Origin of the sequence: Thermoclostridium caenicola (assembly GCF_900142095.1) — a bacterium.
Lineage (GTDB): Bacteria > Bacillota > Clostridia > DSM-8532 > DSM-8532 > Thermoclostridium_A > Thermoclostridium_A caenicola.
Genome location: NZ_FQZP01000016.1, coordinates 1 through 47,055, shown reverse-complemented (window position 1 = coordinate 47,055; position 47,055 = coordinate 1). Strand labels below are relative to the sequence as shown.

At 53.7% G+C, this 47,055-nt stretch carries 38 protein-coding genes and 3 tRNA genes; 35 read left to right on the top strand and 6 right to left on the bottom strand.

Annotation, left to right across the window (positions count from 1 at the left end):
• Positions 1-158 precede the first annotated feature (158 nt).
• From F3H12_RS06260 to F3H12_RS06175, 18 genes are all read left to right on the top strand, one after another.
• Positions 159-235, top strand: a tRNA-His gene (locus F3H12_RS06260).
• 138 nt (positions 236-373) lie between these two features.
• Positions 374-449 (top strand) — tRNA-Gln (locus F3H12_RS06255).
• A gap of 5 nt (positions 450-454) precedes the next feature.
• Positions 455-530 (top strand) — tRNA-Lys (locus F3H12_RS06250).
• A 219-nt stretch (positions 531-749) separates the two neighbouring features.
• The gene (locus tag F3H12_RS06245; RefSeq protein WP_149678485.1) at positions 750-1,046 is read left to right on the top strand and encodes a hypothetical protein; all 297 of its coding nucleotides are present in this window, start codon (positions 750-752) and stop codon (positions 1,044-1,046) included.
• Between the two features lie 118 nt (positions 1,047-1,164).
• Positions 1,165-1,410 (top strand): AbrB/MazE/SpoVT family DNA-binding domain-containing protein, encoded by a 246-nt coding sequence (locus F3H12_RS06240; RefSeq protein ID WP_149678484.1) that lies wholly within the window; start codon positions 1,165-1,167, stop codon positions 1,408-1,410.
• A gap of 229 nt (positions 1,411-1,639) precedes the next feature.
• Positions 1,640-2,839, top strand: a complete 1,200-nt coding sequence (locus F3H12_RS06235) for a saccharopine dehydrogenase family protein (protein WP_149678483.1) — start codon at positions 1,640-1,642, stop codon at positions 2,837-2,839.
• Between the two features lie 10 nt (positions 2,840-2,849).
• Positions 2,850-3,983, top strand: coding sequence for a carboxynorspermidine decarboxylase (gene nspC, locus F3H12_RS06230; RefSeq protein WP_149678482.1), 1,134 nt, complete (start codon positions 2,850-2,852; stop codon positions 3,981-3,983).
• Positions 3,984-4,194: 211 nt separating this feature from the next.
• Positions 4,195-6,111, top strand: a complete 1,917-nt coding sequence (gene speA, locus F3H12_RS06225) for a biosynthetic arginine decarboxylase (protein WP_149678481.1) — start codon at positions 4,195-4,197, stop codon at positions 6,109-6,111.
• A gap of 101 nt (positions 6,112-6,212) precedes the next feature.
• A complete protein-coding gene (locus F3H12_RS06220; protein ID WP_422822201.1) occupies positions 6,213-7,010 on the top strand; it encodes an NYN domain-containing protein in 798 nt (265 codons plus the stop codon).
• A gap of 223 nt (positions 7,011-7,233) precedes the next feature.
• Positions 7,234-8,472: a transglutaminase domain-containing protein gene (locus tag F3H12_RS06215; protein ID WP_188118409.1), complete on the top strand. Its 1,239-nt coding sequence runs from the start codon at positions 7,234-7,236 to the stop codon at positions 8,470-8,472.
• 175 nt (positions 8,473-8,647) lie between these two features.
• Positions 8,648-9,349, top strand: a complete 702-nt coding sequence (locus tag F3H12_RS06210; protein ID WP_149678479.1) for a response regulator transcription factor — start codon at positions 8,648-8,650, stop codon at positions 9,347-9,349.
• Positions 9,324-11,648: a histidine kinase dimerization/phospho-acceptor domain-containing protein gene (locus tag F3H12_RS06205; RefSeq protein ID WP_149678478.1), complete on the top strand. Its 2,325-nt coding sequence runs from the start codon at positions 9,324-9,326 to the stop codon at positions 11,646-11,648. The genes F3H12_RS06210 and F3H12_RS06205 overlap by 26 nt, the downstream gene beginning before the upstream one ends.
• A gap of 305 nt (positions 11,649-11,953) precedes the next feature.
• The gene (locus F3H12_RS06200) at positions 11,954-12,634 is read left to right on the top strand and encodes a class II aldolase/adducin family protein (protein ID WP_149678477.1); all 681 of its coding nucleotides are present in this window, start codon (positions 11,954-11,956) and stop codon (positions 12,632-12,634) included.
• 144 nt (positions 12,635-12,778) lie between these two features.
• The gene (hisS, locus tag F3H12_RS06195) at positions 12,779-14,047 is read left to right on the top strand and encodes a histidine--tRNA ligase (protein WP_149678476.1); all 1,269 of its coding nucleotides are present in this window, start codon (positions 12,779-12,781) and stop codon (positions 14,045-14,047) included.
• A 19-nt stretch (positions 14,048-14,066) separates the two neighbouring features.
• Complete coding sequence (gene aspS / locus F3H12_RS06190; protein ID WP_149678475.1) at positions 14,067-15,866, top strand: aspartate--tRNA ligase; 1,800 nt, start codon at positions 14,067-14,069, stop codon at positions 15,864-15,866.
• Complete coding sequence (gene lepB / locus F3H12_RS06185; protein ID WP_243133211.1) at positions 15,856-16,404, top strand: signal peptidase I; 549 nt, start codon at positions 15,856-15,858, stop codon at positions 16,402-16,404. Before aspS ends, lepB begins: the two co-directional genes overlap by 11 nt.
• 102 nt (positions 16,405-16,506) lie before the next feature.
• Positions 16,507-20,316, top strand: coding sequence for a PolC-type DNA polymerase III (locus F3H12_RS06180; protein WP_149678474.1), 3,810 nt, complete (start codon positions 16,507-16,509; stop codon positions 20,314-20,316).
• A gap of 26 nt (positions 20,317-20,342) precedes the next feature.
• Positions 20,343-21,158 (top strand): purine-nucleoside phosphorylase, encoded by an 816-nt coding sequence (locus tag F3H12_RS06175; protein WP_479694068.1) that lies wholly within the window; start codon positions 20,343-20,345, stop codon positions 21,156-21,158.
• An 87-nt stretch (positions 21,159-21,245) separates the two neighbouring features.
• Here F3H12_RS06175 and F3H12_RS06170 read toward each other — a convergent pair whose 3' ends face one another.
• Genes F3H12_RS06170 through F3H12_RS06155 form a run of 4 tightly spaced genes read right to left on the bottom strand, consistent with a single transcriptional unit; the run spans position 21,246 to position 23,686 of the window.
• Positions 21,246-21,719 carry a hypothetical protein gene (locus F3H12_RS06170; protein WP_149678472.1) on the bottom strand — a complete coding sequence of 158 codons (474 nt, stop codon included), beginning with the start codon at positions 21,717-21,719 and terminating at the stop codon, positions 21,246-21,248.
• 2 nt (positions 21,720-21,721) lie between these two features.
• Positions 21,722-22,429 carry a hypothetical protein gene (locus F3H12_RS06165; protein WP_149678471.1) on the bottom strand — a complete coding sequence of 236 codons (708 nt, stop codon included), beginning with the start codon at positions 22,427-22,429 and terminating at the stop codon, positions 21,722-21,724.
• Positions 22,413-23,306, bottom strand: a complete 894-nt coding sequence (locus F3H12_RS06160; RefSeq protein ID WP_149678470.1) for an ABC transporter ATP-binding protein — start codon at positions 23,304-23,306, stop codon at positions 22,413-22,415. Before F3H12_RS06160 ends, F3H12_RS06165 begins: the two co-directional genes overlap by 17 nt.
• On the bottom strand, positions 23,303-23,686 hold the full coding sequence (locus F3H12_RS06155) for a GntR family transcriptional regulator (protein ID WP_149678469.1): 384 nt from the start codon (positions 23,684-23,686) through the stop codon (positions 23,303-23,305). The genes F3H12_RS06160 and F3H12_RS06155 overlap by 4 nt, the downstream gene beginning before the upstream one ends.
• Positions 23,687-23,890: 204 nt before the next feature.
• Between F3H12_RS06155 and F3H12_RS06150 the strand changes: the two genes are divergently transcribed.
• Positions 23,891-25,141, top strand: coding sequence for an adenosylhomocysteinase (locus F3H12_RS06150; protein WP_149678468.1), 1,251 nt, complete (start codon positions 23,891-23,893; stop codon positions 25,139-25,141).
• Between the two features lie 159 nt (positions 25,142-25,300).
• Here F3H12_RS06150 and F3H12_RS06145 read toward each other — a convergent pair whose 3' ends face one another.
• The gene (locus tag F3H12_RS06145) at positions 25,301-26,503 is read right to left on the bottom strand and encodes a DUF4097 family beta strand repeat-containing protein (RefSeq protein WP_188118408.1); all 1,203 of its coding nucleotides are present in this window, start codon (positions 26,501-26,503) and stop codon (positions 25,301-25,303) included.
• A 234-nt stretch (positions 26,504-26,737) separates the two neighbouring features.
• Positions 26,738-27,376: a hypothetical protein gene (locus tag F3H12_RS06140; protein WP_149678466.1), complete on the bottom strand. Its 639-nt coding sequence runs from the start codon at positions 27,374-27,376 to the stop codon at positions 26,738-26,740.
• Between the two features lie 322 nt (positions 27,377-27,698).
• Between F3H12_RS06140 and yfmF the strand changes: the two genes are divergently transcribed.
• From yfmF to ftsZ, 16 genes are all read left to right on the top strand, one after another.
• A complete protein-coding gene (yfmF, locus tag F3H12_RS06135) occupies positions 27,699-28,997 on the top strand; it encodes an EF-P 5-aminopentanol modification-associated protein YfmF (protein ID WP_149678465.1) in 1,299 nt (432 codons plus the stop codon).
• A gap of 38 nt (positions 28,998-29,035) precedes the next feature.
• Positions 29,036-30,310 (top strand): EF-P 5-aminopentanol modification-associated protein YfmH, encoded by a 1,275-nt coding sequence (gene yfmH / locus F3H12_RS06130; RefSeq protein WP_243133210.1) that lies wholly within the window; start codon positions 29,036-29,038, stop codon positions 30,308-30,310.
• An 18-nt stretch (positions 30,311-30,328) separates the two neighbouring features.
• Entirely contained in the window at positions 30,329-31,426 is a 1,098-nt protein-coding gene (lgt, locus tag F3H12_RS06125) for a prolipoprotein diacylglyceryl transferase (protein WP_149678464.1), read from the top strand.
• A gap of 60 nt (positions 31,427-31,486) precedes the next feature.
• Positions 31,487-32,617 carry an FtsW/RodA/SpoVE family cell cycle protein gene (locus F3H12_RS06120; RefSeq protein ID WP_149678463.1) on the top strand — a complete coding sequence of 377 codons (1,131 nt, stop codon included), beginning with the start codon at positions 31,487-31,489 and terminating at the stop codon, positions 32,615-32,617.
• Positions 32,618-32,900: 283 nt separating this feature from the next.
• Positions 32,901-33,341 carry a division/cell wall cluster transcriptional repressor MraZ gene (gene mraZ / locus F3H12_RS06115; RefSeq protein ID WP_188118407.1) on the top strand — a complete coding sequence of 147 codons (441 nt, stop codon included), beginning with the start codon at positions 32,901-32,903 and terminating at the stop codon, positions 33,339-33,341.
• A 26-nt stretch (positions 33,342-33,367) separates the two neighbouring features.
• The gene (gene rsmH, locus F3H12_RS06110) at positions 33,368-34,309 is read left to right on the top strand and encodes a 16S rRNA (cytosine(1402)-N(4))-methyltransferase RsmH (protein ID WP_149678461.1); all 942 of its coding nucleotides are present in this window, start codon (positions 33,368-33,370) and stop codon (positions 34,307-34,309) included.
• A gap of 519 nt (positions 34,310-34,828) precedes the next feature.
• A complete protein-coding gene (locus F3H12_RS06105; RefSeq protein WP_149678460.1) occupies positions 34,829-35,338 on the top strand; it encodes a cell division protein FtsL in 510 nt (169 codons plus the stop codon).
• Between the two features lie 160 nt (positions 35,339-35,498).
• Positions 35,499-37,820 carry a PASTA domain-containing penicillin-binding protein gene (locus F3H12_RS06100; protein ID WP_243133209.1) on the top strand — a complete coding sequence of 774 codons (2,322 nt, stop codon included), beginning with the start codon at positions 35,499-35,501 and terminating at the stop codon, positions 37,818-37,820.
• A gap of 55 nt (positions 37,821-37,875) precedes the next feature.
• Positions 37,876-39,333, top strand: a complete 1,458-nt coding sequence (locus F3H12_RS06095) for a UDP-N-acetylmuramoyl-L-alanyl-D-glutamate--2,6-diaminopimelate ligase (protein WP_149678459.1) — start codon at positions 37,876-37,878, stop codon at positions 39,331-39,333.
• Between the two features lie 3 nt (positions 39,334-39,336).
• Positions 39,337-40,752 (top strand): UDP-N-acetylmuramoyl-tripeptide--D-alanyl-D-alanine ligase, encoded by a 1,416-nt coding sequence (locus F3H12_RS06090; protein ID WP_149678458.1) that lies wholly within the window; start codon positions 39,337-39,339, stop codon positions 40,750-40,752.
• A 10-nt stretch (positions 40,753-40,762) separates the two neighbouring features.
• Positions 40,763-41,746 carry a phospho-N-acetylmuramoyl-pentapeptide-transferase gene (gene mraY / locus F3H12_RS06085; protein WP_149678457.1) on the top strand — a complete coding sequence of 328 codons (984 nt, stop codon included), beginning with the start codon at positions 40,763-40,765 and terminating at the stop codon, positions 41,744-41,746.
• A gap of 105 nt (positions 41,747-41,851) precedes the next feature.
• On the top strand, positions 41,852-43,003 hold the full coding sequence (gene ftsW / locus F3H12_RS06080) for a putative lipid II flippase FtsW (RefSeq protein ID WP_149678456.1): 1,152 nt from the start codon (positions 41,852-41,854) through the stop codon (positions 43,001-43,003).
• Between the two features lie 143 nt (positions 43,004-43,146).
• A complete protein-coding gene (murA, locus tag F3H12_RS06075; RefSeq protein WP_149678455.1) occupies positions 43,147-44,412 on the top strand; it encodes a UDP-N-acetylglucosamine 1-carboxyvinyltransferase in 1,266 nt (421 codons plus the stop codon).
• A gap of 55 nt (positions 44,413-44,467) precedes the next feature.
• Complete coding sequence (locus F3H12_RS06070; RefSeq protein ID WP_188118406.1) at positions 44,468-45,253, top strand: cell division protein FtsQ/DivIB; 786 nt, start codon at positions 44,468-44,470, stop codon at positions 45,251-45,253.
• Between the two features lie 9 nt (positions 45,254-45,262).
• Entirely contained in the window at positions 45,263-45,601 is a 339-nt protein-coding gene (locus tag F3H12_RS06065; protein ID WP_149678453.1) for a small basic family protein, read from the top strand.
• 203 nt (positions 45,602-45,804) lie between these two features.
• Complete coding sequence (ftsZ, locus tag F3H12_RS06060) at positions 45,805-46,902, top strand: cell division protein FtsZ (RefSeq protein WP_149678452.1); 1,098 nt, start codon at positions 45,805-45,807, stop codon at positions 46,900-46,902.
• The last annotated feature ends 153 nt before the right edge of the window (positions 46,903-47,055 follow it).

Genomic DNA, 47,055 nt, shown 5'->3' with positions numbered 1-47,055 from the left:
TTTCAGTTCGTTCTTTGTCAAGGTGATCTGCTCCTTGCTCATACTGACATTTTCTCGGATCAGTTACACCCTGACAATATCACAGAACAACAACATGGATGATCTTTTTGCTTGACAAACAGGCGCTAAGGCCTTAAAATAGTCTTTGCGCCAGCATGGTGGGTATAGCTCAGTTGGTTAGAGTGCCAGGTTGTGGCCCTGGAGGTCATGGGTTCGAACCCCATTACCCACCCCAACAAGTCAGGTCAACAGAGGTTGGAAACTGAGACGAGCTCCGGTTTCCAACTTCGAAACTGACTTTTTATTTTTTCAAAAGCGTTGCTTGACAAAGCGGCAAACACTGATTATAATTGTTGTTGCGTCTTTTTTATGGTGGGATGTAGCCAAGTTGGTAAGGCACCAGACTTTGACTCTGGCATGCGTAGGTTCGAGTCCTGCCATCCCAGCCAGATATGACCCACTAGCTCAGGCGGTAGAGCACTTGACTTTTAATCAAGGTGTCCGGAGTTCGAGTCTCCGGTGGGTCACCAGGGCCCTTGCAACGCAACGTTGCAAGGGCTTTTTGTATCACTGGATGTTTTCGGTGCAGCCCTTGATTTCCGGTACGTCATACTGTAAAGCCATGGGACCGGGAACTGTATCGGAGCAGCCGGTGATAGGGCCATGGTTTGGTTCAATATCTCATTGCGCATTCAAGGATATTCATATATGATATGTTCATGATAACCTTGTTGCAAGGGAGAATGGATATGCGATTGCGTGCTACTGTATTGACAGTTATGGTGTGCCTTTTGGTAATGGTGCTGGCCGGCTGTGGTAAGGCGGAATACCTTGGAAAATACTATAACGAGTATGACGAATCGATATATATTGAACTTAAGGCCGACAACGTGCTCGTTGTGAACATGGGCAGCACCGTGATGGAGGGGACATATGAAGTTAACGGAGAGGACATCACCTTGAGTTTGGTAGGGATGAAAACTTGGGGTAAGATTTTTGGCAAGATGATCCTTGACCCCGATGGTACTGCCTGGTATAAAAAGTAGGTTTCAGAAATCAACGTCAGGCACAGAACCGGTATCCGGTTTGTGCCTGAATTTGTTGTTTCATTTGTGAAAAAGAGGGGTAAAAAATAATTTAGCGCACATTTATGAGGAGGTCACTATGAAATCGACGGGTATTGTGAGGAAACTGGATGAACTTGGACGTGTTGTGCTGCCTGTGGAGCTCAGACGCAAGCTCGGTATTGAAATCAGGGATGCCATGGAACTCAAAGTGGACGGCTGCTATGTTGTCCTTCAGAAATATAAGCCCAGATGCACGTTCTGCAAGACCACCGAGAACGTGATCGAGAAAAAGGACAAGTTGATCTGCGAAAACTGTCTCAATGAACTGAAAAACCTGAAATAATCTGCAGCATATGATCGCATATCAGGGGCACCATTCGGGCAGCCCCTTTTCTTATGCCTGTTTCTCTGCATAATTCTGTGCCGAAGTGGCAGATTAAACATGTTACAGGCCCTTTTCCGAATATTTATGAATTTTTATTCAAAAATTCTTGATGGAACGATGGGCTTTATGTATAATGCACATTATGTATAATGCACTTGCAATTTTGCAGAAAATGGAGGTATTGGAATTGGGAAAAGCCCTTATTATCGGTGCAGGCGGCGTGGGCAACGTGGTTGTCCACAAATGCTGTCAGAATCCTGATGTGTTTGAGGAGATTCTCATCGCGAGCAGAACAAAGTCAAAGTGCGATGCGCTCAAGGAAAAACTGGACGGTGGACGGACAAGGATTCAGACCGCCCAGGTGAATGCGGATGACGCAAAGGAAGTGGCCAGACTCATCAATGATTTCAGGCCCGATGTGGTCATCAATGTGGCATTGCCCTACCAGGATCTGGCGATCATGGACGCCTGTCTGGAGACCGGGGTACATTATCTGGACACGGCCAATTACGAGCCTCCCGAAACAGCGAAGTTTGAGTATAAGTGGCAGTGGGCATACCATGACCGGTTTAAGGAAAAAGGCATCACCGCCGTGTTGGGATGCGGATTTGATCCCGGCGTAACCGGCGTCTTCTGCGCCTATGCCCTTAAGCATTATTTTGACGAGATCCACTACATCGATATCCTGGACGCCAATGCCGGCGACCACGGTTATCCTTTTGCCACCAACTTCAACCCGGAGATCAATATCCGTGAGGTAACCGCCAAGGGCCGCTATTATGAGGACGGCCAATGGAAGGAGACAGAGCCCCTGTCGGTAAAGAGGGTATATGACTTCCCGCAGATTGGGCCCAAGAATATCTACCTGCTCTACCATGAGGAACTGGAGTCCCTGGCAAAGAATGTCCCGGGCATTAAGAGAATCCGTTTCTGGATGACATTCTCCGACAGCTACCTCACCCACCTGAAGGTGCTTGAGAATGTGGGCATGACCTCCATCAAGCCCATCCTCTTTGAGGGGAAGGAGATCATACCGTTGCAGTTCCTCAAGGCGGTGCTGCCCGATCCGGCTTCCCTGGGTCCGAGAACCAAGGGCAAAACCAATATCGGCTGCATCATGCAGGGCGTCAAGGATGGAAAGCCCGTCAAATACTATGTGTATAATGTCTGCGATCACCAGGAGGCCTATGCGGAAGTGGGATCCCAGGCCATATCCTACACCACCGGTGTTCCGGCCATGATTGGTGCCATGATGATCATCAAGGGAATATGGAAAAAGCCCGGTGTCTATAATGTGGAGGAGTTCGATCCCGATCCGTTCATGGAAGAGCTGAACAAGCAGGGATTGCCGTGGTACGAGGACTTCGCTCCCGCGTTGCTGGATTGAGGGTGAGTCTATGGAACTGGACTTTCATAAGCTGCCCACACCCTGCTATATCGTGGATGAGCGCCTCCTGAAAAGGAACCTGGAGATCCTGGATTCGGTCCAGCAGAAAACCGGATGCCGTATCCTGCTGGCCCTGAAGGGATTCTCCATGTATGCCGTTTTTCCGCTGATTCGGAAGTACCTGAAAGGCATTACGGCGAGCTCCCTGTTCGAGGCGCGCCTTGGCTTCGAGGAAATGGGCGGGGAAGTGCATATCTATTCTCCCGCCTATATCGAGGATGAGTTCGATGAGATAATGAAATACTGCGACCATATCGTCTTCAACTCCTTCAGCCAGTGGCGCAAATACAGGGATAGGGTAAGGAATTATCCCAAACCCATCGAGTGCGGCATCCGGGTCAATCCGGAGTATTCGGAGATTGAAACGCCCATCTATAATCCCTGCTATGCCCATTCCAGGCTCGGGGTAACCCTGGACAACTTCAGGCCCGATGAACTGGACGGGTTTGTGGGCCTCCATTTCCACACCATGTGCGAGCAGAACTCCGATACGCTGGAACGGACCGTCAGGGTCATCGAGGAAAAGTTCGGCCCCTATATCGGGCAGATGAAATGGGTGAATTTCGGAGGCGGCCACCACATCACGCGTACGGATTACGACCTGGCAAGGCTGGAGAGGACCATTCTGGCCTTCCGGGACAAGTATGGCGTGGATGTGTATCTGGAACCGGGAGAGGCGATTGCCCTCAATACCGGGTACCTGGTGGCCAGCGTCCTGGATATCGTCCGCAACGGCATGGATATCGCCATTCTGGATACCTCTGCGGCATGCCACATGCCCGATGTCCTTGAAATGCCCTATCGGCCCAACATCATCGGTGCGGGCAAGCCCGGCGAATATGCCCATACCTACCGGCTGGGCGGTCTCACATGCCTTGCCGGGGATGTCATCGGCGACTATTCGTTCCCCGAGCCGCTGAAGCCGGGTGACAGGCTGGTATTCTGCGATATGGCACACTACACCATGGTGAAGAATAACATGTTCAATGGCGTGAACCTGCCGTCCATCGCCCTGTTCAGCGAAGAAGACGGGATCCGGATCCTGAAGCGGTTCGGGTATTCCGACTACAAATTGCGCCTGTGAGAATGAGAAGCCGTACTCAGCGCGTTGATTATGCTGCCGGGGCATGGCGCTGGTTTCTGAAAGCCGTTGTTGCATGACAGATAATAGCGACTGCGTTCCCTTTGCGGCATGCAGAAAAGTTGATGCATGTAAAACCGGATTTGTGCAGACGAACCGGTTTTATCTTATCCGGTAAAACCGGTATCAGGATTAGGATGGAAGGTTGATTGCTATGAACAAGACGGATGTGCTTAGCCGCTGGACGAAAGAGAAGTCCGAAGAGCTTTACGGCATAAAAAACTGGGGCGCCGGATATTTCTCCATATCCGACAAGGGAGAGGTAGTTGTCAACCCGTACAAGGACCAATCTTCGGGTGTCAGCATCATGGATATCATCTCCGGCGTCCGGGAACGCGGAATGGACATGCCGGTCCTGCTTCGGTTCGAGAACCTGTTGGACGCGCAGATCTCCTTTTTGAACAATTCCTTCAGGGAAGCCATGGGGAAGCTGGGCTACAAGGGCCAGTACAAGGGGGTTTATCCCATCAAGGTCAATCAGCAGCAACAGGTGGTCGAGGAAGTGACCCGGTTTGGGGAGCGTTACCACCACGGCCTGGAAGTGGGCAGCAAGGCGGAACTCATTGCCGCCCTATCCCTGATGAAGGACAGGGAGGCCTGCCTCATCTGCAACGGCTACAAGGACGAAGAATTTGTGGATCTGGGGCTCTATGCCGTGAAGATGGGGTTCAAATGCATCTTCGTGATAGAGATCCCCAATGAGGTGGATATTGTGTTGGAGCGCTCCCGTGCCCTGGGCGTAAAACCCATTATCGGGCTCCGCATCAAGCTCTCGTCGAAGGCCGGCGGCCACTGGACCGAGTCGGGCGGGGACCGCAGCCTGTTTGGCCTGAACATGTCCCAGCTCATCGAGGTGGTGGATAAGCTCAAGGAAGAGAAGATGCTGGACTGCCTGAAGCTGCTCCATTACCATCTGGGCTCCCAGATACCCAATATCCGTGATATCCGCGCAGCCGTCCTGGAGGCTACCCGTGTTTATGCGGAACTGGTCAAGGAAGGAGCGCCCATGGGCTACCTGGACCTGGGCGGAGGCCTGGCCGTGGACTACGACGGTTCCAATACCAACTTCACCCACAGCCGCAACTATACGGTGGAGGAGTACTGCACCGATATCGTGGAAGCGGTCATGACCGTGCTGGATGCCGAGAAAATACCGCATCCCATCATCGTGACCGAATCCGGACGCGCGGTGGTGGCCTATTACTCGGTGCTCCTGTTCAACGTGCTGGATGTGGAAAGGTTTGAGACCTATGACGTGCCCGAACAGCCCGATGAGAACGCATCGGAACAGATCAGGAACCTGTATGACGTTTACAGAAACATCTCGGTCAAGAACATCCAGGAATGCTATAACGACGCGCTGTATTACCGGGATGAGATCCGCGACATGTTCAAGCATGGCCGGATCAGCCTGAGAGAGCGCGCCCTGGCCGAAAAACTGTTCTGGAATACCATGTACCAGATTGCCAGGGAGAAGGAGGAGCTGAAGCATTTCCCGCCGGAACTGGAGGATATCGAGCATGCCCTGGCCGACATCTATTATGGCAATTTCTCGGTGTTCCAGTCCATTCCGGACAGCTGGGCCATCGATCAGCTCTTTCCCATCATGCCGGTGCACCGCTTGCTGGAACTGCCCAGAAGAAACGCGGTGATTGCCGATATCACCTGCGACTGCGACGGCAAGATCGATCGGTTCATCGATCTGCACGATGTGCGCAAGAGCATTCCGCTCCATGAACTGAAAAACGGCGATGATTACTACCTGGGCGTGTTCCTGGTGGGCGCCTACCAGGAAACCCTGGGTGATCTCCACAACCTGTTCGGCGATACCAACGTGGTCAGCGTCCGGATCAATCCCGACGGCACCTTTGATCTGACCAAGGAACTTCATGGGGACAGCGTGTCCGATGTCCTGTCCTATGTGGAGTATGATCCCAAGATCATGTGCGCGAATTTCCGGGAAACCTGCGAGGAGGCTATACGCAGCGGTTACATCAGCGCCAGTGAAAGACGCGAGATCATGCGGGCCTATGAAAACGGATTGAGGGGATACACCTACTACGAGCGCTAGGCGGAACATTCCGTGTATGACCCATAAATTGGATCCTTTCTCGCCTTCTTTCGTGGATGCCAGTCCCGTGGTCCAGTTGGTATAATTAAAGGAAGAAGGTTATGAGAAAAGGGGGAATCGGGATGGAAGACATGCAGGATCTGCGGCTGGCCGTTCTGATAGATGCGGATAATGTGCCATACAGCAATATCAAGGCGGTGATGGAGGAAATCGCCCTGTATGGCACACCGACTTTCAAGCGAATCTACGGCGATTGGACAAAGCCCACCCTGTCCGGATGGAAGGGTGTGCTTCTGGAAAACGCCATAACACCCATACAGCAGTACAGCTATACAACAGGGAAGAACTCCACCGACTCGGCCATGATCATCGATGCCATGGACATCCTCTATTCCGGGAAGGTGGATGGTTTTTGTATTGTTTCCAGCGACAGCGATTTCACACGCCTGGCCATCCGCCTGCGGGAAGCGGGCATGAAGGTGATCGGCATCGGGGAAAAGAAGACCCCCAGCCCGTTCATTGCGGCATGTGACAAGTTCATCTACCTGGAGATCATCGGAAAGTCGGAAGAGAAGAAGGAAACTCCGCCGCCCAAGGTTAAAAGCCCGAAAACCAGCAAGCCCAGCAGTGAAGCCGAGAGCGATGACAGGATCCCTGAAGATGTGATAAAATTGATATCTTCCACCATATCGGATCTGGCCGACGACTCGGGATGGGCTTTCCTGGGAGAGGTGGGAAGCCTCATCCAGAAAAAAAGACCTGATTTTGACTCCAGAAACTACGGGTTCAACAAGCTGACCCCGCTTATCAAGGCTATCAACCGTTTTGAGATTGACGAGCGGGACACCGGAAAACCCCATATCAAGCATATTTATGTCCGAAACAAGAATGTGAAATAACTTTGCCAGTCATTTCATATGGTACACATATAGCATGGATGCTGGAGTATGAATGTGTAATGCCTGAACACCGATTGACGGAGGTATGGGTTTGTCATATCGCTATGCTGGCTTCAGACAATGCCAAAGATGCGGTTCCTATATACCAATTAACTGGAAGCATTGCGGACGATGCGGCCACCCCGCTAAACGCCGTTCCGGGGGCTGGGGGTGGGCCTTTTTTGTGCTGCTGGTTTTTGCGGCCTTTCTGTACAGGGCCCAGATCGCCCAATGGGTCCAGGGGCGCTTCATGATTCCGGACAGGGAGGATGTCACTCCCGGGAAGACAGCCGGTCAGATTCCGGCCGCTGAGCCTTTCCGGCCCGAAACTCCTGAAACCTCTTTTCGGGCAGGGAATAACAGTACTGCAGAACCTGTCGCGTCGTCCGGGCTTTCACCGGACATGGCCGGGGATACCGGCTTAGATCGCAAAACCGGTGCGATGACCGGCGAGCGGAAGGAGGCTACCAGCCTTACCTACGGTCAGAAAATCGAGCGGATACATACGCTGATCCGGGAAGCCCTGAAGGATGCCAGGGAGCAGGTTTCCCTTCCCGTCCTGGGAACGGAAAACGATTCCGAAATCATTTTTGACATCATCGAACAGATCGTCCTGGAAGACCCTGAGATCATGTTTTATGAGGGCTGCCGCTACCGGTCGGACGGCCAGCTGACGCTGAGATACAGCAAAAGCCGGGACGAAGTCTTAAGCGCCGTACAGGCCACGTCTCAGCGGGCTGATGAGATCATCGCCGCCATTATTGAGCCGGGTATGACTGATTTTGAAAAGGAACTGGCCATTCATGACTATATCGTGAACAATTGCCGGTACGATATAGAGAACCAGCGAAAGGGCAGTACACCACCGGAAGCCTATACGGCCTATGGCGTCCTGGTAAACGGTTCGGCCGTGTGCGAAGGGTATGCCAAGGCCATGAAGCTGCTGCTGGATCGGGTGAATATCCGCAGCCTGGTGGTGGTCGGATATTCCAAGGGAAATGCCCACGCATGGAATATGGTCTGCCTGGACGGGCAGTACTACCATGTGGACACCACCTGGGATGATCCGGTGATGGCCGGCGGTTCGCAGGTTTTGACCCACGTCTATTTCAATTTGGCAGACCATGAGATTCAGAAGGATCATTCCTGGGACAAGGCGGCTTATCCCCAATGCGTGGATACGCTGTACAACTATTACCATTACTATGGGCTGACTGTGGCTTCTCCTGATGAATTTTCAGGCCTTGTGGGAGCGGCGGTCGCCGACGGCAGGGATCACCTGTCCCTGCGAATTCTCGATTATGACACGGGAGGTTATGATATCCCAAGGCTTATCCAGAACACGGCAAATGCATGGGGGATCAGGGGCCTGACCTATTCGGTCAACGATGCGTACGGCGTGGTGGACATCTGGGTCAGGTGAAGGCTTATCTCCCGCAGCTTATTGCCGGGTTTGGTTCTTAAGAAAAATGTAAGAAATCCGTCAGGCCTTTCGTAAGGTTATCCTGTTAGGATAATGCCCGGGCTTGAAGGGTTTCTTTCTTTTTTGCTGAAACTTTTTGCGCCGTATTGTATCATGGTGGATGGGAGGTGGCTGCATGGATAAGCCCGGTATTCTGGTGGTGGATGACGACCGGGAGATCGTCAGGGCCATAAGCATCAACCTTGAAAACGAGGGGTACCAGGTTTATAAGGCCTACGATGGTCTCCAGGCCCTGGATATCCTGGCGAACCACAGCATTCAGTTGATCCTGCTGGACATCATGATGCCCAGGCTGGACGGTCTTTCGGCGACCCTGAAGATCCGCGAGGAAAGGAATATACCCATCATCATCCTGTCAGCCAAGTCGGAGGACAGCGACAAGATCCTGGGGTTGTCCATGGGCGCCGACGACTATGTGACCAAGCCGTTCAACCCGCTGGAACTCGTGGCAAGGGTCAAGGCCCAGTTGCGCAGGTACATGATCCTGGGCGACGTGAACGGCGCCGAGAAGAAGAATGTCCTGCGTACGGGCGATCTCTGCTATGATCCGGAAACCAGGACCCTGACCCTCCTGGGTGAGCCTGTCAGGCTGACGGCTACCGAAACCAAAATCATGGAGCTTCTCATGCGGCATCCGGGAAGGGTGTTCCCGGCAGAGGAAATCTATGAACGGGTCTGGGGCGAGCCGGCCTTCCATGTGGAGAATACCGTCATGGTGCATATCCGGCGGATCAGGGAAAAGATAGAGATTAACCCGAGAGAGCCCAAATATCTGAAGGTGGTGTGGGGCATTGGTTACAAGATCGAAAAAATCTAGGGCTTTTCTGGCATGGCTGTGCTTCTTTCTCGGGGTGAATCTTTTCATCGCGCTGGCAGTTGTGGGCCTGGCAGCTGCCGAGGATATTGTCAGCCATTTTGATGACATCATGGCCATTATCCGGTGGGACATCAAGGATACCTCCAGGTTCAAAGAGGACATATCAGAGCGTTTTGAACATCTTATGCGGGTTGTCACCGGCACCGACTATATGGAGAGTTATGTCAGCACCTTCAGGGATGAGGGTGAGAACCTGCTCTATTATGCCGAAAATCTCATCACAGGCAAAAAGATCGGAAATGTGGATAAGGAAGCGGTGCTTGCCCGGGAGTCTGCAACCACCCTGGACGGGACCGTACTGCAGGCAGGGGACAAGGTGATCCTGCCCCAGGGCTATGACTATTATCTTTACTACAACGGTACAAGCGTCATGGCGCAGAACAGGAACCGGCCCGTAAACGTTTACAGCGAAAGAAGCGGCTACCAGGACACCTGGCTGGGAGGTTATCTGAAAAAGGGCATCCAGCATCCGGAGATCCGCATTCTTCTTATGGTCAGAAAAGATATCGCGGAGAATCCTTATGGCATCAGCAGCCTCTACCGGATATGGCAGCGGTATGCTGAAGCAAGATGGCTTTGCTTCGGGTTTATTGGAGCCATAGTCCTGGACTTTGTCCTGATGCTGATCGCCCTTCTCAAAAGGCGGACCAAGCGGGAGTTTGACGAAACCCTGGCCCGCATATCGGGGCGCGTGTGGTTTGAGGTAAAAGCAATTCTTTCGCTGCTGGTTCTGTTGTTTCTCTACCAGCTTTGGGAAAACACCGGTGATACCTTTTTAAGTTGCATGTTCTCCCTTTGCGGCCTGTGGTGGTTCTACATCATGCTGGTGGATTGGCGGGTCAACAGGAAGCGGTTCTTCACGCATAACTCTATCACCTGGCTTGTGGGTGTTTATCGGAGATTCGAGAGCAGGAAGCCCTTCCAGAAAGCGTTGCTGTGGCGGATCCATGCCCTGGTTGCGGCAGAGGTGGTCCTGGTGTTCCTGGCGTTTTGCTTCGCAGTCGCCGGGAACAGGGCTGCGCCCATAGCCATGTTTTTTGTTGCTGCCGGCTTCTTCCTGCTTTATCTGTACCTCAAAAACTACAGGCAGACCGTGGACGAACTTGGCCTTCTCGTGGATCGGATTGCGGACATGAAGAACGGGAAGTATGAAACCGCCTCATCCCTGTCCCCCAACTCGGATCTCCGCATGGCCTGGGAGAACCTGACCCATATTCAGAACGGTATCCAAAAGGCCGTGGAAGAAAAGCTGAAAAGCGAGCGCATGAAGATGGAGCTCATCACCAATGTCTCCCACGACCTGAAAACGCCGCTGACATCCATCATCAGCTATACCGACCTGATCGCCAGGGAGGAAGGCCTGCCGGACACGGTGAAGGATTATGTGAGAATACTTGCCCAGAAGGCCGACCGGCTCAAGACCCTTATCCAGGACCTGTTTGAACTGAGCCGTGCCGCCAGCGGAAACATGGTGCTGAACATGGAGCGGCTTGATCTGGGCAGGCTCCTGGAGCAGACCCTGGCCGACATGAATGAGGAGATTGAGGAGTCCGGCCTGATTTTCAAGGTCAAAATACCCGACGCGCCGGTTTATGTCCTGAGCGACGGCAGAAGGCTCTACCGGGTATTCCAGAACCTCATCTCAAACGCGCTGAAATACTCCATGGACAGGTCCAGGGTTTATGTGGATCTGACTGTGGATCAACACAAGGCAAAAGTGGAGATCAAGAATATCGCCAACTATGAGATGAACTTCGACGCGGATGAGATCGTGGAGCGCTTTGTGCGGGGGGATAAGGCCCGTTCCACCGAAGGCTCGGGTCTCGGGCTGGCCATTGCCAGCAGCTTTACCCATGCCTGCGGCGGAAGCTTTGATATCAGCATCGACGGCGACCTGTTCAAGGTGACCCTGGTCTTCAGCCGGCTGGACGATGATATAGGGGACCGGACAATGGAAGAAGAAGCGCCTGATTCGGATGCCGGTGGGTACGGGGAGGAAACCGCCCAATCCCTGGATGAGGCTGACGGGGATACGCCCCTGCTTCAGGGTGAGAGTGAAGTTCAGGAATCCGGCGTGTCTTATGAAGACGCTGAAGATGTGGAAGAATCCCCGATGACCGAAGATGCCTGCGAGGATTCCCCGGAAAACAGTGAAGGAGCATCCCGGCCCGATGATGGCGGGGACACCCTTGAAGAAAATGAAGGACGGAACAGTGAGGATGCTGCCACAACGCCTTGAAAACCAAATCCCCTATGATTTTGGGCAGAGCGCGTCATTTTCTCACAGCGTGGGAACGCCCGGCCTGAATGAAGCGTTGCTGACAGCCCTTTCATCGGTAAGATGAAAGGGCTGTTTTTTTGCGTCTTATCGCAATGCGACCTTGACTTTTACGGGCTTCCTTTCTGCGCGGTTGTCATTGCGAGCGCAGCGTCAGCGGAGCGTGGCAATCTCAGGATAAAAATTGTCAAAAAACCGACAAAGTATGCAGCGTATATGATACAATACACTTATCGAATTATTTCAGAAAAGTGAGGGAGACAGCTATGGAGTATCAGCAGTTGAGGGAACAATTGTGTGACATCTGCCACAGGATGTGGCAGCTTGGTTGGGTTGCAGCCAACGACGGGAATATCACCGTCAAGATTGAGGACGATCTGTTCATGGCAACGCCCACCGGCATCAGCAAGAGCTTCATGACACCGGAGAAGCTGGTGCTGATCAACGCCAAAGGCGAATTGGTTTCCGGCGCCCCGGGATATAGGCCGTCCAGCGAGATCAAGATGCATATGCGCTGCTATGAGGAACGGCCCGATGTGGGAGCGGTTGTCCATGCCCACCCGCCGACAGCCACCGGGTTTGCCGTTGCCCATATACCCATGGATTCCTATTCAATGGTGGAGACCGTTCTGACCCTGGGATCGGTTCCCATTGCCCCTTTCGGCACCCCTTCCACCTATGAGGTGCCGGATGCCATTTCGCCCTTTATCAGGGAGCATGACGTGGTGCTTCTGGAGAACCATGGGGCCCTTGCCCTTGGGGCCGATCTGATCACCGCCTATTACCGGATGGAGACCCTTGAGCTCCAGGCCAAGATCAGCCTAACGGCCAGGCTCCTGGGCGGCGAGCGGGAAATAGCCAAAGAAAACATTGACCGCCTTATCAAAATGCGGGAAGGATTCAAACTGACCGGCCGCCATCCTGGATACAAGAAATACAGCAAATAAGCCGGAAATCCGGCAGTATGGGCCACAACACGCAACGCATGGCCGGATTTCGGAGAATGATGTCCCGGCCATGCGTTGACAAGCCATCAAGGAACGGATACAATGAATCGATAGACTGACGAAACGATGGGAGTGTGGCCGACCATGTTGATGCAGGCTCCGAAAGGGACCCATGACATACTGCCGGACGAGATAGACAAATGGTACTACGTGGAGCAGAAATTTGCTGAAGTGTGCCAAAGATTCGGCTACAAGGAAATCCGCCTGCCGGTTTTTGAGCATACCGAACTGTTCCAGCGGGGCGTGGGCGATACCACCGATATCGTCCAGAAGGAAATGTACACCTTTGAGGACAAGGGAGGAAGAAGCCTGACCCTGCGTCCGGAAGGTACGGCGGGTGTGGTCAGAAGCTATATTGAGCATGGCATGGCCTCGTGGCCGCAACCCACAAAACTGTTTTACAATATCACGGCTTACCGCTATGAAAAGATGCAGAAAGGCCGGTTCCGCGAATTCCATCAGCTCGGCGTGGAACTGTTTGGAGCGGCGGATCCGGCGGCCGATGCGGAAGTCATTTCCCTTCTGGTCATGTTTTTTGACAGTCTCAATATCAAAAATCTCACCCTTAATCTGAACAGCATTGGCTGTCCCAAGTGCCGCGGCGAGTACAACCAGCGGCTCAAGGCATTTCTGGCTGACAAGATCGATAAGATGTGCGATACCTGCAGGGAGCGTATCAACCGGAATCCCATGCGCATCCTGGACTGCAAGGAGGAAGGTTGCCGGTATTACCTCAAGGAGGCGCCGACCCTGCTGGATCATGTCTGTGAGGATTGCAGGAACCATTTCGAAAAAGTGACCCAAAAACTTCAGGATATCGGTATCCATTACGAGATCGACAAGGGGATCGTCAGGGGTCTGGATTATTACAACCGGACGGTCTTTGAGCTTGTCTCGCGCAACATCGGCACTCAGGGCACGGTTTGCGGCGGCGGCCGCTACGACGGTCTCATTGAGCTCTGCGGCGGTGTGCCGACGCCGGGTATTGGCTTTGCCATTGGTGTTGAAAGGCTGCTCCTTGAGATGGAAAACCAGGGTATCGAGATCCCGTCAAAAGGCAGACCGGACATTTATCTCGGCCCCATCGGCGAGAAGGCGGAGAAGCTCTGCGAAAAACTGGCCTGGAACCTGCGCGCCAAAGGCATCACCTGCATCAAGGATATCATGGGCAGGAGCGTCAAGGCCCAGATGAAATACGCCGACAAGCTGGGCGCCAGGTATGCGCTCATCATCGGCGATACGGAAGTGGAGAGCAATAAGGCTGCCCTGCGGGATATGACAACCGGCGAGGCAAAGGATATCAGCCTGGATACCCTCACCGACAGGCTGGTCAAGACTAAGGGAAACTTATAAGGAAAGGTAGATAGATGGTATGGCTGAGACCCTGAAAGGCATGAAAAGGACACACCGCTGCACGGAACTGACCACGGCCGATGTGGGCAAGGAAGTTGTGGTCATGGGCTGGGTGCAGAGAAGAAGAGATTTGGGAAAACTGATTTTTGTCACCCTCAGAGACAGAAGCGGCATTATCCAGGTTGTTTTCAACAGCGAGACCAACCCTGAGCTCCATGAAAAGGCATCCCAGGTCAGGAGCGAATATGTCCTGGCCGTGCGTGGAACCCTGGCCCGGAGAAGCGAGGAGGCCATCAACCGGAACATGGTGACCGGAGAGATAGAAATCATCGCTTCCGAGCTCAGGATTCTCAATAAATCCGAGGTACCGCCCTTCCATATCGAAGAGAATGTGGACGCCAACGAGGCGCTGAGGCTCAAGTATCGTTATCTGGACCTGCGGCGCCCGCATCTGCAGAGAAACCTTCATCTTCGCCATCGCATCGCGAAGATCGCCCGTGACTATTATGATGATAACGGATTTTATGAAATAGAGACGCCGTTCCTCACCAAGAGCACGCCGGAAGGCGCCAGGGACTACCTGGTGCCCAGCCGCGTCCATCCGGGCAAATTCTACGCCCTGCCCCAGTCGCCCCAGATATTCAAGCAGCTCCTGATGGTGTCCGGCTTTGACCGCTACATGCAAATTGTCAAATGCTTCAGGGACGAGGACTTAAGGGCCGACCGCCAGCCGGAGTTCACCCAGATTGACCTTGAGATGTCCTTCGTGGATATGGAGGATGTCATTGCGGTCAACGAGGGGTTTATCAGCCGCCTGTTCAGGGAAACGCTGGGCCTTGACATACCCGTTCCCTTCAAACGGCTGACCTATAAGGAGGCAATGGAGCGTTACGGCTCCGATAAGCCCGATACCCGTTTCGGGCTGGAACTGGTGAACATCTCCGACCTGGTGGCCGAATCGGGCTTCAAGGTTTTCCGGGACGCAGTGGAAAACGGCGGCAGCGTGCGCGCCATCAACGCCAAGGGTGCAGGCGCAAAATTCTCCCGCAAGGAGATCGACGCGCTGGGTGAGGTGGTCAAGACCTACAAGGCCAAGGGCCTTGCCTGGATGGTGGTGGAAGCGGAAGGCCTCAAGTCCCCCATTGCCAAATTCCTCACCGAAACCGAAATCGGGCAGATTAAGGAACGGCTTGGCGCAGAGCCCGGCGATCTGCTCCTCTTTGTGGCGGACAAGGATGAAATCGTATTTGACGCCCTTGGACATCTTCGCCTGGAACTGGGCGAGAAGCTGGGCCTCATCGACCATAAGCGCTACGATGTCCTGTGGGTGACCGAATTCCCGCTTTTGGAATATGATGAGGAAGAACAGCGGTGGGTGGCCAAGCATCATCCCTTTACGGCACCTATGGACGAGGATATTGATTATCTGGATACGGATCCCGGCAGAGTCCGTTCCAAGGCTTACGATATGGTCATCAACGGCTACGAGGTCGGCGGCGGCAGCATCCGAATCCACAGCCAGGAACTGCAGGCCAGGATGTTCCGGGTCATCGGGCTGTCGGATGAGCAGGCCGGCGAACGCTTCGGATTCATGCTTGATGCCTTCAAATACGGCACGCCGCCCCATGGCGGGATGGCCTTCGGCCTCGACCGGTTAACCATGCTGCTGGCGGGCACCGACAATATCCGGGATGTCATCGCGTTCCCGAAGGTACAGACCGCTGCCTGCCTGATGTCCAACGCCCCCGACGTGGTGGACGAAAAGCAGCTTGAAGAACTCCATATCAAGACGACGGTGAACGATAAAAGTGAAGCATAACAAGATTCTGAGAGAAATTCTGGATTGGGCGCTGCATTTCGGCATCGCCGTATTGCTGGTCCTGCTCGTTGTGTTCTTTCTGGGCAGGATCACGGTTGTTGAAGGCACTTCCATGGTTCCCACCCTGAACAATGGCGATGTGCTGATCATTGAGGCGATAACCCCCCGTTTTGGCACGTTGCAACAGGGCGATATTGTGGTCTTGCGTATCCCCGAGCTCCTGGGAAGCGACAACCGGAAATACGCCATCAAGCGTATTGTTGCTGTTGAAAACCAGCATCTTCAGATAAAGGAAGGCAAGGTCTACGTGGACGGGAAGGAGCTCCGGGAACCCTATATCAATGGCTCCTACACCCAGGAGATGAGCGATTTCTACTCGGATATCATCGTGCCGGAAGGTTGCATCTTTGTGATGGGCGATAACCGGCTGCCGGACAAAAGCCGCGACAGCCGGGTCTTTGGCCCTGTAAACAAGGATCGCGTCATAGGCAGGTGCATCCTGCGCATCTTCCCATTCAGCGATTTCGGTTCGGTTTGACAAGAAAGTGCTCCCCTCTTTGTGGGCGCATATGGTAGAATAGGATCTGGGTACAGGCATTGCCAAGGATAAGCCACCATTTCCTGAAAGGACGGAAAAACCATGGAGGAAAACGTTCTCAAGAAGTCACCGCTTTGCGAGGCGTTTAAGCAGATCATACCCGTCGAGCAGTTCCGGCAGGATTTTTCACAGGCCTTTATTACCAATCTCCATTATCATAAATCCGAAAAACGCATCGAACTCTGTCTGGATATCGGGAATAAGGTTGCTCCTGACCGGATCCAGCAGCTTGAAAAAACCATTTCCGACTATTTCAACACACAGGTGGATATCCATCCCGGCTTTTCCATCCCCTTGCCGGAAGAATTGGACGACTGGCACAAGGAGATGCTCACCCGTTATACGTGCCGCGGCAGGGCCCATCTGGCTCCTTTTCTGAAAGGCGCCCGGTTCAGGCTCAGGGGCAGGAATCTGACGGTCTGCCTGCCCGGGGCAGGGGCTTCGGTGCTGAACGTTTCCGGTGCCGGAAAGCAGATGGAGAAAGCCTTCAAGATGCTGTTCCGCAGCGATGTCAAGGTCTCATTCAGTGAGCCGGAAGGCCAGGAATACGCAACGGCCGATTATATCGCAGAAAAGATGGAGGAGGAAGCCCGGATCGTGGCCCAGGTGCTTGCTGCCGGTGAAAACGCCGCGCCGAAATCCGGGAACAGAAATGGGACGCCTTCTTCCGCCGTGCAGGAAAACGGTGGCTTCAGATACAGAAAAAAGGCTGCGGAAAAGGCCCCGGCTGCCAACAGCGAGAATATGGTTTACGGCAGGCCGTTCTCGGGTGAAACCCTGCGCATGGCGGACGTAGATATGAATTCCGGGAATGTTGTCCTGTCCGGCCAAATTATCAAGATGGAGACCCGCGAACTGAAAAGCGGGCGCACCCTGCTCACCATGGACATCACCGACCGCACTTCTTCCCTTACCTGCAAGGCCTTCCCCAATGAAAAGGAGATGGCGCAGATCAAGGAGAGGCTGAAGGTGGGAAGCTATGTCCGTGTCAATGGGGATGCGGAGTTTGATGTTTTTGAGAAGGAACTGACCATCAGGCTCAAAGCCGTTGAATGCCTTGAAAATCCGCCTGGCAGAAAGGATCAGGCTGAGCATAAACGGGTGGAGCTCCACCTGCATACCCAGATGAGCCAGCTGGATGCCATCACTTCCATAAAGGATGTGCTCCAGCGGGCGGCCGAATGGGGGCATAAGGCCGTGGCCATCACCGACCACGGCGTGGTCCAGGCCTTCCCCGAAGCCCAGGAAGTTGCCGCAAAGCTCAAAAAGTCCAACAAGGAGATCAAGGTGATCTATGGCATGGAAGCCTATCTCCTGGTGGATGAGCGGTACAACAGCAAGGGTGAATTGGACTACAAGAGCGGCGATACCTATCACGCCATCATCCTGGTGAAGAACCAGACGGGTTTGAAGAACCTGTATAAAATCGTTTCGGAGAGCCATCTGAAATATTTCTATAAACGGCCCAGGGTGCCATGGTCCCTGTTTGAGCAATACCGGGAGGGGCTTATCCTGGGCAGCGCCTGCGAGGCCGGAGAATTATTCCGGGCCCTGCGGGAAGGCAGGCCCCAGGAGGAGCTTGAGGCCATCGCCGCCCGCTATGACTATCTGGAGATACAGCCCGTCGGCAACAACCAGTTCATGATCCGGGAAGGCCTCGTTCCCAACGAGGAAGCCCTGCGGGATCTCAACCGCCGCATTGTGGAACTGGGCGAGAAACTGAATAAGCCCGTGGTGGCCACCTGTGACGTCCATTTCCTGGATCCTGAGGATGCCATCTTCAGGCAGGTCCTGCTGGCCGCCCAGGGATACAGGGATGCCGACAAGCAGGCGCCCATCTTCTTCAGGACCACCGAGGAGATGCTGGAGGAATTCGCCTACCTGGGCGAGGAGAAAGCCTTTGAGGTGGTTGTGACCAACCCGGTGGCCATCAGCGAGCTCATCGAGGATGTACAGCCCATACCCGACGGCACCTACCCGCCCCATCTGGAGGGTGCCGAAGAGGAAATCAGGCACATGAGCGAGCTTAAGGTCAGGGAACTTTACGGGGATCCGCTGCCCGAACTGGTGCAGCAGCGGGTGGATCGGGAGCTGGGTTCCATCATCAAGAACGGCTTTTCATCCCTTTACATGATCGCCCAGAAGCTGGTCCAGAAATCTCTGTCCGATGGCTATCTGGTCGGCTCCAGGGGTTCCGTGGGTTCATCCTTTGTGGCTTATCTGATCGGCATCACCGAGGTCAATGCGCTGCCGCCCCATTACCGGTGCGGGAACTGCAAGTATTCAGAGTTTTTTGTGAAGGACAAGCAGATTGCCTGCGGCTACGACCTGCCCGACAAATTATGCCCCAACTGCGGTCAGCCCCTTATCAAGGACGGGCATGACATTCCCTTTGAAACCTTCCTGGGATTTGACGGCGACAAGGAGCCGGATATCGACCTCAACTTCTCGGGCGAATATCAGCCGCGGGCCCATAAGTATGCCGAGGAACTGTTCGGAGAAGGTTATACCTTCCGGGCCGGCACCATAGCCACCATCGCGGAGAAAACGGCCTTCGGCTTTGCCAAGAAGTACCTGGAAGAGAGAAACATACCCGGCACACGGGCTGAGATGGAGCGCCTGGCTGCGGGCTGCATGGGCACCAAGCGCACCACTGGCCAGCATCCCGGCGGCATCATGGTGGTGCCCCGATACAAGGAGATCTATGATTTCACGCCCATACAGCATCCGGCCGATGACCCCGATTCAGGCATCATTACGACCCATTTCGACTACCATTCCATCAGCGGCCGTATCCTCAAGCTGGATATCCTGGGCCACGATGATCCGACGGTCATCCGCATGCTGGAAGATCTGACGGGTGTGGATGCCAAGACCATCCCGCTGGACGATAAAAGGACCATGGGCATCTTTTCTAGCACGGAGCCCCTGGGCGTTACCCCCGAGCAGATCGACAGCCCGGTGGGAACCCTCGGCGTTCCCGAATTCGGCACCAAGTTTGTCAGGCAAATGCTGGAGGACACCAAGCCCACCACCTTTGCGGAACTGATCCGCATATCGGGCCTGTCCCATGGTACCGACGTCTGGCTCAACAATGCGCAGGATCTGGTGAGAAACGGGATCGCCACGCTGCCCGAGGTTATCTGTACCCGTGACGATATCATGATCTTTCTCATGATGAACGACCTGCCGCCCCTGACGGCCTTCAAGATCATGGAGAGCGTCCGAAAGGGAAAAGGGCTGACGCCCGAACAGGAAGCCCTCATGAAGGAGAAGGGCGTTCCCAAATGGTATATAGAATCCTGCAAGAAGATCAAATACATGTTCCCGAAGGCCCACGCGGCGGCCTATGTGATGATGGCCTTCCGGATCGCCTGGTTCAAGGTATACCATCCCGAAGCCTTTTATGCCACCTATTTCAGTGTCCGGGCCGACAGCTTTGACGCCAACATCATATCCAGGGGAGCCGACGCGGTGAACCTGGCCATCAGGGAAATTGAGGAAAAGGGCAAGCTGGCCACCCAAAAGGAGAAAGACCTTCTGACCATCCTGGAGGTGGCCCGGGAGATGTATGCCCGGGGCATCCGGTGCCTGCCCGTGGATTTGTATAAATCCGAGGCCACCCGGTATATCATAACCGAGGATGGCATCCTGCCGCCGCTTACCGCGCTGCAGGGACTGGGGGCCTCCGCGGCGGCCAGCATTGTGGAAGCGCGTAAGGATGGTGAATTCGTGTCCATAGAGGATCTGAAGATGCGATCCGGCGTGTCCAGGGCGGTGATCGATATCCTGGCGGAGCACGGCTGCCTGGACGGCATGGAGGCAAGCAGTCAGGTTTCGCTGTTCGGATAAAAACAGGAGGGGCATTTATGAAAGATATGAAGAAGAAGCTTGAAAAGACCGTGGAATATCTGAAGGGCATGATCGATGGCGTTCCGGAGATCGCCGTCATCCTGGGTTCCGGGCTTGGAAGGCTGGCCGATTTCATTGAAGGCAAGCAGGAGATCCCTTATGGGGAGATTCCCAACTTCCCCAACACCACTGTTCCGGGTCACGAGGGAAAGCTCATCTTCGGGCGGCTTGGCGACAGGAACGTGGTGGCCATGAAAGGGCGTTTCCATTATTACGAGGGTCATGATATGAGCACCGTGGTCTATCCTGTCCGGGCCTTCGGCCTGCTGGGCATCAAAAACCTCATCGTCACCAATGCGGCCGGGGGCGTGAACACCGGCTTTGAGCCCGGGGATCTGATGCTCATCAGGGACCATATCAGCTTCTTTGCCGAAAACCCTTTAAGGGGTGAGAACCTTGATGAATTGGGCCCTCGGTTCCCCGATATGTCCGCTGCCTACGACCGCACCCTGCAAAAGGTGGCGCAGGCGTGCGCGGAAAGGATAGGGATCGACCTCAAATACGGTGTTTATGCCTACTGCAAGGGGCCTTCCTTTGAGACGCCGGCTGAGATCAGGGCCCTGCGCGCCCTGGGCGCCGACGCGGTGGGCATGTCCACTGTGCCCGAAGTGATCGTGGCAAGGCATATGGGGATGCGGGTGCTGGGCATATCCTGCATCACCAACATGGCGGCGGGCATCCTGGACCAGCCCCTCACCCACGAGGAAGTGATGGAAACCGGCAAAAAAGTGGAGCAGAAGTTCTCATCGCTTGTAAAGGAGATTGTCAGCCAGTGGCCATAAGGACGGAGTTTTTTCAGATAATACCTGGAAAAGCAAGGAGTTGTTCCGCCTCTCTCTCGGAACAACTCCTTATTGTGTCCAGATGGTCTATTCGGCGAAGGTGTAATTCATGGGTACACAGATTAGGATTTCATTGCCCAGCAGTTCTCTGAAATGCTCGAACCACCCGACGATGGCAAAGGTTTCGGCCGAAAAACGGTAGACGGAACGGGGGAAACGGATTTCCGTGTTAAGCCGATCATAGGTTTCGGGCACAAAGAACAGTTTGACATCCAAATTCGCCTTCAAGAAATCCGCCAGGTTTCCGGAAATGTTCCTGTTGACCCGGACCTCCAGCTTATCGATGTCCATCCTCACTTTCTTCATGGTAAAAGGATACATGGTGTTTACTGTATCGACGATTCCGTTGATGTCCAAAGGCACGTCAAAGGCGGCAACGGTGATGTACTCCCCGGAGGCGTATCTGGACAGAAACGCTTCATCGCTTGGGCTGAGCGCATAAACAAGGGCGAAGGATAGGACAAGGGCGATGGACAGGGCTATCATCACCCATTTGTTCATGGCTATTTCACCTCCATTCGTTTGATGGGGATGTATCCCAGCGCAAAGGCTGCCAGGGTGATTACGGCCAGCTTAAGGGATAAAAGGCCCGGCGTGGGATTGTGGAACAGCCGGCCTATCAGCCCGAAGACGGAATCTCTGAAGTCATCCAAATATATCAGACCCAGAATGAACGCTGCGCCGATCACACCGACGGGGACCTTGTGGCGGTAGAACCAGGCGGAGACCATCCAGGTGAGGGCGGTTATGCAGACAATGGCCATATAGGATATGGCAAACCCAATAAGGAAGCTGCTTTTAGTAATGGCCAACGAATAGAAGAAGTTAGTGGTTACGCTCAGGGTCAGTTCCGCTAAGAGCAGTTCAACGAGATAGAAAAAGCAGGACATCAGCAGCATAACAAGCGGCAGCACCAGGATGAGCAGGATGTGGCACAAAACCAACAGATCCCTGTCCACAGGGAAGGAAAATTTCTTTTTGAGCTCGGAATTGCTGGTTATCACCATCATGGCGACAGGCAGCATGATCATGCAGTTGATCAACGCGGAGTTCAGGGAACTGCTGCTCGACGCCGACGGCGTGATCAGGAACTTGCTGATGATAAGGCCTAACAATATCGAGAAGTAGATCTCGAAAAATGACTTGAAATCCAGGTAATAGCCGTACAAAAGCGCTTTCATGGCGCGAAGCCTGCTACTTTGCGATAACATCAAGAACACCTCCTTTGCCTGGTGCGGTCAGGTTGACGCAGACGTCCTGGACGCTCATGGCGCTGATCTCAATGCCCTGCATTTCCAGCTGCCGCAACTCTTCCGCGGTCAGATGGTTGACGATACCAAGGACCAGCCTTTCACCCATGGACTCCCGGCAGATGACCTGATGCCGTCCGGCCACCTCTTCCAGGACCTTTCTGTGGCCGGCCAGGTATAGCGCATAGCGCTGCACATCCTCGATGGCCTTGTGAAAAACCAGCTTGCCGTTATCGATGAGCACCACCTGCTCCATCAGGTTTTCGAGCTCGCTTATCAGGTGGCTGGAAATGATGATGGTGCGGGGGTGGTTGGCATAATCCTTAAGAAGCAGGCTTGCGAATTCCTTGCGGTGGGATGCATCCAGCCCGAGGGTGGGTTCGTCCAGCATGGTCAACGGACAACGGCTCATGAGGGCGATGACCAGCGAGAAGAGGGTCCGCATACCCCTGGAAAGCTTCTTTATCCTGGCCTTTACGGGTATGTTGAAGTACTCCAGAAGTTTTAGCGCCAGGGTCTTGTCAAACCGGCTGTAGGACAGGGCTGCCCGGTCCAAGAGATCCCTCAGTGTGTCTGAATCCCGGAACCTGTCATCGTCCATGTACATGATGTTGGAAAGTACGTGGATATTATCAAAGGGCTTCTCGCCAAAAACCAGCGCCGTACCCTCCGTGGGTTTCAGATAACCGGCCAGGGTTCTCATCAGTGTGGTCTTGCCGGCTCCGTTACGGCCTATCAACCCGACAATGCAGTTTTCCTGCAGCTCAAGGTTGATGCCCCTGAGAGCGGTTTTGTCCCTGTAGCGTTTGACCAGATCTTGCAAAATGACAACATTCATGAGGGGTCCTCCTTTTCGGGAATGGTCGTTTCCTGGATCATGTGGATGAGTTCCTCCTTGCTGATGCCGAGTCTCTCCGCCTCCAGAACCAGCTGCCTTAAGCTTTCTGCAATGGCCGGACGCCTTTTTGCGCGAATCATGGCTTTTGCCCCCTTCGACACATGCATGCCGAGCCCGCGCACCTTATACAGGATGCCTTCCTGCACCAGGAGGTTGATGCCCTTGGCCGCGGTAGCCGGATTGATGTTGAACATCCTTGAAATTTCATACTGGGAGTAGCATTCCTTTCCTTCCTCTAGCAGCCCGTTGAGGATATCGTCCTCAATGCCTTCGGCGATCTGGATATAAATGGGCTTTATATCGGCCGGATCAAATTTCATTACATCACCACGCCATTACTACATTACTCATGTAATGTAGTATATAACCTGGCTCTTTATTTGTCAACAGGGAAATTCCAGATACAAGAAAACAGGCTAACCTTTATTTTTCAGCCTCAGTCTGATACAATCCAATTACAGTGACGCACTTTCATGCAGGGAGGTGCCGCGAGCCTTCCTGTTTCAGAGAGGAGAATTTGAAGCATGAAGAGCATGATTCGGGATATTTCTCTGGCAGATTCGGGCAGGCGCAAGATCGAATGGGTGAAGCGCCATATGCCCATCCTTTCCGGGCTTGAGGAGGAGTTCAAGCGGACGCGACCCTTTGAAGGGGTGAAGATATCCCTGTCCATCCACCTGGAAGCGAAAACGGCCTATCTTTCGAAGGTGCTGGCCGCCGGCGGGGCGCAGGTGGCCGTTACCGGCAGCAACCCCCTCTCCACCCAGGATGATGTGGCGGCAGGCCTGGTTGCCGATGGTATGGAGGTATTCGCCTGGTACAACGCAACGCCTGAGGAGTACAGGGAGCACATCCGGAAGACCCTGGAGCATGGGCCGCATATCGTGATAGACGACGGGGGTGACCTGGTCAACTGCCTGCATAATGAGCTGCCGCACCTTCTGCCCAATGTCTGGGGCGGCTGCGAGGAGACCACCACCGGTATTCTCAGGCTTAAGGCTATGGAGCGTGACGGAGCCCTCAAGATACCCATGATGGCCGTCAACGACGCCATGTGCAAGCACCTGTTCGACAACCGCTACGGCACCGGGCAGTCGGTCTGGGACGGCATCAACCGCACCACCAACCTGATCGTGGCCGGCAAGACCGTGGTGGTCGCCGGATACGGCTGGTGCGGGAAGGGTGTTGCCATGCGGGCCAAGGGGCTTGGTGCGCGGGTGATCGTCACGGAAGTGGATCCGGTCAAGGCCATTGAAGCCGTGATGGACGGCTTCTCGGTGATGACCATGGATGAGGCGGCACCCCTCGGCGATATCTTCATCACCGTCACCGGATGTAACCGCGTGATCTACGGGGATCACTACAAAAGGATGAAGGATGGTGCCGTGCTTTGCAACGCGGGCCACTTCAACGTGGAGATCTGCATCCCCGAACTGGAGGCCCTGGCGGTGGAAGTCCGCGAGTGCCGAAAGGACATCACCGGCTACAGGATGGCGGACGGCCGGTGGATCTACCTTCTGGGCGAGGGCCGTCTGGTCAACCTGGCCTGCGGGGACGGGCATCCTGCCGAAATCATGGATATGAGCTTTGCCGTCCAGGCCCTGGCCTCCCTCTATATCGTGGAAAACAGGGACAGGCTGAAGCCGGGCGTGTTCGACATCCCGGAGAGCATCGATCAGCGGATTGCCATGAAGAAGCTGGAAAGCATGGGCATACGCATCGATACCCTCACGGCGGATCAGGAGCAGTACCTGGGCAGCTGGAATCTGGATTGATGCTCGTTATCCGGTATTTGCTCCGTAAGCTTCAAAAGTAAGCATGAGATAGAAAAAGAAAGGATGTATGACGCGCGTCATACATCCTTTGTTATTTGGAAGAAACCATACCCGGAATGGTTCCGGCGCCATTCATTATTGAACATACGGTTACCTCAGTCAGTTCTTCGAAACCGTTATATTCCCCGAAGTGGTTTTTACGAATACGGCAAGGGAACCGTTACCGACGCTTCCGCGCAGGTATTTCTCTCCGGAGGAAGACTTTTCGAGGCTGAAATCCGTCCTGATGCGGCCTGAACTGGTCTGCGCGTCCAATGTAAACTGGGCGCTGCCGGGAAGGCTCAGGTTGACGCTTCCGCTGGAAGATGCGATTTGAATGGATGAGGCCGGTTTCTCGCACTGGAGGGTGATGCTGCCTGAGCCCGAGGACAAATCCGCATCCCCTTCAAGACCCTTCACCGAAATCCTGCCCGAAGAAGTCTGGATGGTTGTCTGCCCTGAGCGGGCAGTTTCGGCGCTGACATCTCCGGAACTTGAGCGGATGACCAGCTTACCGGTACTGACGCGATCCAGTTTCGTGGAACCCGAATTGCCTTCAAGGACAGCTTCTCCCGATACGGTCAGACTGGCGATTCTCTTGTCGCCCGAGGTGTTCTTCAATGTCGCGTTGGACGCGATGAGGCTCTCAATGACGATTTGCCCCGAGGAAGCATCCGCTGAAAAACCTTCCCGGACTGTGATGTCTCCCAGGTAGATATCCCCTGAGGAAGCCATAAAGCTGGCGCTGGATGCCTGAAGCTTCTCAACCCCGATCCTTCCCGATGTCGCGTGGACGGAAGCAATGCCGTTCACCTCCAGGTCTCCAAGGGAGATATCTCCTGACGAAGTAGCCAGCTTACAGGAATTCAGCTTCAGCCTGGAAGCGTTCAGCCTGCCGGATGCACCGTTATAAGCCAGATGGCCCGTAAAGGATTCGGGAATCTCCAGCGTCAGGCGGACGTCACCCGAATAGAACATGGCCTTGGAGGAAGATTTTTTCTTTATCTCAATGCGCAGCGTATTGCCGATGACATCGGCTTCGATATAGGGAACGAACGAAGCGTCCTGGGTGCGCACCGTCCCTTTCAGGGAAACCATAATTTTTGGGGAATCCACTACAATAATATCGGTATCGGTGCCTGATGCCGAAATCTCTATCCCGCCCACGGGGCCCGCATCGAACTCCCTGAAATCGTTAACTTCAAATGTCTCAAGATCTGTGAAAAGCATACCCGTGAATCCTCCCAGAAAATAAACGATCAGCACACCACCCGTGAGCAGCACGGACGCCAAAGTCCACATGATGATTTTTCTGGTGCTCATCGCAAAACCTCCCGCCCGGATTTGCATTCTAATGCAAGAATGCTCAAACCCCGTTTTCGGGCTATGGCATTCCTGCGTTTCACTTTTCCACGGATTTTTGCACAAAAATCATAGCACAGGCTGCCTGCCAGAACAAGGAAGCCAACCGGAACTTAATGGTTTTCTAATCGCATTTTAATGAAGAGGTGGGAAGAAGCGTCAGAATTTGCCTGCAGCCTGGCTGCAGCAGGTATCTTATTGCCTTTCTGGCGCCTGGATTTTCCTGTTGTGTTCGGCCTTCAGCCTGCCGTAGGTGTGCATGTAAAAATAGAGGGCGCACAGGGACAGACCGGCGGCTGCCGAACCATGAATCAGCGGCGGAATCAGGATATCAGAAAGACTCAGGGCAAAGCTGAGGGTCATCAGGAAGACGCCCAGGTGGAGCATCAGGCGGGAATGGTTTCTGCCGACAAGCCGGGCGATGGTCAGGAGCAGCTGAATGGCGGCAAGAGCAAGCGTGAAATACCACATATAGAACCTGCAGTCCAGTTCCAGCAACATGGCTTGCATGAAGATGGCCGCCATGGGCAGAAGAATCAGCAAAGGATGAAGAAATCTGAGGAAATCGGATGAAGATCGGATTAGGGATACCAGGGTCAGCGCCAGGATCAGCAAAAACCATGACAGATCCAGGTACAGGGAAGCGATGTGTATATTGTGGGGTCCTGCAAGAAACGAATAGGAACCGAGAATCAGCGGGATGGCAAAGGAAAGGGCCATGGCCTTCAGGCGGGGATCCTTTGGGCCGACGGACAGACCTGACAAAAAAACATAGGAGGAAAAAACGAGCAACAGCAGCAGTTGGATTTGATTCTGGAAGCTGAGGTAAAACATCGGGAACCTCCTTGCGGGCATCCGCGGCAAGGGCCGGGAAATGGGCAGTAAACGGCCGCGCTCTTGTATAATATATCGGTCAGATTTCCGGTTTTCCGGCAACCGGCAGGTGCAATGCCGGGACGGTGGACCTGATGCGGTATGATCTGGAATAAATTTTATGATATAATAATTTAACTTTAAAGATGCAAACGGCTAAGCTGTTTAATCATATTCTATCAAATAAAAATACCCATGCAATGCCACAATAATGTTGAAGCGGACGTTCCGACCTGCCATGGACCCGTTTCACGGCTTAGCGAAAATTTTGGAGGGATCCACTATGGAATCGACCACAGTGAAAACATCCGCGGAAAAGCTTGCGGAGAAAAACGGCATAACCTTTTACCGGATTAACTCTGAGAAGTTCAAAACCAACCGGGTGGATGTCTTCTTTCTGGATAGCCTGGAAAGGGAGCGTGCATCCGGAAATGCCATTATACCCTCGGTGCTTAAGAGGGGATGCCAGAAATTTGCCACTCAGCGGGAACTGGAGATTCGGCTGGAGGAACTGTACGGTGCCGATGTGGACGGCGGTTGCAGCAAGAAGGGCGAAACCCAGATCGTCAGCTTCCACATGTCCCATATCGCCGATGCCTACACCAGCGGTCAGGACAATCTGTTTGACCAGTGCAGCCAGCTCCTCATGTGCATTCTTCAGAACCCTGTCGTGGAAGACAACGGCTTTAAGGCTTCGGTATTCAGGCAGGAACGGGATAACCTGATCGATTATATCAGAAGCCGGATCAACGATAAGATGCGGTTCTCGTTCCTGCGATGCATGGAGGAGATGTGCAGCGGTGAGGCCTTCGCCATACCCGATGAGGGCTATGAGGAGGATGCGCTGCTTTTGACCCCGCAGAAAACCTATGCCATATACCAAGAGATGATCACTTCCTACCCTTGTTTTGTCTATATGTCCGGCTCCATTGATGATGCAAGCGCCCACCGGTTTATTGAACAGTTTACGCAGATCCCCCGCGTCAATGTGGGCAAAACTGTGCTTCCCGATGTGACCAAAACCGTTAAGGAAGTCAGGCGCGTGGACGAGAGCATGGATGTCAACCAGGGAAAGCTCTGCCTGGGCTTCAGGACAAATGTGGGGCCGTCATCCCCTGACTATTACCCGCTGGTGGTGTACAACGGGATACTGGGCGGGGATGTCCACTCCAAGCTGTTCCAGAACGTGCGGGAGAAGGCAAGGCTGGCCTACTACGCCAGTTCGGTCCTTGAAAAGTACAAGGGCCTCATGGTGATCATGAGCGGCATCGAGCAGGAAAATCGGGCCAAGGCCGAAGAAATCATTCTGCAGCAGTTTGAAGATATGAAGGAAGGCAGGATCACCCAGGATGAGATCGATGCCACCAAGAAATCCTTAAGAACGGGAATCAAGACCATGCAGGACAGCCAGGGGGCCATTGTGGACTTCTTCCTCAGCCAGCATTTGACCCAGGATGGGGAGGATTTCGAAACCATGGCCCAGAAACTGGATGCGGTCACCATCGACAATGTGGTGCGTGTGGCCCGGAAGATCCAGCTGGACACCATCTATTTCCTGAAACCCAACCAGGTGCAGGCATAATATGGGACACAGCGGCCATGTCCTGAAAAGGAGGATGCATGATGAACTATAAAACCATAACCTATGAACGATTGGGAGAAACCCTTTATGAATACGATCACCCGTCAGGTCTCAAAGCCTTTCTGGTGAGAAAGCCCGGATACAACAAGAAAACCGCTTTGTTTGCCACCGATTACGGCTCCATCGACAATGTTTTCAAAAAGAGCGATGGTCAGGTCATGCGCGTGCCGGACGGCATCGCCCATTTTCTGGAGCATAAGCTGTTCGAACAGGAGGACGGCAACATGCTGGACAAGTTCTCCAGGATGGGGTCCTCGCCCAACGCCTTCACTTCCTTCAACCAGACCGCATACTATTTCACCTGCACCGACCTGTTTGAAGAAAACTTCAGGATGCTGCTGGACTATGTCCAGAATCCCTGGCTGACCGATGAAAACGTGGAGAAGGAGAAGGGCATCATCGGTCAGGAAATCCGCATGTACGAAGACAGCCCGGACTGGAGGCTGTTCTTCAACCTGCTGGATTGCCTGTATGTCAACCATCCGGTCAAGGTGGACATCGCGGGCACACTGGATAGCATCGCGCAAATCAACAAGGAGCTTCTTTACGAATGCTACAATGCCTTCTATACGCCCAGCAATATGGTGGTGGTCGTATCAGGCGACGTGGATCCCGAGTTGGTTTTCACAACGGTTGACAGTATGATAAAATCTAAGGACAGGGGAAAACCCGAAAAGCGTTATCCGGAAGAACCGGAGGAAGTGAACTTGACGTACAAGGAGCAAAAGCTCCGGGTGTCCATGCCGCTGTTCAACATGGGTATCAAGGATCCGGTACGCGTATCGGGATACGAGCTGCTCAAGCGGCGGACAGCCCTTGGTATCATTCTGGCCGCCATCATGGGCAGAAGCTCTGAGCTTTTCAACCGGCTGTATTATGATGGGCTGATCAATGATTCCTTCCGGTTTGAGGTTTCTGCCGACCAGAGCTATGGATTCGTCAACTGGGGCGGTCAGTCCTCTGATCCCGAGAGGGTTGCCGGTGAGATTCGCAGGGAGATCGAAGCCACCGTTGAAAAGGGGTTGGATCAGGAGGTTTTCGACCGCATCAGGAAATCTCATGAGGGTGTTTTCGTCAGGACGCTCAACTCGCCCGATGTCATCGCCAGGGAGATGATGGACTGCTATTTCAACAAGACCAGCTACTTTGAACTGAGCAGGATTTTTGAGGAACTGGATCTGGCATATACCAACCAGATTCTCCGGAGCCTGTTTACAAAAACAACCGTCCTGTCGGTGATCCATCCGATATAAAACGTGGAGGTAAGTCATATGGGGGTCGACTTTATTGCATTTCCGAAACTTGGCATAAGACTGGAGGTGAGCCCGGAAGCCTTTGAGCTGGGACCGGTTTTTGGAATCGGGCCCATCAGTGTTCATTGGTACGGCATCGTCATTTCCGTGGCCATCCTGCTGTGCCTGATTCTGGCCACGAAGCAGGCCGAAAAATTCAGGATCAGGGAAGAGGACCTGATCGACATGTTCCTGTTTGCCCTGCCCGTATCCGTCATCTTTGCCAGGCTGTTCTTTGTCGTGTTCAAGTGGGATTTGTTCAAAAACGATCTGAAGCGTATCCTTTATATCTGGGAAGGCGGCCTGGCCATTTATGGCGCTGTGATAGGCGCCGTGCTTTCGGTCTTCATCTTCTCCAGGATCAGAAAGATCCGCATGTGGACCCTGGTCGACTTTGCCTGCGTATATCTTCCTCTGGCCCAGGCCATCGGCCGCTGGGGGAATTTCTTCAACCAGGAGCTTTACGGTAAAAACACCGATCTGCCCTGGGGTATGACCGGAAACATTATCCAGACTTTCCCGGACCCGGGCATCGATCCGAATAAGCTTGTCCATCCCACTTTCCTGTATGAGTCCATATGGAACTTTCTGGCGTTCTTCATCCTGTTGGCCATCAGGAAAAGGAACAGGGTGCCTGGCAGGGTTTTTGCCTGGTACCTGATGCTGTACAGTTTTGCAAGGTTCAATCTCGAATTTCTGCGGGTGGATGATTTCCAGTCGGGCAACAACGTGCGATACAACCAGGTCTTTGCGGCGGTATTGTTCGTTGGCGCCGCCATCTTCCTGTTCATCGCTGCCATCAGGGCAAAAACCCGGAAGGAAATACCGGCAGAAGGCGGTCAGAGCGCTTATGCCGAGGTTCTGAATCGTCTCAGGGAAGAAGAGAAACAGCAGGAGAGAATAGTTTCCAATGACACGGCCACGGTTTTGGCCGATAATGAGAATGGGAAGGCGGCAGCTGAGCCCGTCCCGGAAACCCGGGATAAAATTCCGGCAGGTGCGGATGACGCTGCAGCTGAAACCGCCGAAAACCCCGACGGAACCGTTGACACGACACCCTCCGGCAGCGGGAACTGAACCGGAGCGGCTTGGGGCTGAACATCCAATCATTCAGCGACGAGGGATTATTATCGGTTTATGTATGCCATAGAAAAGAACAAGGGACCATCGCTGGTTAAGAATATTGACTGGTTCATCATCATCAATGTCATCCTCATCAACGTGATAGGCCTTATCGTGCTGAAAGGGATGGCCGATCAGAAGGAAATCCCCAATCTCTTCATGAAACAGCTGATCGCCTCCATTCTGGGGATCGCGGTCATGATCATCGTCATGATCATCGACTACAAGGATCTGAAGATACTGGGGATACCGGCCTATTTCATCACGGTTTTCCTTCTGGTGGCCGTTCTGCTGGTGGGCGTGGGAAGAGAGGAAACGGGAACCCGGGGCTGGCTGATGCTGGGGCCTTTGAGCGTTCAGCCGTCCGAGCTGGGCAAGGTGGCCATGGTCATCGCCGCGGCCTTCTATTTCGAAAGGCTGCAGCAGGGCCGAAGTCTCAAGCATGTTCTGCTGCTCCTGGCCTCCACGGCGCTGCCCATCGGTCTTGTGCTGCTTCAGCCGGATTTCGGCACCGCCATGGTCTACGTTTTCATGTTTCTTTGCATGCTTTTTGTCAGCGGTATTAAATACCGTTATATATTCATTTTCGGCGGGTCTGTCCTGCTGGTGTTTCCGCTGCTGTGGTTTACCGTGCTGGTCAATGTTCTGCCGAATCACATGATCACGCGCATACAGTCCTTCCTTAATCCTTCAGCACATGAAAACAGCGGCGCATACCAGGTGCGCATGGCCATCCGCCATATCGGAAGGGGGCAGCTCACCGGGGTGGGTCTCGGCAAGGGCAAAGCCACCTTCATGGTGCCCGAGGTGGAGACCGACTCCATCTTTGCGGTGGTAGGAGAGGAGATGGGCTTTGTTGGCGCTGTTGTGCTGGTGGCGCTGTTTGCCGTACTTTTGCTGCGTTGCCTCTATATTGCGCGCTTTGCCAAGGACAAGTTCGGAACCTTCCTGGTGATTGGCCTCATGGCCATGTTCCTGTTCCACTTTGTGGAAAACGTGGGCATGAACATCGGCATCCTGCCGATGACCGGTATTCCGCTGCCCTTCGTCAGCAGCGGTGGATCCTCGGTGGTGGTCAATTACCTGGCCGTTGGGATTATTGTCAGCGTCTCCATGCGGCGTCAGAAGCCCATGTTTGAGGCCTGAGACCGTACAGGGAACCCGGCGGAAGGGATCGGTTCCACACATGAAATATTAAAATTTTGTTACAAAATTTCAATAAGCAAAATTGCATAATATTTGACAAAACATTGCCCGAACATATTTAGTGTATTGTTTATTTATACAATACAATATATGGTATTTGGTGAACCTGCAGGGATGTTCCGGACGGAGCATCCCTTTTTTGCTGACCTTCCGGCAAGGTTAAGCGAAGGGTTGACGGGTGCCGATAGATGGAGTAGAATACAATGTAAGTGGAGCAAAGTGGGTGAAAGTGGTGGGAGGTTTTAACGGCAAATACACGAATACGTTGGACGCAAAAAACCGTGTTTTCGTGCCTGCCGCTTACCGTCACAAGCTGGGTACTGAGTTCATCATTACCCGCGGTGAGGATCAGAACCTCTACCTTTATCCCATGGAAGCCTGGGAGGAGTTTGAAGAGAAGATCAAGACCCTCCAGACCAGCAGGCAGAACTACCGGGCCATCATCCGCCACTACTTTGCCAACGCAGTAACCTGCAGCCTGGACAGCCAGGGGCGGTTTGTGATTCCCCAGGAGCTGAAGGATTGGGCCGGGTTGACAAAGGAAGTGCTTTTCGCCGGTGTCGACACCAAGGTGGAGATCTGGGATCCGCAGAAGTATGAAGAAGTGACCAGCTCCTATGACATCAACGAGATACTGGACAGCCTACCCATAAACCTTCCGTAAAAAGCTGAAAGGATGAGAATCCGGCCTTGACCTTTGAACACAAACCCGTCATGCTGGATGAATGCATAGATTATCTGAATATCCGCGCAAACGGCGTTTATGTGGATGCCACCCTGGGCGGAGCCGGGCATTCATCAGAGATTTTGAAAAGACTGGGGCCGGAAGGTCTGCTGATAGGCATCGATCAGGATCAGGACGCCATACGGGCGGCCGGGCAAAAGCTTGAGAACGTGCAAACCCAAGGACGATACGTCCTTTACCATACGAACTTTGAAAAAATAAGAGAAGTCATCGGGATGCAAAAGCTGAAGGCAGTCGACGGGGTACTCATGGATCTGGGCGTTTCCTCCTACCAACTGGATGAGGGAGAAAGAGGATTCAGCTACCAGCAGGATGCGCCCCTCGACATGCGAATGAACAAAAGCGAAGAAATGGATGCCGCATGGGTTGTCAACAACCTGAGCCGCGAGGAACTGACCCGAATCATCCGGGAGTACGGAGAGGAGAAGTGGGCTTCGCGGATAGCGGAATTCATTGTGAAAAGCAGAGAAACACAAAAGATAACCACAACAGGTCAACTGGTGGACATCATCAAGGCGGCCATACCGGCCGCTGCGAGACGGGAAGGACCGCATCCGGCCAAAAGAACCTTCCAGGCCATCCGCATAGCGGTCAACAGGGAACTGGAGGTTCTGGAAAAAACGCTGGGCGAGATCATCGATTTTCTGAATCCCGGAGGCCGGCTGGCAGTAATCACCTTCCACTCCCTGGAAGACCGGATTGTGAAACAGATTTTCAAGGACAAGGCGCAAGGCTGTATTTGTCCCGGGGATTTTCCCAAATGTGTCTGCGGCAGGACGCCGCAGATAAGGATTCTGACAAGGAAGCCTGTGACGCCGTCCGAGGATGAGCTCGAAAGGAATCCCAGAGCCAGGAGCGCCAAGCTCCGGGTTGCGGAAAAGCTTTAATTGATTGACTTAAGCCGGTGCAAAGGATAAAAGCAGAATTTACAAAAGAAGAATATCGGAAAGACACAAAAGAACGGTAAGAAACCAAAGCGCAAAGGCTGTATCCACCAAAGAAGACCATTTGCCGGCGAAAGCCGGAGTTACAAAAGATTTGAACCAGTTACCAAAGATAAAGTGGACAAGGTTTACACAAGAGAAAAGGAAAAGTTTACAAAAGAGAAGCAGGTAAGAAACAAAGGAAACACACAAAAGAAAAGTGAGCTGGAAAGATTATCCGAAATGATCTTCTCCAGGGTCTGCCCGAGGGCAGACCCGGAACTTCATCTCTGATGTCGGCGAGAGGTGGCGTTACGGTAAAGTACGCCACGTTGTTCTCTTTAGGGAACTGTGAATTGCCTGAGATAAGGCGTGCAGCCATGAGTTACGGTCCGTTCAGCGGAGATAAGGTTCAAATGTCGGCAGAAGAATCCAGACAGCGCTGCAAAAGTGGAAACGAGTCCGGAAGGGAGGTACCATCACATGGAAACCAGAAGTGGTTATGTTTACGGCAGTGTGGCGCCCAAACTGCCCCAGAGGCCGGAGCGGCATGAAACGCATCAGCCGAAGGAGCGCCAGGTAAGGGTATCCCGCGTTGCTGTACCGAGGTATGCCCATATTCCCAAGGGCAGGCTGTGCTTCTGCATTGTGGCCCTGGTTGCCATGTGCTTTGTGGTGCTCTACCGCTTCTCCTTGCTGGCGGATCTGAATGCCGCCATGAACAGGATGAACGAGGAATACAATACATTGAGGAACGAGAACAGGCTCCTGAAGGTTGAAATAGAAACCAGCATCGATCTGGACAGGGTCAAGCAGATTGCGGAGACCGAACTGGGCATGCACAAGCCCGATCGGTTCCAGATTGTTCCGGTAAGCGTTCCCAAGAATGATTACAATGTGGTGCTGGATCAACAATACATCGAAGAAGCATCCGGGGGCCGGAAATCCTTGCTGGAAGGTATCCTGGATGCGGTGCGGGCGGCTTTCCCGTGACAGGTATGACCAGCAATGCCCCGGAACCGGCTTTCTTATGGAAAAGAAATATAATGAGCGCGTCAGGTATATATTTTATACAGAATCATGCAGGACCATGGATTGATAGTGAAGCATACAGCGGATCAGTCCGTCGTCCTTTTTTTGCAGGAGAAATCAGATGAAAAGCGGTAATGGCAAATACAGAACAGGTACGCAGCCCAGGACTGCTTTGAAAGCTCCGGTGGACTTGAAAAGCGTCAGGAAGAAAAAGCAAGCGGGGGAAATTCCCACCCAACCCAACACGCGAATGTTGAAAAGAAGGGAATTCTTCATGCTGCTGGTCTTCACCCTGTCGCTTTTTTTCATGCTATACAGGGTGGGATTCATCCAGTTTGTCAAGGGTGAGGAATACCAGAAAAAGGCGTATTCGACCCAGACCCAGAAGCGGATGATCAATCCCAAGCGCGGCACCATCTACGACCGGAACGGGAAGGGTCTGGCCATCAGTGCGTCGGTGGACACCGTCTCGGTTAATCCCAACGGCCTCAGAAGCGAAGTGAAAGAGCCGGAAAAGCTCCAGCAGCTGGCCCAAAAGCTGGGAGAGATGCTGGAGATGGATGCCGGGGACATCCTGGAAATCTTCTACAAGAACTCCCGTTTTGAATACATCAAGCGAAAAATAGACAGGGACCTGGGCGCCAGGGTGAGAAATTATGTGATAGGCGAACTGGGTCTCCAGAGCATTTATATCGATGAGGATTCCAAGCGCTATTACCCCAACGGCAGCCTGGCGGCACACGTCCTGGGTTTCACGGGAGTTGACGATCAGGGACTGGCCGGTATCGAGCTGAAGCTGGATGCCACCTTAAGAGGCATGCCGGGCAAGATCATGAACGAGGTGGACGTGCTTGGCAGGCCCATCAGTTTCAGCAAGGAACGCTACGTGGAAGCTGTGGACGGCTATGACGTGTTCCTCACCATTGATGAGACCATCCAGTATTTCACCGAGAAGGCCCTGGAACAGGCTGCGCTGAACTATAACCTGAAGAGGGGTGCAGCCGCCATCGTGATGAACCCCAATACAGGGGAGATCCTGGCCATGGCGTCCTATCCCGATTTCGATCCCAACGATCCCGACGCCAAGCCGGATTTTGTGGACGATCCGGACTGGAAGGGCTTTTCCAGCATTGAGAACACCAATCTGCTCTGGTCGACCGTGTTCCGCAACAAGGTTGTCAATGATACCTATGAGCCGGGTTCCACCTTCAAGGCCATCACTGCGGCTGCAGCGCTGGAGGAAGGCATTGTAAGGCCCGAAACCACGGTGGTGTGCAAGCCCTATTCCCTGGCCGGGCATACCATCAACTGCTGGCACGCGGGCGGGCATGGTCAGCAGGATTTCGCCCATGCGGTGTATAACTCCTGCAACCCGGTGTTTGTGCAGGAGGCCCTGGCTGTCGGCATTGACAAGTTCTACAGCTATGTGCGGATGTTCGGATTCCAGAAACGGACCGGACTGGAACTGGCCGGGGAGCCCACCGACGAAGAATACCGGAATCTCTGGCACAAGAATCCCACCGAAATCGACCTGGCGGTGGCCGGGTTCGGACAGCGCTTCCAGATAAGCCCCATTCAGCTGGCCACTGCATATTGTGCCATAGCCAACGGTGGCAACCTGATGAAACCCATGCTCGTCAAGCAGATCAGCGACAGCAACGGGAACATTATACAGAAGTTTGAACCCCAGGTGATCCGTAAGGTCATCTCGGAGGAGACATCCCGGACCGTCAGAACCATCCTGGAAGGTGTAGTATCTGAAGGAACGGGAAAAAATGCTTATGTCAGCGGTTACCGGATTGCAGGCAAGACCGGTACGTCCGAAACCCTTCAAACCGAGTCCGAAGGCCGCTATGTTGTGTCCTTCGCCGCCATAGCACCTGCCGACAAACCGGAGATCGTGGTCCTGGTGGTTCTGGACCATCCCCAGGTGGAGATGCACCTGCGGTCTGGCGGTATCCTGGCCGCGCCGGTTGCCGGGAAGCTCTGCGAGGACATCCTGGAATACCTGCAGGTGGAAAGGCAGTACAGCGAGGAAGACATGAAGAAGATGACCGAAGAGGTCTATGTACCTTCGGTGGTAGGATTGACCGTGAAGGAAGCGGTTGAAAAGCTCAAGGCCTATAACCTGAATTACCTGGTGGAAGGCAGCCAGGACGAAAATGCCGTCGTGACGGCTCAGACGCCCAGGGCCGACTTCAGTGTTCCCAGGAATTCCACGGTAATCCTGTATACCGAAGGCAGCCCGCAGGACAATATGGTGCCCATGCCCGACCTTACCAACAAAACCGTGGACGAGGCTACGGCCACCATGCGGAGCCTTGGGCTCAACATCCGGATCAAGGGCGAGGGTACCGCGCTGAGCCAGCAGTATGAACCGGGTACGCTTCTTCCGAAGGGCGAAGTGGTAGACGTGGAGTTCATGCTCCTGATCGCCGATTAGGAAGGAAACGGTACGAATCTAAACAGGCGGAGCCTGTAAGGGAAGGAAGGATAGCATGAAACTGAAGGATTTGGTTGAATCCCTGGAATTGGTTGAGGTCCGTGGCGGACTGGACAAGGAGATCAGGGGAGTGACCTATGATTCCCGCAAAGCCTTGCCCGGATACCTCTTCGTATGCATAGACGGTTTCACCACCGACGGTCACAAATACGCCCAGCAGGCGGTGGACAACGGGGCATGCACCCTGGTGGTGGAAAAAGATATCCATGTGATCGGCGAGGATGTCACCATCATCCGGGTAAAGAATTCCCGGGAAGCCCTGGCGCTGATATCTGCCAACTGGTTCGGAAATCCCTCCCGGAGCATGACCCTGGTGGGCGTGACCGGCACCAAGGGCAAGACCACCACCACCTATATGATACGTTCCATCCTGGAAGAGGCTGGGAAAACCGTGGGCCTCATCGGCACCGTGGCCAACTGCATCGGTCGCGAGAAGATCCCCGCAAGGCGCACCACGCCGGAATCCTATGACCTCCAGGAGATGTTTGAGCGCATGAAGGAAAAGGGGGCCGACACGGTGGTTATGGAGGTCTCCTCCCAGGGGCTCAAGCTTCACCGGGTAACCGGCTGCGATTTTGACATCGGTGTCTTCACCAATTTCTCGAAAGACCATATCGGCGGGTTCGAGCATCCGGATATGGAGGACTATTTTGTCTCCAAGCTCCGCCTCTTTACCATGTGCCAAAAGGGCATCGTCAACGTGGATGCCGCCTACTCCGAGCGGGTTCTGGACGGCGCAACCTGTGATATTCTGACCTTTGGCATAGAGAAGCCGGCAGATGTGCGGGCCGAGAATATCACCACCCATTCCAGCTCAGTGGAGTTTGATGCGGTAACCCCCTGGTTCAGGGAACGGATCAGTGTTTCGGTTCCCGGCTTTTTCAGCGTATACAACGCGCTGGGTGCCATCGCTGTCTGCGGACTTTTGGGCATACCCTTTGAAGCCATCCGGGATGGTCTGAAGAAGGTACAGGTACCCGGACGCGCCGAGGTGGTGCCCACTCCCGGAAAGGACTATACCGTGATGATCGATTATGCCCACACACCCGACAGCCTGGAGAACATCCTGTCCACCGTGAAGGAGTTTGCCAGGGGGCGCCTTATCAGCGTCTTCGGCTGCGGTGGTGACAGGGACCGCACCAAGAGGCCGCTCATGGGCGAGATATCGGGCCGGATTGCCGATTTCACCATCATTACCTCCGATAACCCCAGGACCGAGGAGCCGGCGCAAATCCTCAGGGATATCGAGGAGGGTATCAGGAAGACCAATGGGGAATACGTGGTGATTGAGGACAGGACCGAGGCCATCCGCTATGCTATGAAAAACGCCCGAAGCGGCGATGTGATCGTTCTCTCGGGCAAGGGCCATGAAACCTACCAGATTTTCAAGGACAAGACCATCCATTACGACGAGCGGGAGATCGTCGAAAACATACTGAAGGAGCTTGAGTGATACATGAAGGAAATGTATGCCGCCGAAGTTGCCCGGGCGGTCAATGGACAACTGGCTGCCGACGGGAATATAATGATCAGGAGCGTGTCCACCGACACCCGAAGCCTTGAACCGGGCTGCCTTTTTGTCGCCATACGGGGAGAGCGCTTTGACGGACATAATTACATCCGTGAAGCGCTGGACAAGGGAGCAGTCCTGGTTATGGCCGAAAAAGGAGCTTCCATTCCCGACGGCGTCCCGGCCGTGCTGGTGGAAAAGACGGTGGAAGCGCTGGGAAAGCTGGCGGAATATCATCGCTCCCGATTCCATATACCCGTGATCGCCGTAACCGGAAGCGTCGGCAAGACCAGTACCAAGGAAATGATCGCCGCCACTTTGTCGGCAGGGCTTAAGGTGCATAAAACAAAGGGTAATTTCAATAACGAGATTGGCCTTCCCCTGTCGGTGCTGGAACTGGATGACTCCTGTCAGGCCGCCGTGTTCGAGATGGGGATGCGGGGCTTCGGCGAGATCGATTACCTGACCCGGATCGTGCGCCCCGATATAGCGGTTATCACCAATATCGGCATATCCCATATTGAACGGCTGGGCTCGCGGCAGAACATTCTCAAGGCCAAGCTGGAGATCATCCGCGGCATGCAGGATGACGGCGTCGTACTGCTCAATGGGGACGATGAACTGTTGTCAGGCCTGAAGGGCCTTCTTAAGCAGAAAACCCTTTTCTACGGCATGGATGAAACCTGCGATATCCGGGCAAGCGATTTACTGTCCAAAGGGGAAGAGGGGATCAGCTTCTCGGTACAGTGTCCCGCCTGGGAGCATCGGTTCTTTGTGCCGGCACCGGGGATTCACAATGTCCAGAATGCCCTTGCGGCCATCAGCGTGGCCATGACGCTGGAATTTGACTGCGGGACCATAGAAAAAGGCCTTCTGAGCTATACCGGGGACCGCATGCGCATGAATATTGTGGACGTGGACGGCATCAAGGTCATCAACGATGCCTACAACGCGGCTCCCGCTTCGGTCAGCTCGGCACTCAGGGTCCTGTCGGAGATCGGCGTCAACCGGCGCAAATGGGCTGTCCTGGGCGATATGCTGGAGCTGGGGGAATGGGCTGAGGATGCCCACAGGGAAATAGGCATGCAGGTGGCTGAATCGGGGATAGACTATCTGGTTGCCATCGGTGACCTGGCCCGCTGGTATGTGGAAGGTGCTTCCGACCACGGCATGCCCTTGGAGAACACCAGGCTGTTTCAAAATGCCGAAGATGCGCAAAACTATTTAAGCCAGAAATTAGCCAGAGGCGATGTTATCCTTTTCAAAGGATCGCGGAAGATGAATCTGGATCTTCTCGCCGACAGGCTTTTTGGCGGCAAGGTTACAGGGGCATCCCGGAATACTGAAGCGCAGAACAAGTGAGGGAAAAGGAATGAATAAAATCTTCAATGTCATACCGCACCAGTTGCTGGCCTATCTCATCGCGTTTGCCATGTCACTGGCCCTTGCCAGGATTATGATTCCCCTGCTGAAGCGGCTCAAATGCGGTCAGACTGTGAGGGAGGAAGGCCCTGAATCCCATAAGGCCAAGAGCGGAACGCCTACCATGGGCGGACTGCTTTTTCTGATACCCATGGTCCTGGTGGGCGGCTGGTATGCCATAAAGGATCATCGCATCCTGGTCCTGATCCTGGTCACCCTGGGCTTTGGTCTCATCGGTTTTCTCGACGATTACCTGAAGGTTGTAAGAAAGCATAACACCGGCCTGAAACCAAAGCAGAAGATGCTGGGCCTCCTGATCGTGTCGGGTGCCTTCACCTGGTATGCCATAAGCTATATCCCTTCTGCCAGTACCCTGGTCATTCCCTTTATCGGTTTGAAAGCGCCCGTTACGCTGCCTGTGGCCATCGCGGTGCCTTTCTCCATCTTTGTGCTGGCAGCCTTTACCAATGCCGTTAACCTTACCGATGGTCTGGACGGTCTGGCGGGCACGGTGACCACCCTTGTCCTGCTCTTCCTTACCGTCATGTCCACATTCCGGGACGACTGGGAATATATCCGCACGTTCTGCGCCATACTGGCGGGAGGCCTTCTGGGTTTTCTGGTCTTCAACCTGCATCCCGCAAAGGTGTTCATGGGCGATGTGGGCGCATTGGCCCTCGGCGGTGCCCTGGCAGCCATGGCGCTGATGACGGGCACGGCAATCTATCTGGGGATTGCAGGCATAATCTATGTGGCTGAGGCATTATCTGTAGTGATACAGGTTTTCTGGTTCAAGAGGACCCGGAGGAGAGTCTTCCTGATGTCTCCCTTGCACCATCATTACGAGTACAAGGGATGGAAGGAGACCAAAGTGGTGACAGTCTTTGCCCTGGTCACCCTTGCTGCCGGCGTCGTGGCTGTGCTGCTCCTATAATAGTATTCAGGACCCGGCTGTGATTCAGTTTTTTATCGGACCGGCTGACGGGCCTCCGCTGCAACAGTTGGCTTAGTTCACCGGCATAAGAAGGATGATTGCAGGATGAGAAAAAGGGAATATGACTTCTGGCTCCTCTTCGCCGTGATTGCGCTCACGGCCATCGGTATTGTCATGGTTTTCAGCGCCAGCTCCTATTATGCTGCCTTTACCGTCAACAACAAATACCATTATCTTATCCGGCAGCTGCTCTGGAGTGGTGTGGGCCTTGTCCTGATGTTTGTTGTCTCAAATATCGATTATCGCCGACTGGCGCTCCTTTCGCCCATCCTGATGCTGGTCAGCATTGTCCTGCTGATTCTGGTGGCCATACCCGGCATAGGTTCGGTATCCAACAACGCCAGGCGCTGGTTTAACCTTGGTTTTACCACCTTCCAGCCTTCCGAGCTTATGAAGCTCTCTCTGATCATGTTCCTGAGCTTCAGCCTGGCCAAGAACCACGGAAGATTGCGTTTTTTCTTCAGCGGCCTGGTGCCCTATCTGTTGATCGTTGGCTTTGTGGACTTTCTGCTTCTTCTGGAACCCCACTACAGCTGCGCCATTCTCATCACGGCTGTTGCGGCTGTTATCCTGTTCTGCGCCGGTGCGAGGCTCCTCCACTTTTTTGCCATCGGCGGACCTGCCCTGGCGGCAGCAGCCTACCTTATCTACAGTTCGGAATATCGTTGGAAACGATTTGTTTCGTTCCTTGATCCCTTTTCCGATCCCCAGGGAGCAGGATACCAGGTGGTGAATTCCCTCTATGCCATCGCTTCTGGTTCCATCTTCGGCAGAGGGCTTGGGAAAAGCCTGCAGAAGTATTTGTACATCCCGGAGCCCCAGAACGACTTCATCTTCTCGATCGTTGCCGAGGAACTGGGTTTTGTGGGCGCCTTCACGGTGATCGCATTCTTCCTGCTGCTTATCTGGCGCGGTATCCGCATTTCCATGAATGCGCCGGACATGATGGGCAGTCTCATGGCCATCGGGCTGACATCGCTGATAGCCATAGAAAGCATCGTCAACATCGCCGTTGTAACGGCCACCATACCCGTAACCGGCATGCCCCTGCCGTTTATCAGCTATGGAGGAACCTCCATGCTGTTCCACCTTGTGGGAATGGGGATCCTTCTCAACATCTCCAGGAACAACACATACAGCCTGGCCCCGGTCAAAGGGGCTGAGCTTCTGAAACGGGCCCGCCAGGGCGAGGGCTGAGCCGTCCGGAAAGCCAGACCCTGATGGCGTGCTTCAGGTTGTCCCCAACTCTAGATATAGACGGACAGGCTTCCAGTAACAGGATTTTCCCGGGAGCATATTATGAAATGTATTCAATTACTTAGCTTCCGGGGGTGTTTTGCGTGAGCAATCTCGTCATAACCGGAGGTTCGCGGCTTTGCGGCATCATTGAGGTGCCCGGAGCCAAAAACGCTGTGTTGCCGGTATTGGCGGCTACGCTTTTGAACAAAGGTACCAGCATCCTTGAGAATTGCCCGGAACTGGATGATGTGACCACCATGCTGGAGATACTTGGGGCCCTGGGCTGCGGCATCCGCAGGGAGGGAAGCAGGATTGAAGTGGATGCTTCCCGGCTGACGGCCAGCAGCATTCCTGAAGCGCTGGCGAGAAAAATGCGTTCATCCATCATTATCCTGGGCGCCCTGCTGGCAAGGTGCGGGGAAGTCCATGTGAGTTATCCCGGCGGCTGTGAAATCGGCTTAAGGCCCATCGATATGCATTTGAAGGCCCTCTCCCAGATGGGAGCCCAGATAGATGGTATCAACGATGGCATCCTGTGCTGCCGGGCCGAAAAGCTGACCGGCTGCGAGATCCTTCTGGATTACCCCAGTGTGGGCGCAACCGAAAACATCATGCTGGCGGCCAGTATGGCAGAGGGCGAAACCATCATCCGGAATGCAGCCAAAGAACCTGAAATTGACGATTTGCAGGCCTTTTTAAGAAAACTGGGCGTCCAGGTATCCGGCGCCGGAACAGGTGTCATCCGCATCCAGGGCACCCGCGAGATAAAAGCCGAACCCGTGCACAGGATCATTCCCGACCGCATTGTGGCAGGAACTTATCTGGCCGCCGCGGCTGCCACAGGAGGAAGCCTCGTGGTCACGGGTGTGATTTATGACCATATCGGATCGGTGTTGTACTGTTTGAAGCGCTGCGGCTGCCGGATAAAAAACTACTCTGGAAATGTGATCGCATTGGAGTCCAATGGCAACCTGACAGCCCTGGATCTGGTTCGAACCTCTCCCTATCCCGGATTTCCCACGGATATGCAACCACAAATGGTAGCCCTTCTCTCCAAGTGCAGGGGAACCAGTGTGGTTGTTGAAACTGTTTTTGAAAACCGGTTCCGCTATACCGAGCAGCTCATGAAGCTTGGTGCGGACATCAGTGTGCAGGGCAGGACGGCCATCATCCGCGGTGTCGACAAACTCAAGGCTGCCCAGCTGGAGGCCAGGGATTTGCGGGGCGGAGCCGCGCTGGTCATTGGCGCGCTGGCCGCGGAAGGCACATCCAGCATATCGGGCGTCAACTATATTGACAGGGGCTATGAGCGGATGGAAAAGGTCCTTTCCAGCATAGGAGCCGATATCAAACGGGTTGAGACCTGAAGGCTGTTATTTCCCCCCTCTCTCTGATATAATATGCACATGGGTGATGGTGCCGATGAGCCGTGGAAAAAAACGAAAGAAAAGGCTGCTGAAGATACTGTTTCTGCTGATGTGTCCGGTGCTGCTGGTGCTCATGCTTTTCTTTACACCCATTTTCACCGTTAAAAACATACGCGTTGAGGGTGCCGGTTATTACAGCGAAGAAGAGATCAGGCTCGCATCGGGAATTGCCTTGGGTGAAAACCCATACAGGCAGCTCAGGCTTTCTCCTGAGGCAATTCTCGGTTTGAGGCTGCTTGACGCGGAAACGGCCATTGAAGCCCTGCCCCGCATCAAGGAGGCAAGGGTATTTGTCATTTTCCCTAACGAAGTGGGCATCCGTGTTGCCGAAAGACAGCCGTCAGTCTATTTGCCCTATCTCGGAAGCTACCTGACCGTGGACGCTGAGGGCTACGTGCTTGAAGTCTGTCAGGGTTCTCCTCCTGAAGGGCTCAAGGAAGTGCGTGGTATTGATTTTTCCAGTTATTCAGTGGGCAAACAGCTTGAAACCTCTGATATCGGGCACGTCCGCCTGGCCGACAATATCGTCGGCGCCATCAGGGAATCCGATGAGAACTCGGACTTCCAGCTGTGGCCTGTGGTGGACTGGATCGATGTGGTGGATGAAGACACGGCCATGATGTCCTTTGACAACCGGGTCGTGGTACGGTTTGATCCGACGGACAGGCTTCAATATACTATTGATTTTGCCAAGCAGATTTTTTTCACAAAGATAGGCACGAGTGAACGGGGAAGACTGGAATTCATCAAAGGTCAGAACCCGAGTTTCATACCGGATTGAGGTGGTTTGATGATTCCCATACTGGGACTGATAGCAGGATTGATTATTGGCATTTTCCTTCCCTTCCACATCCCCCAGGCCTACTCCAATTATGCGGCTGTGGCCATACTTGCCGCGCTGGACTCGGTTCTGGGAGGCTTCTCGGCTTCGCTGGAAGGCAAGTTCGATATCAAGGTCTTCCTGTCAGGCTTTTTCGGCAATTCCCTTCTGGCAGCGCTTCTGGCTTTTATCGGGGACAAGCTGGGCATCCAGCTTTACCTGGCCGCAGTGTTCGCCTTCGGCAACAGGATATTCATCAATTTTGGCAATATCAGAAGGAAGCTGCTGAAGCTGGATGAAATGAAATAATACTATATATACTGCCTGAAATGGTCGGGAAGATGGAAAAAACGCAATATATTGATCCAAAAGGGCAGAATTTTTGAAAGAAATCATTGCGTTTGACAGGGTTTGTTAATATAATGGTAATATAAGAGATATGAGAACTGCTGTGTCCAGATTACAAGCCATATTGAATTACTTGCGATAACCGATAAAAGGGGGACACAAAAGTGTTGGAATTTGATATCGATATGGACAGTTTTGCCCGTCTGAAGGTCGTTGGCGTCGGAGGCGGCGGCAATAACGCGGTCAACCGCATGATCAGCGCCGGTCTGCGCGGCGTCGAATTTATAGCCGTAAACACGGACAAGCAGGCGCTTTTCCTTTCACAGGCCAATACGAAAATCCAGATTGGAGATAAACTGACAAAGGGACTCGGAGCCGGAGCCAATCCGGAAATCGGGGAAAAAGCGGCCAACGAAAGCCGCGATGAAATCGCCATGGCCATCAAGGACGCGGATATGGTCTTTGTAACCGCCGGCATGGGCGGCGGCACGGGTACCGGAGCCGCGCCGGTCATCGCGCAGATTTCAAAGGAAATGGGTATTCTCACCGTGGGCGTTGTCACCAAGCCTTTCACCTTTGAGGGCAAGAAGCGCATGCAGCACGCAGAAAAGGGTGTGGAAGCCCTCAGGGCCGTGGTGGATACCCTGGTTACCATTCCAAACGACAGGTTGCTTCAGATAGCCGATAAGAAGATGCCCCTGGTGAAGGCCTTCAGCCTGGCGGACGATGTGCTGAGGCAGGGCGTTCAGGGTATATCCGACCTCATTGCCGTACCCGGTCTCATCAACCTGGACTTTGCAGACGTGAAGACCATTATGCAGGATACCGGACTTGCCCATATGGGCATCGGAAGGGGAACCGGAGAGAACAAGGCCGAGGAAGCCGCAAGGCAGGCCATCTCCAGCCCGCTTCTGGAAACATCCATTGAAGGTGCCAGGGGTGTCCTGCTGAACATCACCGGTGGCCCTGACCTTGGACTCCAGGAAGTCAATATGGCGGCCGAACTGATTCAGGCCTCAGCCGATCCGGAAGCCAATATCATTTTCGGTGCCGTGATCGATGAAAACCTGAAGGATGAAATGATCATTACGGTTATTGCCACAGGCTTCGACAAAGGGCCTGAAATCAAGAGGCCGGAACGCCTGTTTGCTGTCGGCGGCAGCACCCAGAAGCTGGAGACCCCGGTGAAGAAGCTGGAACTGGACGATGACAACGAGGGTCCGGAGATTCCTGCATTTCTCAAGAGAAAAGGTTTCCGCTGATATTGACAGGACAATTTGCTCCATGTAAAATGTAAAGGCATATACTTGAGTATATGCCTCAGACTGTCGAAAAAGTCCAGTGAGAACTGGGCTTTTTTGCATTAATATAGTAAAATATTATTGGGTGACGGAAATGATAATTAAGAATGAAGA

Excerpts from the sequence above, each read along its gene's own strand:
- F3H12_RS06210 (WP_149678479.1), top strand. The coding sequence starts at position 8,648 with ATGGATAAGCCCGGTATTCTGGTGGTGGATGACGACCGGGAGATCGTC.
- F3H12_RS06175 (WP_479694068.1), top strand. The coding sequence starts at position 20,343 with ATGAAGAAGAAGCTTGAAAAGACCGTGGAATATCTGAAGGGCATGATC.
- speA (WP_149678481.1), top strand. The coding sequence starts at position 4,195 with ATGAACAAGACGGATGTGCTTAGCCGCTGGACGAAAGAGAAGTCCGAA.
- F3H12_RS06150 (WP_149678468.1), top strand. The coding sequence starts at position 23,891 with ATGAAGAGCATGATTCGGGATATTTCTCTGGCAGATTCGGGCAGGCGC.
- F3H12_RS06170 (WP_149678472.1), bottom strand. The coding sequence starts at position 21,719 with ATGAACAAATGGGTGATGATAGCCCTGTCCATCGCCCTTGTCCTATCC.
- F3H12_RS06105 (WP_149678460.1), top strand. The coding sequence starts at position 34,829 with ATGGAAACCAGAAGTGGTTATGTTTACGGCAGTGTGGCGCCCAAACTG.
- F3H12_RS06100 (WP_243133209.1), top strand. The coding sequence starts at position 35,499 with ATGAAAAGCGGTAATGGCAAATACAGAACAGGTACGCAGCCCAGGACT.
- F3H12_RS06245 (WP_149678485.1), top strand. The coding sequence starts at position 750 with ATGCGATTGCGTGCTACTGTATTGACAGTTATGGTGTGCCTTTTGGTA.
- aspS (WP_149678475.1), top strand. The coding sequence starts at position 14,067 with ATGGCTGAGACCCTGAAAGGCATGAAAAGGACACACCGCTGCACGGAA.
- hisS (WP_149678476.1), top strand. The coding sequence starts at position 12,779 with ATGTTGATGCAGGCTCCGAAAGGGACCCATGACATACTGCCGGACGAG.
- F3H12_RS06180 (WP_149678474.1), top strand. The coding sequence starts at position 16,507 with ATGGAGGAAAACGTTCTCAAGAAGTCACCGCTTTGCGAGGCGTTTAAG.
- F3H12_RS06090 (WP_149678458.1), top strand. The coding sequence starts at position 39,337 with ATGAAGGAAATGTATGCCGCCGAAGTTGCCCGGGCGGTCAATGGACAA.
- F3H12_RS06065 (WP_149678453.1), top strand. The coding sequence starts at position 45,263 with ATGATTCCCATACTGGGACTGATAGCAGGATTGATTATTGGCATTTTC.
- F3H12_RS06220 (WP_422822201.1), top strand. The coding sequence starts at position 6,213 with ATGAGAAAAGGGGGAATCGGGATGGAAGACATGCAGGATCTGCGGCTG.
- lgt (WP_149678464.1), top strand. The coding sequence starts at position 30,329 with ATGGGGGTCGACTTTATTGCATTTCCGAAACTTGGCATAAGACTGGAG.
- F3H12_RS06155 (WP_149678469.1), bottom strand. The coding sequence starts at position 23,686 with ATGAAATTTGATCCGGCCGATATAAAGCCCATTTATATCCAGATCGCC.
- F3H12_RS06145 (WP_188118408.1), bottom strand. The coding sequence starts at position 26,503 with ATGAGCACCAGAAAAATCATCATGTGGACTTTGGCGTCCGTGCTGCTC.
- ftsW (WP_149678456.1), top strand. The coding sequence starts at position 41,852 with ATGAGAAAAAGGGAATATGACTTCTGGCTCCTCTTCGCCGTGATTGCG.
- nspC (WP_149678482.1), top strand. The coding sequence starts at position 2,850 with ATGGAACTGGACTTTCATAAGCTGCCCACACCCTGCTATATCGTGGAT.
- F3H12_RS06095 (WP_149678459.1), top strand. The coding sequence starts at position 37,876 with ATGAAACTGAAGGATTTGGTTGAATCCCTGGAATTGGTTGAGGTCCGT.
- F3H12_RS06165 (WP_149678471.1), bottom strand. The coding sequence starts at position 22,429 with ATGTTATCGCAAAGTAGCAGGCTTCGCGCCATGAAAGCGCTTTTGTAC.
- F3H12_RS06120 (WP_149678463.1), top strand. The coding sequence starts at position 31,487 with ATGTATGCCATAGAAAAGAACAAGGGACCATCGCTGGTTAAGAATATT.
- F3H12_RS06070 (WP_188118406.1), top strand. The coding sequence starts at position 44,468 with ATGAGCCGTGGAAAAAAACGAAAGAAAAGGCTGCTGAAGATACTGTTT.
- F3H12_RS06200 (WP_149678477.1), top strand. The coding sequence starts at position 11,954 with ATGGAGTATCAGCAGTTGAGGGAACAATTGTGTGACATCTGCCACAGG.
- yfmH (WP_243133210.1), top strand. The coding sequence starts at position 29,036 with ATGATGAACTATAAAACCATAACCTATGAACGATTGGGAGAAACCCTT.
- mraY (WP_149678457.1), top strand. The coding sequence starts at position 40,763 with ATGAATAAAATCTTCAATGTCATACCGCACCAGTTGCTGGCCTATCTC.
- F3H12_RS06240 (WP_149678484.1), top strand. The coding sequence starts at position 1,165 with ATGAAATCGACGGGTATTGTGAGGAAACTGGATGAACTTGGACGTGTT.
- F3H12_RS06140 (WP_149678466.1), bottom strand. The coding sequence starts at position 27,376 with ATGTTTTACCTCAGCTTCCAGAATCAAATCCAACTGCTGCTGTTGCTC.
- F3H12_RS06160 (WP_149678470.1), bottom strand. The coding sequence starts at position 23,306 with ATGAATGTTGTCATTTTGCAAGATCTGGTCAAACGCTACAGGGACAAA.
- yfmF (WP_149678465.1), top strand. The coding sequence starts at position 27,699 with ATGGAATCGACCACAGTGAAAACATCCGCGGAAAAGCTTGCGGAGAAA.